This is a genomic window from Flavobacterium sp. Leaf82, assembly GCF_001422725.1.
In the GTDB taxonomy this organism is placed as follows: Bacteria; Bacteroidota; Bacteroidia; order Flavobacteriales; family Flavobacteriaceae; genus Flavobacterium.
This window is the reverse complement of record NZ_LMMA01000034.1, coordinates 173014-230684: the sequence shown is the minus strand read 5'-3', so window position 1 is coordinate 230684 and position 57671 is coordinate 173014. Positions and strand designations below refer to the sequence as shown.

Here is a 57671-nt window from a genome sequence, read left to right as displayed (position 1 = left end):
AGGAATCGCACAACAAACAAAATTGCCAACCGCAGTGGTTTGTACCTCAGGATCAGCATTGTTAAATTATTATCCGGCTGTAGCCGAAGCCTTTTACAGTCAGATTCCGTTAATTGTAATTTCAGCAGATCGTCCGCAAAGTAAGATCGATATTGGCGACGGACAAACGATTCGTCAGGAAAATGTTTTCCAGAACCACTCTGTTTTTAATGCTAATTTAACCGAAGATGCTTCTGTAGAAAATGATTTAAAAATCAATAAAGCAATCGAAACTGCGATTCTTCAAAAAGGCCCTGTTCATATCAATGCTCCGTTTGAGGAACCATTATACGAAACGGTTTCAGAACTTTCTGTTGAACCAAAAATTATTCACTCAGAGGAAATTCTAGGGACAAAAATTATCGAAAATATTGATGATGTAGTTTCTGTTTGGAATACTTCAAAAAGAAAATTAATTCTTATTGGAGGCATAAACGAAGCTAATTCTGTAAGCAAAGAAATTCTCGAAAACTTCGCCAAAGATCCCTCAATTGTAGTACTTACGGAGACAACATCAAACTTACATGATCCAAGTTTTATTAATAGTATAGACAGCTTAATTACACCTTTTGACGATTGTGATTTTAAAGAATTAGAACCAGAAGTTTTAATCACTTTTGGCGGTATGATTGTTTCAAAACGTATTAAGGCTTTTTTGCGAAAATACAAACCTGCACATCATTGGCATATAGATACTTTACGTGCTTACGATACATTTAATGCTTTAAGTAAACATTTTGTAATGGAAGCACAAGATTTTTTCAAAGAACTGCTTCCAAAAACAACATTTGTATCGAGTAAATATTTCTCAAAAATTGATAAAATTTACGATTTAAGAAAAATCAGAAAACAGGAATATTTGCGTAAAATTAGATTCTCTGATTTTAAAGTATTCGAAAAAGTAATAGAATCACTTCCTAAAAACAGTCAATTGCAAATTAGCAACAGTTCAGCAATTCGCTACGCACAATTAATAGATATTGATCCATCGATCGAAGTTTTCTGTAATCGGGGAACAAGCGGAATCGACGGAAGTACATCAACAGCAATTGGCGCAGCGGTAGGAAATAGCAAACAAACCGTTTTTATTACCGGTGATATTGGCTTTCTTTATGATAGTAATGCTTTATGGAATTCTTACATTCCTAAAAACTTCAAAATTATTTTGATAAATAATGGAGGAGGAGGAATTTTCAGAATTTTGCCAGGACATGAAGAAAAGCCTGTTTTTAATACTTATTTTGAAACTTCTCACCAACTAACTGCTGAGCATTTAGCTAAAATGTATAGTCTTAATTATTTAACGGCCAACGATGTACCTTCTTTAGAAAAGAATATAGCAGCACTTTATAATGAAAATGATATTCCAGGAATTTTAGAAGTTTTTACTCCAACTTTTGAAAATGATGTTGTTTTAAAACAATACTTTAAGGAATTAATTTAATTTGTAAATAAAATTAACTTAAAATAATTTTTAATGTAAGATAAATCTTTAAATTTGGCTTTTATAAGTCTAATTTAAATTTTTATTATGAGTGCAAGAGAAGAATTGATTAAAAAGTATGCAGAAGATCTAAAAGTAAAATGTGGTGTAACACCAAATATGGATTTACTGACGAAAGTAGTTATTGGCTGTGGACCCTCTATTTATAATGCAGATGCATCTACGGTTGCAGGAACTCAACATTCAGAAATAGATACTGTGAGAAAAAATTTCCTGATTAAGAAACTAGGATTACCGGATGGCCCGGATTTAGAACCGGCGATTTCTACAGTTCTTCAAAAATACGGACATTCAAACAAACACAAATACAGAGCTGTTGTTTATTATTTATTGACATTGCATTTTAAAAAAGAAAGTGTTTACAAATAAACCTTTCAAAATTAAAAAGAAAAAGCGCCTTATTGGCGCTTTTTTTATACTGTAATATTAACGAATCGGGACGGGGAAAACCGGTAAACTTGCATGGCCTAAAGCATCTACGGTTTGTATCGCAAAAAAGTAATTGTCTTTAGAATAAGGTATTTCGGCTTTTGTATCCTTTACAAAAAATGTTTTTTCCCAATGCGAAGAGGATGTTTCTCTCATCAAAATCTGATACCCGTATTGTGCTTTTCCTTCTGGTGCAGTCCACGAGAAAGTAGAGGAATTAGAAAGGTTTTTAACCTCAATACCTACACTTACAGGTGCTTTTGGCGACCAGGCTAAATTGGCAAGCGTGGCTAAGTTAGCACAGGCATTTTTGCGTAAATATTCAAAATCCATAAATTCTACAAGATCACCATATTTAATACCGTTTTCAGTTCTAAGATCCTGATGCTGATGATCGAAATTCTCATTCATTTCACAAAAACGAACCGCTGTAAAACCATTTTGGCTAAACGGCGTATGATCGCCACCACGTAAAAAACGATCGTTTCTATAAACCAGTTTTACTTTTAGCTGATCTACATATTGTTCTGTAACCGTTTTGATATAACGCGCCAATAATCTCGAAGGACTATCATTGTCGCGGCTTGTTGCTTTACGCATTTTTGCCTCATCTTCGGTTTCCAGAAACGGAATCGTCTCGCTAAAAATTCTGATTTGTGTATTGTCTCTTACATTAGTTCCGCTTGATAAACTATTACCAATCATATCGTTATTTAGCATCGCAATGATATTCCAGTTAGATTCTTTTGCTAATTCGGCAAGATGTCTCGCACCGTAAAGTCCTTGTTCTTCACCAACTACAGCCACAAAAATAATGGTTGCAGGAAAAGATCTTTTACTCATTACTTTTGCCAGTTCGATTACAGCTGCAACTCCGGATCCGTCATCATTTGCGCCAGGAGCATCAGATTTTACATTCATAACATCAGAAACTCTCGAATCAAGATGTCCGCTAATAATCAGGACGCGATTATCATTAGGATCAGTTCCTTTTAAGGTTGCCATAACATTACCAAGCTGGCTGTCTTTTGCAATACGCTTACCATCAGCTTTTACCGTAAAATAATCTATTGTCGAAGTCAATCGTCCGTTAGATTCTAATGCATATTTATCAAACTCAGATTTTACCCATTGTTGTGCAGCGCCAATACCTTTGGTTTTACTTTTTGTATCACTAAGTGTATGCCTTGTGCCGAAAGAAACTAATTTACGAACAGTTGCTTCAAGATTCTCGGATTTAATTTCGGTAATCATTTTTTTTATTTCGGGATCTTCAACAACTTGAGAAATAGAAATCTGAGTAAAAAACAGAAATGTAAAAACAGAATAAAAAATGGTCTTTTTCATTGATTTGGAGTTAATTTTTGATTCTCAAATTTAATTAAAAAAAAGAGAAACCAGAAAAAGATGTTGTGATACATTTTATGTAAAACATTTTTCGTCGTACCATTTTCAAACTTCGTACATTTGCACTTTAAAAACTCAGCTACTTTTTAGCTTAGAATCTCAAGAATATGATTGAAATAGGAAAATACAATACCCTTACTATATTACGTGATACCAAAGTTGGTTTATTTTTAGGAAATCCTGAAGAAGATCCGGAAGGAATTCACGATATATTATTACCTAATAAATATGTACCCAACGAATTCGAAATAGGCGAGGAGCTTATCGTTTTTGTTTATTTAGACCACGAACAACGCCCGGTTTCCACAACGCTGGAACCTTATATATTATTAAATGAATTTGCACTTTTAAGAGTAAATTATATCAATCAGGTTGGTGCTTTTATGGACTGGGGAATGGAAAAAGATATTCTTGTTCCGTTTAAAGAGCAAGCCCGTCCAATGGAAAAAGGAAAACGTTACCTCGTTTACCTTTATATGGATGAAAAAACCAATCGTTTGGTAGCTTCAAGTAAATTAAATCAGTTTTTAAGCAATGAAAACCTAACGGTTGAAAAAGGAGAAGAAGTTGATTTGATCGTTTCTCATATTACAGAATTAGGAATCAACGTTATTATCAATGAGCAACACAAAGGATTGTTGTACAAAGATGAAGTTTATGATGATGCGATTAGAACCGGAGACAGAATGATAGGTTTTATTAAAAATATTCGTCCTGATAATAAAATAGATGTTGCATTGCAAGTTCAGGGTTATCAAAGCATTGAACCAAATGCAGAGAAAATATTAGATGAATTAAGAGCGAACCGAGGATTCTTACGCCTAAACGATGCTTCACATCCTGAGGATATCAAAACGGTTTTGAAAATGAGTAAAAAAACTTTCAAAAAAGCAATTGGAGCTTTATATAAAGATAAACTTATTGAAATTAAAGAAGACGGGATTTATCTTGTAAAAGAATAATTTCATTAAAAATATTGAATTTACTACAAAAAACAGGAAAGGCTGCTCATTACAAGCAGCCTTTCCCTTTTTATTCTAGTTTTAAAAAAAATTGTAATTAAAAAAAAACAGAAATAAAATAAATTCGAATCCATTCAGGAAATAACTTTTTAAAAATTTTGAAATTACTTCATGAAACGGTATGTCTTCAAACAATCTATACATTCATATTTAAAAGCGAAATATCAATTTCACGGCTAATCCATTGGTTTTATAAAATAACTTATAGAAAGTTTCAGTTAGTATTTTTTCCTCTTTTCGTAATCAATTTGATACTAATCATTAAACAATTCCAGCATTTAACCTTAGGTGTTACTATTTCCTTTTCGTAGTTTCAACAAATGAATAAATCATTTGCTCATTATTTAGGGGTTTACTAATAAAAACCAAGTAAAAATGAGCGACAAATTTTTTAAATTTTCTCAAAAAAATCATTTTTTAGGTTAATAAATCAGTGAAAGAAAATCAATCGTAAAACAATGAAATAAAATGTATCTCATTGATTTCTAGGGTGTAAAATTACTTATTATTTTTTGAATCTAATGTTAAAAAATGTTATTTTTTGTAAGACAATACCAATTGTTAACATTAGAAGTTATTTTCTGACAGACTTAAAGTAAATTGAGTAGGTAAAAATGTAAAAATGCTTTATTTTTACGCTATAATTATTTAAAATAAAACAAATAGAAATGGATTGGATAACTGCCAGAGAATTTGAAGATATAACTTATAAAAAATGTAACGGAGTTGCTAGAATCGCATTCAACAGACCAAATGTTAGAAATGCTTTTCGTCCTAAAACAACTTCAGAATTATACCAGGCTTTTTACGACGCACAAGAAGATACTTCAATAGGTGTAGTTTTACTTTCGGCAGAAGGACCATCAACAAAAGATGGCGTATATTCTTTTTGCAGTGGAGGAGATCAAAATGCCCGCGGACATCAGGGTTACGTTGGTGAAGATGGTCAGCATCGTTTAAATATTCTTGAAGTGCAGCGTTTAATTCGCTTTATGCCAAAAGTCGTTATTGCAGTTGTTCCGGGTTGGGCAGTTGGTGGCGGACACAGTTTGCATGTAGTTTGCGATATGACTCTGGCAAGTAAAGAACACGCAATTTTTAAACAAACAGATGCTGATGTAACCAGTTTCGACGGAGGTTACGGATCTGCATATCTGGCAAAAATGGTAGGTCAGAAAAAAGCACGTGAGATTTTCTTTTTAGGAAGAAACTATTCTGCTCAGGAAGCCATGGATATGGGAATGGTAAATGCTGTTATCCCTCATGATGAGTTAGAAGACACGGCATATGAATGGGCTCAGGAAATTCTTCAGAAATCTCCAACTTCTATAAAAATGCTAAAATTTGCCATGAATTTAACGGATGACGGAATGGTAGGACAACAAGTTTTTGCCGGTGAAGCAACTCGTTTAGCATACATGACAGAAGAAGCAAAAGAAGGAAGAAATGCTTTCTTGGAAAAAAGAAAACCAAACTTTGGTGAAAATAAATGGTTGCCATAAAAAGTAATTAGTTCCCAGTTTCAGTCTCAGTCACAGTCTTAAAACTGAAAACTGAAGTTGTGACTGAATACTTTTTAAAGAAATCTAAAATCTAAAATTAAAATATGAAACATTGGATTGAAGCCGCACGATTGCGCACATTGCCTTTATCAGTTTCTGGAATTATAGTAGGAAGTATTTACGCACTTTCAAACCCTACAGAAGCGATCAACACACCAACAGAAGTATTTAGTTGGAAAATTTTTGGATTTGCCTTATTAACAACATTAGGTTTGCAGGTTTTATCCAATTTTGCAAATGATTACGGAGATGGAGTAAAAGGAACTGATAATGAGGACAGAGTAGGGCCAAAGCGTGCTATTCAAAGCGGAGTTATTACGCCTCAAGCCATGAAAAAAGCGATAATAATAACCTCTATATTGACTTTATTAGCAGCAATAATCTTAATTTATTTTGCATTTGGTGAAACTAATTTCGGATATTCTATCTTTTTCTTATTGCTTGGAGTTGCTGCAATTGCTTCTGCGATTCGTTACACAGTTGGGAATTCAGCTTACGGATATAAAGGATTTGGCGACGTATTTGTCTTCGTCTTCTTTGGTCTTGTAAGTACTTTGGGCGTTAATTTTTTATATTCTAAAGAAATAGATCCGCTATTGATTCTTCCGGCAATTGCAATTGGTTTGTTAAGCGTAGGGGTTTTAAACCTAAACAATATGCGTGATGAAGAATCAGACAGAAAATCAGGAAAAAACACAATTGTAGTTCAAATAGGAGGAGCACAAGCCAAAATTTATCATTTTACACTGATTATTACAGCAATGCTTTGTGTGATTGTTTTTGCAATTTTAAGCGATTACAATTTCGATCAATACTTATTTTTACTGGCATATATCCCTTTAACAAAACATTTAATTACCGTTTATAAAAATCAAAACCCTAAGCTGTTAGACCCCGAATTAAAAAAACTGGCACTTAGCACATTTTTGCTTTCCATATTATTAACAGTATGTATGATTTCATTGATTTCAGACATTATTGTTAACCTTTTCTTAGGTGGAAGATAAACAAAGTTCAACTTTAAAAAATTACAAAAATGAAAATCACATTTTACGGACACGCGTCATTAGGCATTGAAGTTGGAGGAAAACATATTATTGTTGACCCATTTATTACAGGAAATCCAAAAGCTGCGGCAATTGATATAAACACATTAAAAGCAGATTATATCTTGCTTACACACGCACATGGCGACCATGTTCTTGATGTAGAAGCTATTGCAAAACGCACTAATGCAGTTATTGTATCAAATGCTGAGATTACAAGCTATTATGCACAAAGAGAGTTAAAAGCGCACCCAATGAACCATGGCGGAAGCTGGAATTTTGATTTCGGAAAAGTAAGATATGTAAATGCCATTCATTCAAGCTCATTTCCTGACGGAAGTTACGGCGGAAATCCGGGTGGTTTTGTAATCGAAAGCGAGCATAAAAATATTTACATAGCCGGCGATACAGCGCTGACATATGATATGAAACTGATTCCGTTGCGTACAAAATTAGATTTGGCAATTCTGCCAATCGGTAATAATTTTACGATGGACGTAGAAGATGCCATTATTGCTTCTGATTTTATCGAATGTGATAAAATTCTTGGTTATCATTTTGACACTTTTGGTTACATAGAAATCAATCATGAAGAGGCTATTCGTAAATTTTTCGATAAAGGAAAAGATTTGATGCTTCTTGAAATTGGAGATTCAATAGAACTATAATTGCAATCATTCGTAAAATAGAAGAATAAGGAGCTATTTCCCGCTTTCGGCTATATCTTTTTTGAGAAGATAAAAAATCTTCTCAAAAAAGGATACCGCCTCTATCGGGGCTAGGATTTTAGTATTCATAAAAAAATTAGATGAACGAAACGATTAAATTCATTTGTGAATGTTGTGGTCAGGAACACGAAAGCTGGCCCGCATTAACCTACAATACTCCTAATAGTTATCATAATCTTTCTGATCAGGAAAAAGAAGATATTGCAGTAATCGATTCTGATTTTTGCGTAATAAAACATCCAGAACATGTCCTTAGATTTATTAGGGTTGTTTTGTTTCAAAAAGTTAATGATCATTGCGAAGATTTAGAATATGGTTTTTGGGTATCATTAAGCGAACAAAGTTTTAAGGATTACCTTGAAAACTATGATAACCAGAATCATGAAACCAATTATTTTGGATGGCTTTCGAATTTTATTCCGGAATATGAATTCTCAGGTAGTATCCCAACAACAGTTGTCACTAAAATTGGTAACGAGAGACCCGAAATTTTCCCTCATAAAGATTTCGATCATCCATTTGTAAAAGATTTTTATAACGGAATTACAAAAGAAGAGGCTGAAAGAAGAATTCAGCAAATGCTCAAAAATTAGGCTTGAAATTTGCATGAATATTTAAACTAAATTTTACAAAATGAATTTAAAAAAGGTTGCACTATTTTTTTTAATCACAGTTTCACTTAATTCTTTTGCTCAAAAAGATGGTTATTGGGACAAAGAACGCGCTACAACAAAAGAAATTATAGTTTCAGCCCGTGACAGAATCGTATTAAAAACCGAAGATCTACCGGTTGGTACAACAGAAATCGTTTACAGAATTACCCTTTTAGACGAAAACCAGCAAATGGCAAATAGTTTGGTATCTGTATTAAAATCAATTCCGGATCCCACCGGAATCAGTCAGGGATCAGCAGGAGCAGTTTTTTTAATGTCAAAAATCTCTGGAGACGATACCTGTACTTATGCGCTTTTTACCTCAAATGATGCTGCAAAAAAATACATCGATGATGGTAAAACAGACAAATCCTGTTATGCTCAGGTAGAACCTTTAAGCAAAGATGCAAAGCGATTATCCCTGGATAAATCATCATGCTTAGGTCAGGATGTAAGTACAATTTGGTTTGGTTTTCACAGCAAAAACTGGCTTCTTAATCAAAAAATAGTTTTAGAAGTTGTGCCGTGGGTCGATACAAAATTAAACCGTGGATGGAATCAGGACAACAAAAACGAAATTATAAGTCTTTGCAAAACATCGACAATGGCTCAGAAAATGGCCAACTCTGATGATTTTTGTGTTTGTATTCTCGATAAAATTATTAAACAATATCGCTACACAGAGTTTCAGAAATTGTTGCCCATAGAAAAAAACAAAGTATATAAAGACTTTGGAAACAGCTGTTATAAAGATGCTGATATTTCTAAAAATGTTTATAATGATTTGAGAACCCAGGCTTCGACTTTAATAAAATTGCAAAAATATAATGAAGCAATTCAAAAGCTGAATACGATCATTAATGACGGAAAAGCGACAGCAATTGACTACAGTTCTATAGGATATTGCTATATTTTGACTAAACAATATGCAAAAGCGATTAAATTCCTGAAAGAAGGAGAAAAATTAGATGATACTGAGTTATTGGTAAAATTAAATTTAGCGCATGTTTATTTGGTTAGCGACGATTATAGCGAAGCAAAAGCCATCTACAAAAAATATCAGACTCAAAATGTAACTGACAGTTTAAGCTGGAAAGAAAAAACAAAACAAGATTTTGCTGTTTTCGAGAAAGCAGGTTTACCATCAAAAGACTTTGAAAGAGTTTTGAAATTATACAATTAAAATATATTTACCATATAAGTTATATAAGTTCATTTAAACTATACTATATAAAGCTTGCTTAATCTTTAACCATTAAGATTTTGCACAATCTAATTAAATGAACTTATATAACTTATATGGTTTAAAATACCACCATGAAAGCAACTTACCATAAATACATGTTAGAGTTTAAACGACCATCTGGAACTTCCAGAGGCGTTATGACACAAAAAGAAACCTGGTTTATTGTTCTGGAAGAAAACGGCAAAAAAGGAATAGGTGAGTGCGGAATCCTTCGTGGTTTAAGTGCTGATGATCGTGATGATTATGAAGAAAAATTAAAATGGGCTTGCGATAATATTCATTTAGAAGAAACGGCTTTATGGGAAGCATTGCCAGAATTTCCGTCGATACAATTCGGAATTGAAATGGCTTTTTTATCATTAAAAAGTAAAAATCCGTATGTATTATTCCCTTCTGATTTTACGAATAATACGAAATCAATTACTATAAATGGTTTGGTTTGGATGGGAGAAGCTTCGTACATGAAACAGCAAATCGAAGAAAAATTAGCAGATGGTTTTAATTGTATCAAACTTAAAATTGGTGCTATAGATTTTGAGAAAGAATTAGAATTATTACACTTTATCCGAACCCATTTTTCAGCAGAACAAATCGAAATTCGAGTTGATGCTAATGGTGCTTTTGCTTTAAACGAAGCTTTAGATAAGATTATTCAACTTGATAAATTTGAGCTTCATAGTATCGAACAGCCAATTAAAAAAGGGAACATTACAGCAATGGCAAATTTGTGCAAAACGACTCCATTTCCTATTGCGCTGGATGAAGAACTGATAGGTGTTTTTTCAATAGAAGAAAAAGAAAAATTATTGCAGGAAATCAAACCTCAGTACATCATTCTTAAACCAAGTTTTATTGGTGGTTTTAGAGGAACTAGAGAATGGATTGATTTAGCAAAAAAATACAATATTGGCTGGTGGATTACATCTGCATTAGAAAGTAATATAGGACTTAATGCTATCTCACAATGGACATTCATACAGAATTCTGATATGCCGCAAGGCTTGGGAACCGGAGCACTTTATACTAATAATATTGATTGTCCGCTACAAGTTTCGCAAGGACAATTATGGTATAATATTTCTAAAAATTGGGAATCAATTTTTTAAGAGATTCAAAGTGACAAAGTAACAAAGGCTCAGAGATTTAAATTAAATAACAAAAAGTTTAAAATAAAAATACAGAGTTACAAAGCCTTTGAACTTTTCAACTCTGTACCTTTATAATTTTCTTTACTCTTTTCCTCCCAGCAAACCTTGTTGCCAGTCTTTTAATTCCTGCCATTTTCCCTGATAAGCTAAAAAGGCTTGTTTTGCCCAGGTACTTGGATTATGAATGGCATAATTTTCTCCGCCGGCATCAAGAATTGATTGTAATTTCTCAGTTGATGTTTCAGATAATGCATGCCAGGTCGTAATTCCTGCTGCGTTTAGCAAAGCTTCAATTTTAGGTCCGATTCCTTCAACAATTTTCAAATCATTTTCCTTGATTTTTTTTCCATAAACAGTTGAAACCAATTCCGCATCAAACAAAAAAGCAGGAGGAATTGTAGAAGTAAATGATTGTCCGGATGTAGAAATATTAGTTGTAGAAATGTTATTTTTTGACGCTAAATCATCTTCCAGAGAAGAAATCTTAGCATTTAAATTTCTTGTATTTGCTTTACAGGCATCTAAATCAGCTTGCAGCGATATCGCAAGTGAATCATCTCCTTTAGCATTCATTTTTCCTAGTAAATAACCCAAAATTCCACAGATTAATCCAACTAGCACAGGTATTAAGATACATGGTATATTCATAATAGTATATTTTGATTAATTATTTGATTGTAATTACGGTTCTTCTGTTATTTGCTTTTCCTTCAGCTGTTGTATTATCGCCAATAGGTTCGTCAGGGCCTTTTGATTCAGTCGTAATGCGACTTTCTTCAATACCTTTTTTGGATAAATAGTTTTTAGAAAAATCAGCACGTTTTTGTCCCAGAGAAATATTAGAATCACGATTTCCAACATTATCACTGTGTCCAACTACTAAAATTACGGCTTCCTTATCATGTTTTATGTATTGAATTAAATCTGCTACTTTTTGTTTCTCAACATCAGTCAATTTATCACTGGATTTGTTGGTATTAAAATGCAGGATTAAAGGATCACCATTAATTTTATTTTTCAAAACGATCCATTCATCAGTTACAGCCGGAGTTGCTTCCGGAGTTTCAAATTTGTAGTCGGCCGGACCTAAAAGTGTATCTGAACTTGTTTTCCACTTAGCAATTATTTCACCTTTAGTATCAAATTGAGAACCTGATAAACCTTTAGAAATAAAATACTTTTTGATATCATTTGCTCTTGCAAGACCAAGGTTTTCATACGAAGTAGAATTTGTTTCATCAGAAGTAGCGTAACCCGTGATTGTAATTTTTTGTTTTGGATTTTCTACTAAAAACTTTTTAAGATTTTCAATTCCAATCGCTACAGAATCACTAACAGGCAGTATTACTGCAAAACTGTTTTTCAGAAACTTGATGTTGTCATTTGCATGATAATCAATTCCCGAACCATTTAGAATAAAAGGGACAAAATTGGTCTCCTCAGCCACAACTACTGGTACTTTTTCAGTATCAGTTGCTGGTGTTTTAATAGTACAATTGCAACAAAAATTTATATACAAATAGGTACCTAAAATTATGGTTATTGCAATGCCTAACAGATAAAGTGCTTTTTTAGACATAAGAGATGGAGTTAAGATTCTATCAAATTTAACAAAAAAATAAATACATAACACATTAATAATCAGTTATTTCTGATCTATATATCTAATTTTAAGATAATTAAATTTAACAACAAAATCGTTCCAGATAATTGGTTCTCGATTTTATGAGTGAATTAAATTAAGTAACTTGCATAAAAATTTAATTTAGTAAAGAGAAATGGTCGAAATAGAAAGAAAGTTTCTTGTAAAATCAGATGATTTTAAAGAACAGGCTTTTACTCAAAATAACATCGCTCAGGGATATTTAAGTTCAATTCCTGAAAGAACTGTTCGCGTTAGAATTAAAGGAAATAAAGGCTTTATAACCATAAAAGGAATTGGAAAACAAGGCGGAATGTCTCGTTTTGAGTGGGAAAATGAAATTCCGGTTGATGAAGCCCAGGAATTACTTAAGTTATGCGAGAAAGGCAAAATAGAGAAAACCCGTTTTGAGATAAAGTCAGGTAAACATGTTTTTGAAGTAGATGAATTTTACGGAGAAAATGAGGGTTTAATCATGGCAGAAATCGAGTTGGAATCTGAAACAGAATCGTTTGAAAAACCAGATTGGCTAGGAGAAGAAGTTACAAATGATCCAAGATATTATAATGCTTATTTGAGTAAAAAACCCTTTAAAGACTGGGAAAAACAATAGTGCTATGACAGAACAATATGATTTAATCATTGTTGGAGGCGGTCCTATTGGTCTTGCTTGTGCAATAGAAGCCCAAAAGAAAAACCTGCGTTATTTGATTATAGAAAAAGGTGCTATTGTAAATAGTATTTTCAACTATCCTTTATACATGACTTTTTTTTCAACAGCAGAAAGACTGGAAATTGGAGATATTCCGTTTAATTGTCTGGCTCCAAAACCCGGACGACAGGAAGCGTTAGAATATTATCGCAATATACATCGCTACTTTAATTTTGCTATCAATTTATTTGAACAAGTTACTGAGGTTCAGAAATTAGAAAATAACCAATTTAAAATTACAACAAATAAATCTTCGTATGAAGCGAAGAACGTGATTATTGCTACAGGTTTTTATGACATTCCGATTACAATGAATGTAAAAGGAGAAGAATTGCAAAAGGTGCGTCATTATTATAAAGAAGCGCATGAATATGCTTTTAGAAATATTTTAGTTGTGGGCGCTAATAATTCTTCTGTTGATGCAGCATTAGAATGTTTTAGAAAAGGAGCAAATGTTACAATGGTTATTCGTAAAAACGAAATCAATAACAGGGTAAAATATTGGGTAAAACCAGATATCGAAAATAGAATTGCTGAAGGTAGTATTAAGGCTTATTTTGAATCTAATATTACCGAAATTAGAGAAGATGAAGTCGAAATAGAAAGCGCTGAAGGAAAAATTGTAATAGAAAATGACTTTGTTCTGGCTTTAACCGGATATCAGCCTGATCTTACTTTTCTTGAAAAAATGGGCATTCAACTATCTCAGGATGAATTAAAAACACCAACATATAATCCTGAAACAATGGAAACAAATGTAGAAGGTTTGTTTTTAGCAGGAGTTGTTTGCGGAGGAATGCATACTCATAAATGGTTTATCGAAAACTCTCGTGTTCATGCCAATATGATTGTAGATTATATTACTTCGAAATAGAAATTGAAAAAGTTTGCCACGAATTTCACGAATTTAGACAAATTTTTGTTGTCAGTTCGAGCGAAGTCGAGAACACTTTGCGTGCATTTCGACTTCGCTCAATGTTACATTATTTTATAGGCTAAATTTATAAATTCGTGGCAAAAAAACTTTTAAGAACTGCAAGAAAGCATCGAACAACCTACTTTTGATCTTGCCCAATCTGGTCGTTTTGCAAACCATTTTTGGTATTCAGGTTGTTCATCATAAGGTTTTTGTAATAATTCGTAAAGATCATCAATTAAAGAATAATCTCCCTGATCTGCTGCATCAATTGCCAATTGTGACATATAATTTCGAAGAACATATTTAGGATTTATAACGTTCATTTTTTCGGAACGATCTTCATCTGATAATTCTTCAGTTTGTAATCTTTCAAGATACACAGCAAACCATTTTTTCCAGGAATCTAAAATATCACCCGAAATTTCTTCTGGAATATAAAATGAATATTTAATTTTTTCGGTTGCCTCATCTACTGAATCTGTCTTTTTAATTTGGCTTAAATTTCTAAAAAAGATTGTCATATCAGTCTCAGATAATTGTAAAACGGTATCTAAAGCAACTATCAATTTACTATCAGCTTCTGTAGAAGTGAATATACCTAACTTGCTTAAAAACATTATTTTATAATCTGAATCAAAATCAGTTATAAATGATTCCAGAATTTTTTCTAAAGGTGCCGCTTCATTAATAAGAGGATAGAGGGCATTTGCCAATTGATACAAATTCCATTGTGCAATTTGAGGCTGATTCCCAAAACGGTATCTTCTATTTTGACTGTCTGTAGTATTTGGAGTCCAGTTTGGATCGTAGTTTTCTAACCAGCCGTAAGGACCATAATCAATCGTGATTCCGTGAACAGACATATTATCTGTATTCATTACGCCATGTACGAAACCTACACGTTGCCAATGCAAAATCATCTCACGGGTTTTATCTGCAACAGTTTTAAAAAACGCTATATATTGGTCTTTTGGTTCCCCTTTAATTTCAGGGAAATAATGCTTTATATTATATTCAACAAATTGTTTTAAATTTTTGAGTTCATTTCTTGCCGTCAGCATTTCAAAACTTCCAAAACGAATAAAAGACGGAGCGACACGGCAAACAATAGCACCTTTTTCGTATGCCGGATTTCCGTTGTACAGAATATCTCGTAAAACCTGATCACCAGATAACATCAGTGAAAGCGATCGGGTAGTGGGAACTCCCAGATAATACATTGCTTCGGCACATAAATATTCTCTCACAGAAGATCGTAAAACGGCCAGACCATCAGCGGTTCTGGAATACGGTGTTTTTCCGGCTCCTTTTAATTGAAGCGTAAAAAAATCATCATTATGTTCTATTTCGGTCAAATTAATAGCGCGGCCGTCGCCCAATTGTCCCGCCCAGTTCCCAAACTGATGTCCGGCATAACACATGGCATACGGACGTGTTTCAGGCAGAATTTCTTTACCTGAAAAAACGTTTAAAAATTCATCAGATTTTATTTCGTCAGATGCAATACCTACTAATTCTGCAACTTCTGTCGATGCGTGAATAAGTGTAGGATTGGATGGTTTTGTGGGATCTACAAAAGAGAAAACTGCATTAGAAACCTGACGAATTTCATTTGTTTCGTTAGGATCTGCAGGCAATTCTGCGGTAAATCGATTGTTTATTTTTAAATTTTTCATTTTAGTATTTGTTTTTAGCCACAGATGAAATGATCTTAAAGATTCTTTTAATGAGTAGTAACCTTTTATTATTCAACAAGTTTATCTGCGTACATTTTTTTTAATTTCTGTACTTTCGGATCTATTACGATTTGGCAATAACGTTCATCCTGATTATTATTATAATAGTTTTGATGGTCTTCTTCGGCATTATAAAAAACTTCAAAAGCAGCTAATTCGGTTACAATCGGATCTTCATAATAGGGTTTTACTTCTTCAAAAACTTGTTTTGCAATTGCTTTTTGTTCTTCATTATGATACAAAATTACAGAACGATATTGAGTTCCTTTATCTGCTCCCTGACGATTTAAAGTTGTTGGATCGTGACTTGTCATGAAAATAAAAATAAGATCATGATATGAAATTATGTCAGGATCGAAAGTAACTTGTATCACTTCAGCATGTCCGGTTCTGCCAGTACAAACTTCACGATACGGAGGATTTTTAATAAAACCTCCTGAAAAACCTGATTTTAAATGTTTTACTCCTTTTAAACGCTGAATTACAGCTTCAATACACCAAAAACATCCACCACCAAAAGTAGCTATTGATACATTTTTCATAAAATAGTATTGTTTAAGTTTTACTTGCCCTATTAATCCGATAGAATATTATGATAAATTATTAAGAAAATGACAATTTAGCTAAACATACCAAACGGATATGGAATGTTTGAAGTTTACAATTGATAAATTCGCAATTGTATAAAAAAGCAATATATTTGCAATCAAACTCAGGCACACTAATGAATAGCAAAAATAATACCATCACTCTGGAAACTTATTTTCAGGATTTTAGACAACATATTGTTGGAATTGATCAGGAATTTACCTCTCCGTATGGCAAAAAAAAGATAATTTATACAGATTGGACAGCCAGTGGAAGGCTATATCGCCCTATTGAAGAAAAACTTCTCAATGATTTTGGACCTTTTGTAGCGAATACTCATACAGAAACTACTGTGTCAGGTACTGCCATGACAAAAGCATATCATCATGCCAGAAATATTATCAAGCGTCATACAAATGCAAGTCAGGATGATGTTTTGATTACTGATGGGACTGGAATGACGGGTGTTGTGAATAAATTTCAGCGTATTTTGGGACTTAAGGTTCCTGAAAACCTAAAAGATTTTATAAATGTTCCTGCAGAAAAAAAACCAATTGTTTTTATTTCACATATGGAGCATCATTCTAATCAAACATCCTGGTTAGAAACTATTGCCGATGTTGAAATTATTCCGTCTTGCGAAAAAGGACTTTTTTGTCTGGATAATTTAGCTTTATTATTAGAAAAATATGCTGACAGAACAATCAAAATTGCTTCTATAACTTCTTGCTCGAATGTTACGGGTTTAAAAACTCCTTTTCATGAAGCAGCGAAATTAATGCACCAAAACAACGGAGTTTGCTTTGTAGATTTCGCTTGTTCAGGACCTTATGTAGAAATTGATATGCATCCGGAAGATCCTGAATCTTATCTCGATGCTATTTTCTTTTCTCCACATAAGTTTTTAGGTGGGCCGGGAACTTCCGGAGTTTTGATTTTTAATAAAAAGTTATACAATAATATGATTCCTGATTGTCCGGGCGGAGGAACTGTGAGCTGGACAAATCCTTGGGGAGAACATAAATATATTGACAATATCGAGGATCGTGAAGATGGCGGAACTCCTGGTTTTCTTCAGGTTATAAAAACAGCACTTGCAATTGAGCTGAAAGAAGAAATGGGAATTGAAAATATCCTGCAACGCGAACATGAAATTGTTGATTATGTTTTTAATGAACTTGGCGCAGTTTCTAATATTAAAATTTTAGCCGGTCAACATACAAACCGACTAGGTGTAATTTCATTTTTTGTTGAAGATCTTCATTTTAATTTAGGTGTAAAATTACTGAATGATAAATTTGGAATTCAAACCAGAGGTGGATGCAGCTGTGCCGGAACTTACGGACATTTTTTACTGCATGTAGATCAGGAAACTTCGAATAAGCTGGTGAACGAAATCACGATTGGTGATTTGATCAAAAAACCGGGATGGATAAGAATGTCGATTCACCCAACAACAACTGATAAAGAAATTGCTTTGGTTTGTGAAAGCATCAAAGACTTAGCTAAAAATCACCAAACTTGGGCTTTAGATTATTCTTATAATAAAAACACAAACGAGTTTATTCATAAAAACGCGAATTCATTTGAAGATGAATTGGTTGCCGGTTGGTTTAAAAGTTAAATTTTTCTTTTTCAACTATAAAGAACACTACGATATTAATCTTGTAGTTTTAGAAAACACAAAGTTCGCAAAGCTGTTTTAACACAAAGCTTTGCGAACTTTTTTATTTCTTATAAATGATATATTTCTCGTCTAGCCCCGATAGAGCCGGTATCCTTTGAGAGGAACGAACAAAGATAAAGGCGAAAGCGGGACTGTTGTTCTAAAAATAACTATTTTTTTGCTCCAAAAAAAAAAAATATATCGAACGAACTCCTCCAAGATCCTAATCTCTATTTTCTAGTAATCTTATCCGATAAAAAAAATAGTTTGGTATTTCTTGATTTTTTATTCAGGCAAATTATTTTACTTCCTGAAACTTTTTAAGTGAAAGCAGGGCTTGTTCCTGAATTTTTTTATGAAAAAAACCGGTCCATCCCAATAAATATCCTGTAAGTCCAAAAGCTTGTTTTGACCATTTCCAGACATCAAAACTATCAGTATGTTTAATTATAAGTCCGTCTTGAAATACAAATTCGGCAGAAATTCTATTAATTACTTTTCTATTGGTTTTGCTAAAATTATAAGTAGCGACCCATTTTGCAGATCCTGAAAAAGTATCTGCTTTGATATCAAAAAATTCAATTTTTAGATTGCCTTTACTTTTTAAAATCAGCATTTCCCACATTTTAGAAACCTGATCTTCTTTAAGTAAACCAAATGCCGGATCAATAAAATGAATCTTTGGATGGTAACATTCACTCATTGTTTTAGCATCAGCGTTTGCAAAAGCAGTATAGAATTTTGTAATTAAAGCTTCGTTAGAATTCATAAGTTATTAAAATTAGACTATAAATATAAGATTAATTAGACCAAATATTTTATTTATAGCGCACTAATTGCTACAGCTGTGTCAAATGATTTTTTTGATTTATCAAAGGCCGTAGAGAAATATGACATTTTGTTTGAAGCTGTAAAATACCCCGTTTGATCGCCAAAAGTAGCTGAGTTTCCTTTTACTATAAATCGAACTCCTTTAATATCATTTTTTTTAAGCTTAATCATTTCAGCGGGAGTAAAATAATAGTAAGATGATGTTTTGCCTTCGATAGTTTCATTGCTGTTTTTATCAACGCAAGGTATAACATCTCCATTTGCTAAATCAACATACAAACCACCAGAAATATGGGTTTTATCATTGGTGGTTTGTATGCTTATTTTTAAAACTCCTCCTTTTTCTGTTTTTGCAATCTGAACATTTGCTTCGCCTGTATAAACATACTTTTCACAAATAAAAGTATAATCCTGTGTTGCGGGATAAGGTTTTGAACCTTTTATACTCATAGTTTCCTGAGCATTTGCAAATGTCGAAATTAACAATACTATTAAAAGAGATAGTTTTAAATTCATAGTTTTACTTTATTGTTCTGTTAGTTTAGAATCGAATTTCTCATCCCAATCCATTGATTTGATTGCAGATATTAAATTGTCTTCATTTACAAAAACGCGCAATTCTTTGTTTGCAACCTTTTTTGTGTATAACGCGTGATAGCGATAAACGATTTCTTGTTTTGTTTTATAAACTCCATCTAATTTTAAATCGATAAAACTTCCGTAATACTGTCTAAATTTTTGACAAGTTTTAGTCAGTCGTTCTTCAGTTGTGTTTTCTCTTACTGATGACGTAACTTCGGTTTCATTAAAAGGTTTAAATTTTGATGTATTACAGGTTTCTAAAACCCGTTTTCCTAATTCATAGGCTTTTTGCTGCTGATTGGCATTAATTTCTGAACCAGAAATTTTCTTAATCTTTAAATCTTCCGTGTCTCTGCTGATGTTTTTTGATTTACATCCAATTAACAACAACAAACATATAATCAATCCTGCTTTCTTCATAACTATTTAAGTAATTTTTAATAATAAGTTGGGGTCGGGGCAGTTTTCGATATAGAAATTCAAATCATTTGTATTACAAACTCCGGGATAATCACCATGATATTCTTCGATATTTTTTATAATCTGAAAGTGTACATGCGGTGCATAATCACCATTGACAGAGGAGTTTCCTAAAGTTCCGATTTTTTGTCCTCTATTAAAAACTTTCCCAACACTAAGGTTTTCTATACTTTCTAACGATAAATGTCCGTATAAAGTATAAAATTTTTCATTTTCGACAATGTGTTCTAAAATTATTGTTGGACCATAATCCCCTAAACCAGGATTATTTTTAAAACTGTGAACTTTTCCGTTTAACGGAGCTAAAACTGCCGTGTCGACTTTTGTCCATAAATCCAGTCCAATATGAATATTTCGTTCCGGAATAGAATCGTTCTTAAAAATCGTACTTCGCTGATATAAGGTACGACCTTCTATGTAGCCGCCAAATGCAACTTGTGCATTGTTTTTTTCTAAATAATTTGAAATAAAATTTTCAAATTCAGCAGCATTTTCAGGTTTACTTTCAACCAAATCCTGATTGGTCACAGACAAATCCAACGGAATATATTTTGATAAATGAATACTGGAATCAATAATCTTAGTAGGCGGCAAGGCTTTTAGTATAGATACAAGAGGTTTCATAAAATTTAGATTTAAGCGACTTTTTCAATAATTATTAGTTCATTATGTACTTCTACGCGGGGCAGCATTTTCGAAGTAAATAATTCAGCGTTTATCTCAGAAATATATTTTTGATTTCGAACATTATGTGCTTCATCTAAAATCATGGTATTAAAAAGTACAAAACCATTTTTTTCTAAAAGAAAACAAATACGTTCGCTAAAAAAACTTTCAAATAAAAAGTTGGGCATTTTTATATCTTCAAAAATATCAATTATAATCAGATCGTATTTATTTTTTGTTTTTAAAACAAACTCAAATGCATCATCAATAATAATTTCTAATTGTTTTATTTGGTCAAGGTTAAAATATTGATTTGCGATCTGAATCATATCCGGGTCAATTTCGACTCCTGTAATTTTACCTTTATATTCAATTTCATCCACTAATGTTTTTATGACGCTTCCGCCGGCAACTCCCAATAATAAAATATGATCCATTTTAAGAATGGTATCATAACCTATATTTCTAAGACCGTACCTTAATATACGCTGCAAACTTCCGTAAGAGTAATTTGTATTTTCAGAATCTAAAACTAATTCACCGTTCGCCCAGGTAATTTCGATAATTTTACTTCTTTCTGATTTTTTCTTAAATATTTTGATTGGAATGATATAACTAAATAATTTTTGAATCATTTTTAAATGCTTTTACTCAAATTTACCACTTTAAATCTTTTATTTTGCAACAAAAAATAAATTTTAATGAAAAAACAGTTGTACAAATTCATCTTTTTTAAGCTAATGGGCTGGAAAATAGTAGGAATTGAAAATGCAGAAGTAAAAAAATGTGTTATGATGGTGATGCCACATACAAGTAATCATGATTTTTATTTAGGAATTTTTACGAGAGGAATCTCCGGATTGCAGATGAACTGGGTAGGAAAGAAGGAATTGTTTAAATTTCCTTTTGGATATTATTTCAGAAGTGTAGGAGGAGAACCCTTAGATCGCAGCGGTGGACTTAACAAAGTAGATTCGATTGCAGCAATTTTTGATAGAAAAGAAGTATTTCGTCTGGCAGTTGCCCCTGAAGGTACACGAAAAGAAGTGAATGAAATTAGAAGCGGATTCTATTTTATTGCCCTTAAAGCAAATGTGCCAATTGTTCCCGTAGCTTTTGACTGGGGTAAAAAAGAAGTTAATTTAGGGAAGGCATTTTTTCCAACCGGAGATTATGAAGCTGATCTTTTAGTATTGAAAAAACATTATGATGGAGTTATAGGTAAAATACCAAAAAACGGCTATTCATTTTAACAAATAATAGTGTGTTATTTTTAACTTAAAACCGTAAGAGTAAATTTTGCGTAAGTATAATTAACTTTCTAAAATTATACTTATGAAAAATCTATTTATTACCGCCGCATTTTTGTCAATAATTTTTACCTCTTGTGATAGCAACGACAATGAGACGACAAATACAACCGAGTCAACTTTAGTAACTTCCAGCAATACTTCCGGAAAAATTACTTATCTGGACTTATTATCTGCTTCACCAATGGTAAAATCTTTTACCGTTGCATCACTAGACGCCGAAGGTATTTCATATAATAGTGATACTGATGCTATTATTGTTGCTTCGAGAACTAATAATAAGTTAGAAACTTATACCGGAATAAAAAATGCAATAAAAGCCGGAACTGATAATTTAGTACTGTCTTTTAGCAGTTTAGGCAGCGAATTTACCAATGCAAGAGAAACTGCAGTTTCAGGAGATATAGTTGTGGTTGCACAAGATCAGCTTGCCTCTAATGGCATGGTGAACAAACTATTTGTTTACAAAAAAACTTCTTCAGGTTTTACGTTAGCAAAAACTTTTACTACAGATTTTAAATTATGGGGTATTCATATTAACGGAAACGATTTATATGCAGTCGCAGATTTAACCAGTGACATTGTTCTTTTTAAAGATTATATGAGCAATGCAACCGGAACAATTACAGCTACTAAAAGAGTAACAATTGCTGGCCTGGTTCGTACACACGGAATTACATATTCTGCCGCTGATGATACAATGATCCTGACAGATGTAGGCAGCGCAACTTCGGGAACAGATGGAGGTTTGGTGATTATTAAAAATTTCTCAAGCGTTTTTAGTTCTACTATGGCAGCAGGAACGATTGCATTAACGAATCAAATTAGAGTTTACGGACCTAACTCACTTTTAGGGAATCCTGTTGACGTTGCTTATGACCAGGTTGCAAAAAAGATTTATGTGGCTGAAAGACTAAATGCAGGAGGAGAAGTATTGACGTATGCATATCCAACAATGTCTGGCGATTTTGCTCCTACTAATATAAGATTAGAAGCAGGTGTTACTTCTGTTTTTGTTTTAAGAAAATAATTTACTTTTAAATTTCATAAAGCCTGGTTCAAAATCTGAATCAGGTTTTTTTTTGGTCTTTTTTGAGTTCCGTGAGAATCGCTTAAATGAAAATTATTTCTAAAATTTTTCAAATATCCGATTTTTTCAAATTACGGGTTATAGGCCTTGAAAGTTCCGTTTTTATAAAAAATAACTATTTTCTCAATTTCACCTTCTTCAGAAACTAAATTTTGACTTTTAATTTCTGGAGAAGATACTTTTTCTATTTTTTGAGGTTCCTTATAATCAATCTGAGAAAATAAATCTCCACCACTAAAATTTTCATTTACAGAAATAGGAGCAGGAGTTTTTACAGCTTCTGTAACTTCATCTGTATTTTTAGGGAAACTTCCCTTGCCGTTTAGAATCCAATATAAATCTACATCCGGAAAAACTTCTAAAATTTTCATTACAAAATCCAGACTGGGTTTATTTCTTCCGGAAAGAAGGTGAGACATACTCGAACGCTGAACACCAATTCTATCTGCAAAAGAAGAAGCATTTAAGGCATAATAATCCAATATAATTTCAAGCCTTTTTACAAAATCGTCGATGTTTACCATTGTAAATTATTATTATTTAAAACGTTGTTTACAAATGTAATTAAAAGTAATGAATAAAGCAATTTTACAGTTGTAAATAGTATAAATAGGCTTTTTTATAAGTAATAATAGCTTTAAATAATAAGTATTAAAACACTAATATACAATTATTTAATATTTTTTATTTAAAGTAATAACATTTGTCAACTCTTGGTACACTTATCAACTAAATAAAGACCGAAATCCTGTTTACAATTATAAATTTTCTTCTTTTTTAATTGTTTACAATTGTAACAATAAAGATGTTTACTTTTGTAAACTAATCAAAAGACAATGAATTTAGAAGAATTATTTAGCCAACACAAAGAACAATCAATATCCGGTCGTTATTTGACTTTAGACCATATTCAACCTTTATTAGACAAACTAAATACGAATAATGAAGTACAGGTAATTGGCAGATCAGTTTTAGACGAACCTATTTATAGTTATAAAATTGGGACTGGAGAAACGCGCATTTATTTATGGTCACAAATGCATGGAAATGAAAGTACGACCACAAAAGCGTTGTGTGACTTTATTAATGTATTAAACAGTGGATCTGAATTTGCACAAAAAATGTTGAATACCTTTACATTCTATAGCATTCCGATCTTAAATCCTGATGGTGCAAGACTTTACACCAGAGAAAATGCAAACAAAGTAGATTTAAACAGGGATTCACAAAATCTTACACAACCAGAAAGCAAGGTTCTAAGAGAAGCATTTGAATCTTTTAAACCTCATTACTGTTTTAACCTCCATGACCAGCGTACTATTTTTGGTGCCGGAGCAACAGGCAAGCCTGCAACTGTTTCATTTTTAGCACCATCCTATAATGAAGAAAGAGAGATAAATGAGAACCGTTTAAAAGCTATAAATGTAATCGCAGGAATCAATGATGTTTTACAAAAGTATATTCCGGGGCAAATAGGCAGATTTGATGATTCGTTCAATATCAATTGTATAGGAGATACATTTCAGTATTTAGGAGTACCAACTATACTATTTGAAGCGGGTCATTTTGCTAATGATTACGAAAGGGAAATAACCCGAAAGTTCTTATTTTTCTCACTTATTTCGAGTTTTGAATTCCTTAGCGAAAACGATTTAGTTAATAACAGAATTAATGATTATTTGAATATTTCACAAAATAAAGTGGTTTTTTATGATTTTATGTATAAAAATATCAAAATAAATTATGATGGTATCGAAATTATTACGAATTTTGTCGCACAATACAAAGAAGAATTGATTGAAAATAAAATTCATTTTAACGCTTACATAGTTGAAGTGGGCGAATTGGAAAATTATTTTGGACATTATGAATATGATGCAAAAGGAGCAGTTTATTCAGATGACTTTACTAATTTTCCGAAATTGAATCAAAAAGCAGATTTTTATTTAAATAAAAATGTTAAATTTGTTAACGGATTGATAAAAAGTTAATTTTTATGTGAATTTGTTGTTTTTTATATATATTTTTATACTTTGTAATAGCAATTAGTAATATTAATTAAAGAATTATGAGTAAATTTCGTTTAGATGAAGTAGATCACCAGATTTTAGATATGTTAATAGACAATACGAGAGTTCCGTTTACTGACATTGCAAAAAAACTATTGATATCTGCTGGTACAGTGCATGTTAGAGTAAAAAAAATGGAAGACGCCGGGATAATAATGGGTTCTTCATTGGCCTTAGATTACGATAAATTAGGATATTCATTTATTGCATATGTAGGGGTATTTCTTAATAATACGTCTCAAACAAAATTTGTACTAGAGCGAATCAATCAAATTCCGTTCGTAACAGTAGCTTCTGTAACGACAGGAAAATTCAATATCTTTTGTAAAATCAGAGCAAAAGATACTAAGCACGCAAAAGAAGTTATCTTCATGATCGATGATATCGACGGTGTTTACAGAACAGAAACTATGATTTCATTAGAAGAAAGTATAAACGATAAGAAGCGTTTGATGCATACTATTTTTAAAAATATGTAATATCTTCTTGAATGCTATATTTAAATATAACCTCAAGTTTATTCTTGGGGTTTTTTTATGACTAATTAACCAACCAACTACAATAGATTATGTACACGTTGCCTAAAATAGAACGTTTTAATCAAGATGTTCTCTCTAAATACCATATATATAATAGTGTATTTATAACATTACCCTTTGATTCTATAGACAATACTGGAGTTTTACTTCCTTTATTTACAGAAACTTGCGAAACGGGATTTAAAAAACAAGAAACACCTAAAGAAATTTTTGATTTCTTTTCTAACAGATATTTAAACGATGCTTCAGAGACGGAGAAAATCGATTTAATGTTTCGATTTATTCAATATATCGAACGTCAGATTGTATTGTTTGACGCCATCGAAGATGCTGCTTTTCCTGAAGTAAACAACATGGAAGGCCGTGGATCTTTGCGTGATATCAAAGAGAAATCTGATGCAAAAGAAAAAGATGAAGAATTAATCGAATTTTTGGAAAATTTTAATGTAAGAACTGTTTTAACAGCGCATCCTACACAATTTTATCCTGGACCGGTTTTAGGAATCATCAATGATTTAACGGATGCAATTCGTTTAAATGATTTATTAAAAATAAAACAATTATTGGCACAATTGGGTAAAACTCCTTTTATCCAAAACGAAAAACCAAATCCTTATGATGAAGCGGTTAGCTTAATCTGGTATTTAGAAAATGTTTTCTATGCTACTTCAGGAGAGATTGTTCATTATTTACAAAAAAATATTCTTCAGGGAAGCGCTATTCAGAATCAATTAATCAAACTTGGTTTCTGGCCTGGAGGAGATCGTGACGGAAATCCTTTTGTAACTACTGAAATCACATTGAAAGTTGCAGAACGTTTGCGTACTTCGATTTTGAAGTGTTATTATATAGAAATGAGAAACTTGAAACGTAAGTTAACTTTCTCAGGTGTAGATACATTAGTGTCTGAACTTGAACATAAACTTTATCGTTCTGTTTTTTATTCAAAAGGAGAAATTTATATCACTTTAGATGAATTGTTAACGCAATTAAATCTTATCAGAGATATTATTATCGAAAAGCATCAGTCACTTTATTTAGATGAACTGGAAGCTTTTTTAGTAAAAATCAATCTTTTTGGTTTTCACTTTGCGACTTTAGATATTCGTCAGAATAGTAAAATTCACGATGCTGTATTTAAGGACGTAGTAAGTCATTATTTAAATTCAGGTTCACAAATATTCCCTTCTAATTATTTTGAATTATCTGAAGAGGAGAAACTAGTAGTTTTATCAAAAGTAAAAGGAGAATTAAATCCGGCAGATTTTGATGATGAAATTACAAGATCTACTTTAGAATCTGTTCAGGCAATAAAAACTATCCAGGCTAATAATGGCGAATTTGGAGCAAATCGTTATATCATTAGTAATAACGAAAGTGCGCTGAATGTTATGGAAACTTTTGCAATGATCAGATTGAATAATTGGGAGAATCCAACTGTGGATATTATTCCGCTTTTTGAATCTGTTGATGATTTGCAAAATGCCCATCAAATTATGGAGCAATTATATACAAATCCAGAATATTCTAAACATTTACAAGCCAGAGGAAATAAACAAACTATTATGTTAGGTTTCTCTGACGGAACTAAAGATGGTGGATATTTAATGGCAAACTGGAGTATTTATCAGGCTAAAATCGCTTTAACTGAAATTTCAAGAAAATATGGTATTAAAGCTATTTTCTTTGATGGACGTGGCGGACCTCCGGCTCGTGGTGGTGGAAAAACACATAAATTCTATGCATCTTTAGGTCCAAAAATCGAGAATAATGAAATTCAGATTACCGTTCAGGGACAAACTATTAGTTCTAATTTTGGAACATTAGATTCTTGTCGTTATAACATTGAGAATTTATTAAGCGCCGGAGTAACGAATCAGGTATTTAGTAAAGGAAAAAATGAATTGAGCGACGAAGAAACTCAAATTTTGAATCAATTAGCTGGTTTAGGATATGACAAATATTTAAGTTTTAAAAATCACCCTAAATTTATTCCATATTTAGAGAAGATGAGTACGTTAAAATACTATTCTAAAACAAATATCGGAAGCCGACCATCCAAAAGAAGCAAATCAGAATCATTAGATTTTGCTGATTTAAGAGCGATTCCTTTTGTAGGTTCATGGAGTCAATTGAAACAAAATGTACCTGGATTTTTTGGAGTAGGTTCTGCCTTGAAATATTTTGAAGAAAGCGGACAATGGGATAAAGTACAGGATTTATATCACAACTCTTTATTCTTTAAAACGCTCTTAGAAAACAGCATGATGTCATTGGCTAAATCATTTTTGCCACTAACAGCTTATATGAGAAAAGATCCGGAATTTGGTGATTTCTGGCAAATTATCTACGATGAGTTTTCTGAAACAAAACGTCTTTTATTAAAAATAGCGGGACATAAAACCTTAATGGAAAATTATCCTGATGGTATAGCTTCTATTCAGGTAAGAGAACGTATTGTGTTGCCATTGTTAACGATACAGCAATATGCTTTATTGAAAATCAATGAATTGAATAAAGATTCTAATGGTAATGAGGAGTTGATAAAAGTATACGAAAAAATCGTTACGAGATCACTTTTCGGAAATACCAATGCAAGTAGAAATTCAGCATAAAATTAGATTAGGTAAAATTACAGAATAACGTAAATTGTAAAAAACATGAATTCAAGTCAATTATTAGAAACAGAATATTCCGGTCCTTTCGCCAATTATGTTCGTGAAGCCGGAGAAGTTAATCTGATCGAAGAGTTAGAAATTTCTCTTCATGATTTTATCCGTTTTGTACAAAATATTCCATTAGATAAATTCGATTACCGTTATGCCGAAGGAAAATGGACTATTAAGGATATTATCCAGCATTTGATAGATTGCGAACGTATTTTTATGTATCGTGCTTTGCGTTTTTCAAGAAATGATAAAACACCTTTACCCGGATTTGAAGAGAATGATTATGTAGATAATACGAGTGCAAACGAAAGAAGCATTCAGGAATTATTAATGGAACTTTCCGCTGTAAGACATTCAACTTTATTATTTTATAAAAGTTTATCTAAAGAACAACTTCAGCGAATAGGAACTGCTTCAACTCATCAATTATCAGCAGGTGCTTTGGGTTTTGTGATTATTGGTCACCAAAAACATCACCAAAAAGTCTTTGAAGAAAGGTATTTGTAGGCCTTAGAAATTGATATAAAAAAATCCTGTGAAATTGATTCACAGGATTTTTTGTTTTCAGAATCTTGTCATTTCGACCAAAGGGAGAAATCACACAAGAAACTCCGTTCCTAAAGTTGCTAATCTTTGTCGAATTACAAGTGTGATTTCTCCCTTTGGTCGAAATGACAAAAAAAACCAGGAAAATTATTTTTTCAATTCTAATTTTTTCAATCTGGAGTTTATTGCGCCTTCATTTCTTCCTAACAAAAGCGCTATTTCTTCCACTTTCTTTCCTAGATAAAAATTATGAACAAGTGCTGCATCTTCCTCTGAACTCCATTTTTTATAGGCTTCAGCATTTTCTAACCTTTTTTCATCCAACGAATAAGCTTTGATTTTTAGCTTTTCACCATCATTTTTGTGCCTTTCAAGAAAAGCTAATCCAAAACGAATTTTATCGTAAGACATTTTTTCTTCAAAATGATCATAATAGGGTTTCAATGCAGTCGGAAATTCAAGTTCGATTTGCGCTTTTTGCAATTGAGAAATTTCTTTTTCTCCAACAAACTGATTTAAATCAAAATCATGTCCATCAACATATAATTTAGCCAAATGCGAAATAATCGTAGTAAAACCCAAATTTCTTTGTTCAGCAATTTCTTTTACAGTGGCACCGTTTTGAAATAATTCTAAAGTTGTTTTGTAAGTGTTACCTTCTTTTTTAGTCTTAACTTTTGTTTTCTTTACTTTTTCATAATAAGTAATAGCATCAATAAATTCTTGTCCGTATTTTTCAAGTTTTGCTTTACCAACACCATCAATGGCAAGAAATTCTTCATCGCTCATTGGTCGTAAAGTTTCCATTTGTCTAAGGGCAGCATCACTAAAAATTACATAGGCAGGAACTTCTTCATCTTTAGCAATCTCATAACGTAATGTTCGAAGTATTTCAAAAAGAGAATTTTTAGCTGTTTTAGTTTTAACTTCTTTGATTTCGTTTTTGTCAATTACTTTTTTGACAACCGTAGTCAATTGCACTTTTTCACCTTCAAACAAAACTTTCTTTGCAAAAGGAGTTAAGAGAATTTTATTGTGCTGATGAAAAGCAATTTCGCAATACCCTAAATTTATCAGCTGAATTAAATATTGATTCCAATCATACCATGAAATGTCGGCGCCAATTCCGTACGTTTTTAGCTCTTGATAATTTTTTTCATAGATATACGCGTTTCTCGAGCCACGCAAAAAATCTACAATTACTGCAAGAGGCTCAGATTCTTGTAAACGGCTAATAGCAGACAATGCTTTTTGCGCGAGAATCGTACCATCGAAAAATTTTGGAGGATTTTTGCAAATATCGCAGTTTCCGCAATTCTCTTTTACGAGTTCGCCAAAGTAGGAGAGTAGAATTTTTCGTCTGCAGCTCAAAGCATCAGCATATTGTTTCATTCTTTCCAGCTTTGCCAACTGAACATCTGAATTCAAACCTTCTGAAGCAAATTTTTGAAGCTGAATTACATCGGCATAACTTTCAAACAAAACAGTTTCAGCGGGTAAACCATCACGACCGGCACGACCAATTTCCTGATAATATCCTTCGATATTTTTGGGTAAATTGTAATGAATTACCCAACGAACGTTTGATTTATCAATCCCCATCCCGAAAGCAATTGTAGCACAAACTACCTGACAATCATCATTTATAAATTCATCCTGTGTTTTTGCTCGAAGTTTGTTTTCAAGACCGGCATGATATGCTTTTGCTTTTACACCGCTTTTTTGCAATTTCAAAGCAAGTTCTTCTGTAGTTTTTCTGCTTAAGCAGTAAATAATCCCGGATTCATTAGGTTTGTTTTCTACAAAATCAATAATTTGTTTTACTCTGTCTAATGCCGGACGAACTTCTAAACTTAGATTTTTTCTATCAAATGAAGCTACGAAAGTTTTAGGATTTCTTAATTTCAGCTGTTTTGTTATATCTGTACGCGTTGCTTTATCTGCAGTTGCTGTCAAAGCCAGAACAGGAGTAGAAGGGAAGCGGCTTTTTAAATATCCCAAATTGGTATATGCAGGACGAAAATCATGACCCCAAGACGATATACAATGTGCTTCGTCAATCGCAATTAGACTGATTGTCAGTTCATTAAAAACAACATCAAGATACGATAAGCTTTCCGGCGCTATATAGACAAGTTTAAATTTGTTTGATTTTAAATTGTCAATATAAAATTGCTGCTCTTCGCTTGATTGACTGCTATTGATATAACAAGCGAAGATTCCGTTTGTTTTCAAACTATCTACCTGATCTTTCATCAAGGCAATCAAAGGCGAAATAACAATTGTAATTCCTGGCAAAACCAATGCAGGCAACTGGAAACAAATCGATTTTCCTCCTCCGGTTGGCATAATGGCTAAAGTATCCTGACCTGAAAGTATGGTATTGATAATCGTTTCCTGATTTGGTCTGAATTTCTCAAATCCGAAATTTTCTTTTAATTTGGCATGTAAAATTTCTGAAGTCATTGGCTGCTATTTATAGATCGCTAAATATAATGAAAAATATTAAATATAGTATTTTTCCTATGTTTTAAAATATTGTTTTCTGTAATTAATAAAAAAAGGAACCCCAATAGAGTTCCTTTAGTTTATTTTGAAAGAGATGAATTAATCTTCATCGTCGTCATCATCTTCGTCAGCAATATCATCTGGATCTTTGTCATCATCGTCATCATCATCTCCACCATCAGTATCTGGTTTATCTAACGTATCATCATCATCGTCGTCATCAATATCATCATCAAGATCAAGACCTTTTACTGGTTCGATTACATCAACATCTACGTCGATATCATCATCTTCATCGTAATTTTCGATTCTGTCAGCAAGTTTAGTACTAATTTTTACTAAATAAATAGTGTCTTCAGTACGAACTTCAACAGCTTCGATTAATTCGTTTTTAGCATTTCTAAAACGGATTACATCCGAATCATCATAACCATCAGGAAATTTCTCTACCAAAAGGTTCAAAATTTCGTTGGTAAGTTTAGCGTAGTCTACTATAACTCTTTTCATAAATATCCTATAAATCTAATAAGTAAGCAAAAATTAACGGTGCAACAATTGTTGCATCCGACTCGATAATAAATTTAGGGGTTTTAATGTCTAATTTACCCCAAGTGATTTTCTCGTTTGGAACTGCTCCGGAATAAGATCCGTAACTAGTTGTAGAATCTGAAATCTGACAGAAATAACTCCAAAACGGAATATCATGCATTTCCATATCTTGGTACAACATTGGCACCACGCAAATTGGAAAATCTCCTGCAATACCACCACCAATTTGGAAAAATCCAATTCCGTTAGCACTATTTTTTGGATACCAATCTGAAAGGAAAACCATATATTCGATTCCTGACTTCATTGTAGAAGCTTTCAAATCTCCTTTGATTACGTATGAAGCAAAGATATTTCCCATTGTACTATCTTCCCAACCTGGTACAATAATAGGCAAGTTTTTCTCTGCAGCTGCATACATCCAGCTATCTTTTAAATCTATTTCGTAATATTCTTCCAGAACACCTGATAACAACATTTTATACATGAATTCATGCGGAAAATAACGTTCTCCTTTGTCATCAGCATCTTTCCAGATTTTGTAAATGTGTTTTTGCAAACGACGAAATGCTTCATGCTCAGGAATACAAGTATCTGTAACACGGTTTAGTCCTCTTTCAAGCAAAGCCCATTCATCTTCAGGAGTTAAATCACGGTAGTTAGGCACTCTTTCATAATGAGAGTGTGCTACTAGATTCATGATGTCTTCTTCTAAATTGGCTCCGGTACAAGAAATAATTTGTACTTTATCTTGTCTGATTATTTCGGCAAAAATTTTACCAATTTCTGCTGTACTCATTGCGCCAGCCATACTTACCATCATCTTAGCACCATTTGCCAATTGTTGCTCATATGCTTTTGCAGCGTCAACCAGAGAGGCAGAGTTAAAGTGTAAATAATGTTTTTCAATAAACTGACTGATTGGTCCTTTCATTTTGTTTTTGTTTTTTTGTTTTTTTTGAATTAAAAGTGTAACCTTTTTGGATGGTACTGCAAATTAATAATTTTATAGTTATTAACTTTTATTTTGCAGGTTTTTTTTTATACTTTTTTAGTATAACCTAAAATCTTCAATACATCGTCAGAAGTTTGCTGTTCTGAGAAAACTTCAGTCGCTAAAATGCCGTTTTCATCACGATCTATCAAAATATGTTTAGGCTGTGGGATCAAACAGTGGTGTAAACCTCCGTAACCGCCAATAGTTTCCTGATATGCACCAGTATTAAAGAAACCAATATACAATGGCTTTTCTTTGTTGTATTTAGGCAAATAAATGGCGTTCATATTTTGTTCTGAGTTGTAATAATCGTCACTATCACAAGTCAAACCTCCTAATAAAACCCGCTCGTATGTATCATTCCAGCGGTTTACCGCCAACATGATAAAACGTTTATTTATAGCCCAAGTATCCGGCAAAGTGGTAATGAATGAAGAATCAATCATATTCCATTTTTCTCTGTCATTTTGTTGTTTTTGGTACAAAATCTGATAGATTGCGCCACCGCTTTCACCTACTGTAAATGATCCAAATTCTGTAAAGATATTTGGCACATCAACTTCGGCTTCATCACATGCAATTTTAATCTGATTGATAATTTCATCAATCATATATTGATAATCATATTCAAATGCAAGAGAGTTTTTAATCGGGAAACCTCCGCCAATGTTCAAGCCATCAAGGGTAGGGCATTCCTTTTTAAGGGCAATGTATACTTTAATACATTTTACCAGCTCATTCCAGTAATATGACGTATCGTTTATCCCGGTATTGATAAAAAAGTGAAGCATTTTAAGCTCTAATTTATCATTTTCCTGAATTTGTTTTTTATAAAACGAAACTATATTTTTATATCCAATTCCTAATCTTGACGTATAAAACTCAAATTTAGGTTCTTCTTCAGCTGCAATACGGATTCCAATTTTGAATTTTCCTTTTATTTCTGCCTGAAGCAAATCAAGTTCTTCATAATTGTCAATAATCGGAATAGTATTTTTGTGTCCGCTATTGATTAATCGTGCAATATTAGTAATGTATTCGTCTCTTTTAAAACCATTACAAATAACATAGGTGCTTTTGTTGATTTTACCATTTTCAAGTAGATTTTCTACAATATTAACATCAAAAGCTGATGATGTTTCTATGTGAATGTTATTCTTGAAAGCTTCATTCATAATGTATTCAAAATGAGAGCTTTTTGTACAATAACAATAGTAGTATTTTGCGTCATACTTGTTTTTTTCCATCGATTTTCTGAACCAGGCTTTGGCCTTATTAATGTTTTCAGAAATTTGTGGTAAATAAGTAAATTTTAATGGCGTACCGTATTGTTCAACTAATTTCATCAAATCGATATTGTGAAATTGTAAGTTGTCTTTGTTTAATTTAAATTCCGTTTGAGGAAAATAGTAAGTTTGATTAATTAGATCAGAATATTTTGTATTCATTATATTTTTCGATATTTGAGATTGTAATTTTTAATTTAGAAAACGGTACTAAATCTAAAATTCAAACCCTAATATTCGCAAATACAATTTGCAGTTTTTCGTGTTCTGCCTTTGAGTATTGAAAAATATCACAACAAAACGGACTTTTACTAGTATAAAAACGATTCAACATCCTTAGCAAGGAACTATTGAGCCGATTTCTATAAGAACTAAATTGTCTTTGTTTTTTGTTTGTTTTCATCGTGGCAAATGTAAAAAATAATATATACCTAAAGCAAAGCTTTTTATTAAAAAAAGTTTAAGATTTATAATCTTGAAACGCATCTAGAATCAATTTATTTTCAACGGATTGATTAATTTTTATTTTCCCGATTCCTTCAATTAAGGCAAATTGAATCAAACCGTATTCATTTTTTTTGTCATGAATAAGCAATTCCAAGATAGGATCGATGTCATTTTCTTCGATTTTTACATCATCATAAATACTCTTTATTGCGGTTTTAATCTCAGTATATTCTTCTGCTGTAATTAAGTTTTTGTGCAAAGAGATATAACTTTCCAAAATCATCCCAATTGCAATAGCTTCTCCATGCAGCAATGTTGTTTTGGTTTCACTTTCTAAAAAGTAACTTTCGATAGCATGACCTAAAGTATGGCCAAAATTTAATGCTTTACGAATGTTCTTTTCTGTTGGGTCTTGAATTACGATATCATTCTTAATTTCTACAGAACGGTAGATTAACTCATCAAAATCAGCAAAATCAATCGCTTTTAGGTCTAAAAACTGTTTCCAATAAGCTGCATCATATATTAAGCCGTGTTTTAGCATTTCTGCCAGACCGGAACGCATTTCGCTTTGTGGTAAAGTTTGAAGATAATCCGTATCAATTAATACCATTTGAGGCACGTTGATAACACCAATCTGGTTTTTAAGATTTCCCAGATCAACCCCTGTTTTTCCTCCAACAGAAGCGTCTACCATAGACAATAATGTTGTTGGAATATTGATAAAATCAACTCCGCGTTTAAAGGTAGAAGCCACAAATCCGCCAAGATCTGTTACCACACCACCGCCAAGATTTATAACAAGTGATTTTCTGTCGGCACCAAGTTCAGTTAATACTTTCCAGATTTCAATACAGGTTTCAATATTTTTATTGATTTCTCCAGATTCAAATTCAATGATTTCAATCGTTAAATCAGTTTCAAGCAACGGCAAAAATTTAGGCAGGCAATATTCATTTGTCTCATTATCAACTATAATAAACAAATTAGAGTATTTATTTTCTTTTAAATGATTATTTAGGGCTTCGTATGCATTTTGGTTAAAATGCACGAGATAATTATTAGCTTGAATAGATTGCATATTTCTGTAGTTAATTGAAACCGCAAAATAAGGCATTTTTAACTAAATAATATTCAAACTTTCGTTCAAATTTGTTTTAAAACGAATGATTCTAATTAAGGTTTGAGAGATTTTATTTTAATTTTTAATAACTAAAAAACAAGAAAGACGTAAAGTCTTACTTTATAAATGCAACATTGCCAAAACATTCAGAATATTGCTAATCGAAGTAAATATGATTAGAAATCACATTTATAAATATTTATGACTAATCGTGATAATAAAAAGATAAGCAGAAATCATTGATTTCGTTTGTGCTTAAAGTGTGGATTTACTATTTACAGATTGCATTTAATTGTTGTCGTGCTCCCGAAAAATTTTTAGCTTTAGATAAATTAAAATATTTACAGGCATTTTCCTGATCATTATTTTTAAGATAGCAAACACCAATATAAAACTCTGTTAATCCATTATACAAACCAGGATGTTTTAATGCCTCTAAAAAGTATTTCATGGCATCTTTATAATTTTGGGAATAGAAGTAATTTAGTCCAATACTTTGCAGTAAATAAACATCTTTAGGATTTATTTTTAAGGCTTTTTCAAATGATTCGAGAGATTTGTCTAATTTTCCCTGAGATAGAAAAACTTGCCCGTCTCTGGTATAATTTTTTACTAAAATATCTTTTTTAAATTGTATCAAAGTACTGTCATTAGGGATCTCTTTTAATCCGTTATCAATAAAGCTAATTAAACTTTTTTCTTTAAAATTAGTTTTTTGCAATTCAGCAGCCGGAATACTCCAGGCTTCGGGGATTTTTCTATATTTAGAAAATAGTTTATGTTCTTTAAGGATTTCAAGTGTATCTTTTTTTACCGCAGCCAGACTAGTCGAATGTTGGAAAAACAATAAATTTCTTGGACGCAAATAAAAAGCTTCCTTTATATAAACGTATGCACTATCTGTATTTCCTTTTTCTTTAGAAATAACATACTTATAGAAATTTATCCTCCCAGAATATGGATTAATTTTACTGGCTTTTGCAAAAGCTGATAAAGCTTTATCATAATTTTTTTCACGGACATAATAAATTGCTGCGTATTCATAAAACGATTCAGAAGTTGAAAAAACATTCGGATATTCACGCATTCTGTCAACAACTTTATCTCCGGTTAAAAGTCCTTTTAGATTAGTATTAATATCATCTCTTAAAATTTCGGATTCCAGATTCGAAGCTTTATAAACTATTAAAGCAGAATAACTTGTAATAAAACTTATAAGAATCAAAACTGATAAAACAGCTTTTGTTTTAACTGATTGTGAAGTATCATTATTAGTAAAAGAACCGTTTACGACTGTTAATGCTACTATTAAACCAAAGAATATTTGCATTGTAGGTCTGTACATTGGAAAATTAAAAAATGCATCCCCTCCATAAACAATTAAAAGCATTATAGTAAGAATTGCAACTGTCCTGACGTTTGTATCTTTAGATTTCAAGACTCTTTTTACATTAATAAAACCAATAACAAGAAAAAGAGAAAAATATATTAGCCCATTGATTATTCCGGTTTCTGCAAGAATTTCTAAAAAATCGTTATGTGAATCTAATGAAACGATAAAATCATTTTCTGATATTTTTTCGTAAGGAATAGATTCTATGCGATAATTACCTAATCCAACTCCTAATAAAGGATTTGCCTGGCTTAGTTTTAAAGAGTTTTCCCAATATGTTAATCTCGCTTTTGCAGAAGCATCTGTTTCTTTTATTTGCGTAATTCTGTTTGCGACAGATTTGTAACGATCGTTATCTTTAGATTTTTCAAAAGATTTATTCGAAACAAATAGTGCTACAATAATTGGTATTATTAAAGTCAGGATTTTTAATGCGCTTGATTTATTAAAAGAATTGATTTTTAGGTAATAAATAATATATACAATAACAATCAGAATTAGATTAAGCAGCGATGTTCTTGCACCAGTTAAGAAAATAGCTGTAGTCACAAAAAACAGTGTAAAAACGAAAAAATTCTTTTTGAAACTTGTAAAATGAGTAATTCCCAGTAATAAAAAAGGAACTTTAATGGTTAAGCTCGCAGCGAATATGTTTATGTTTCCTGTATTTCCGTTAAGATTATTTAAAGCATGAGCAATAGAAATATATCTGGATAATTGCGAAAATTTGTATAACGCCAAACCTGATTGAAAAAAAGCGCTAATCGCAATAATAAATGCAATTTTGTATAGGAGATCGAGCTTGTCTTTTAGTAAGATCGAAAGATTTATAAATAAACAAAAAGTAATTACTAATTCAGTAATTCTCATTAAAACAAGCGAAGTATTTTTTGCTACAACAAATGATAAACCACAGATTATCAAAAATATTAAATAGAGTATTGTAATATAACTTCTTTTTAATATTGGAATTATACTACTCGAAATCATTTTTGAATTGATGAAAAAATAAACACCAATTAAAAAATTAAGTATCGATAAATATAAAAATTGGGTTTTTCCAATTAGAGCACCTGAAGTATTGGGTAAATAGTCAATAATTAAAAGTAAACATATAAAAACTAAAATAATATACTCCGGAATAATTGATATTCCAGTATTAAAACGTGTTCGGATATTATTCATAGTAATTATATTTTTGCAAATATAATTTTTTAAAGCATAATCTTGTTAAAATAAACGATAAAATTATTTATTTTCTTACTTTTTAATTGTCAGAATTGCTCATTTTACTTAAAGCGTAAATAAATTCTTTATTCATTAAAGTGATAAATTTTATAACAACGTAAACTCCTGTCATTTTCGGATAATAATTGACAGAATGTTATTAACGATATTAAAAATTATGCTGTGTTTTAGTAAATAATATTCAAAACTCTATCTATATTTGCACAAAAAACTGACCTTAATGGAAAAAATATTCGATAACACTCAAGTTGCATTTTCGCTAAAAAGCGATACAGAACTTGATAGAGCTTATTTTCTTTTTAAAATGATCGACAGCCAACCTTTAGTTAGGATAGGAACTGCTGTTACCAATTTTGCGATAAAAGCAAATCTTCCGGTAGAAGGATTAATTCGTGCAACTGTTTTTGACCATTTTTGTGGTGGTGTAAACGAGAATGATTGTATTACAGTAGTAGACAAAATGTTTACTAAAGGTGTTTCATCTGTTTTAGATTATTCTGTTGAAGGAAAAGAGGAAGAGGAGCAATTTGACGCTGCTTTACAAATGACTTTAAAAACAATCGAATTTGCTAAAGAACGTTTGGCGATTCCGTTTGCTGTTTTTAAACCCACTGGTTTTGGCCGTTTTGAATTGTATGAGAAATTAGGCGAAAAACAAACTTTAACTCCGGCTGAACAAGCAGAGTGGGACAGAGTAGTGGCTCGTTTTGACCAGGTTTGTGGTGAAGCGCATAAAAAAGATGTTGCTTTATTGATTGATGGTGAAGAAAGCTGGATGCAGGATGCCGCTGATGATCTTGTTACTGATATGATGCGCAAGTATAATAAAGAGAAAGCAATTGTTTTTAATACTTTGCAAATGTACCGTTGGGATCGTTTGGATTATTTAAAAAAATTGCATGAAGTAGCAAAAAACGAAGGATTCTTTATTGGTATGAAGCTGGTTCGTGGCGCTTATATGGAAAAAGAAAACAAAAGAGCGGAAGAGAAAAATTATGTTTCGCCAATTTGTGTTTCTAAAGAAGCTACAGATATTAATTATGATGCTGCTGTACATTATATGTTAGAGCATTTGGAAATTATGTCAATTTTTGCGGGAACTCACAACGAATTGAGCTCTTATAAATTGATGGAAATGATGCAGGAAAAAGGAATTGCCAAAAACGATAATAAAATATGGTTTGGACAATTGTACGGAATGAGCGATAATATTAGTTACAACCTTGCCGAAAACGGTTATAATGTAGCTAAATATTTGCCATTTGGCCCTGTAAAAGATGTTATGCCTTATTTGATTCGTCGTGCCGAAGAAAATACTTCTGTAGCCGGACAAACAAGCCGTGAATTATCTATGATAAAAGCAGAACGTAAACGTAGAAAAGGGAAATAGTTTTCTGTCTCAGTTTACAGTTTACAGTTTACAGTTTATAATAAATAAAAAAGCTCCAATTTGCATTGGAGCTTTTTTTATTGACTTTTTTAACCCGACAGGTTTTAAAAACCTGTCGGGTTTGTTTTTGATATTTTTATATCTAATAATTACTAAACTGAAGATTACTTAGGTTTTTATAAGTTCCGTTTTCAAGGGTTATCAATTCCTGATGTGTTCCTTCTTCGGTTATTTTTCCATTATCAAGAACCAGAATTTTATCAGCGTTTCTAATAGTCGAAAGTCGGTGCGCAATGATAATGCTTGTTCTTCCTTCCATTAAGACTTCTAAGGCTTCCTGAACTAATTTTTCGCTTTCACTATCTAAAGATGATGTTGCTTCGTCTAATATTAAAATACGTGGATTTTTAAGTAATGCTCTCGCAATTGCAATACGCTGGCGTTGTCCTCCGGATAATTTTACACCGCGTTCTCCTACGACTGTTTCAAATTTTTCAGGGAATCCTTCTACAAAGTTAAAAGCGTTTGCTTGTTTTGCTGCCAGAATAATTTCTTCGTTCGTTGCATCAGGTTTTCCGTAAGCAATATTCTCCTTGATCGTTCCTCCAAATAAAATTACATCCTGAGGAACAATACTCATATTACCACGAAGATTTTCAAGATCATATTCGTAGATATTTTTTCCATCAACTGTGATTTCTCCCGATGTAATATCATAGAAACGCAGCAATAGAGACGATATAGTTGATTTTCCTGCTCCACTTGGACCTACAATCGCGATTTTTTGTCCAAATTCAGCAGTAAAATTTACATCTTTAAGAACCTGAACTTCTTTTCTTGAAGGATAACTAAAGGCAACATTTTTAAAAGAAACATTTCCCTTTATTTTTTCCAGCGGAGTTGTATTTTGTACAGCATTTATTTTCTCAGGAGTTTCTTCTAATAATTCAAAAACCCTTTCTGTAGCTCCAATTGCTTTTTGAATTTGTGCATATAACTCGGCAATTCCGCCAAAAGAAGCACCAACAAATGTAGAATACAATACAAAAGAGATTAATTGTCCAACGCTCATTTCGCCCGCAATGCTTAAACGAACTCCGTACCACACAACGGCAACGATGGCTCCAAATAAGCAGAAAATAATAAACGATGCAAAATAACCTCTGTATTTACCACCTTTGATGGCCAATTTTACAACTTCGCTAATTTTACCTTTATAACGGGCAACTTCGTACCATTCGTTTGCAAAAGCTTTTACGATACTAATTCCCTGCATGGTTTCTTCGACAATAACCTGACTTTCTGCAACCTGATCCTGTACTTGTTTTGAATATTTTCGAATAAAACGTCCAAAGATTACAGCAGCAACCGCTACAAGAGGAACTACAGCCAACATTAATAAGGTTAATTTAAAGCTTTCTGTAGCCAATAAAATAACGCCGCCTATAATAAGTATAAATTGACGCAGAAACTCTGCAATCGTCGACGTTAACGTATCCTGGATCTGAGTAATATCTGCGCTGATACGGCTGTTTAATTCTCCAACTCTTTTTTGAGAAAAGAAAGTCATTGGCAATTTTACTAAATTGGTATATAAAGACAAACGCAGGTTTGCCAGTGTATTTTCGGTAAAATTGACAAACAATGATAATCTGAAAAACGAGCAAAAGGATTGCAGGAACAAAATCACAATTAATCCTAATGCGATTTGGTTTGCCTGATCATTGTCTTTGTTTTTTACACAATCAATCAGCATTCCCATTAATTTAGGAAAGGCGAGGGCAGTGGCTCCTGTAAGCAAAAGGAAAACCAGTCCAACATAAAATTTCCATTGGTGTTTTCCGGCGTATTTGAATATTATTGTTGCTTTGTTAAGTGAAGTAGCGGTAATTTTTGATTTGGGTAAATCATTTTCTTTAAATCTTGCCATTTGAGTATACAATTAAGGTTTACAAATGTATGATTATAGCAAATGAATACAAAGGATTATTATAAATTAGACTTTGTGATCTGTATTTTTAACTAAATGTAAGGAAATAGCATTTTTATTTATTTTTTAAGAAGCTGAAAAATAGATTAGTAAATAAAAAAGCAAAAAAATATTTCATTTTATTTCAAAAAACGCTTGCAAATACAAAATCTAGCTGTATATTTGCACTCACAATCACGAAATGATAGCGACCTAGTAAAATAGGGCGATTAGCTCAGCTGGTTCAGAGCACCTCGTTTACACCGAGGGGGTCGGGGGTTCGAACCCCTCATCGCCCACCATAAGAGACAAGTTAGAAATATTCTGATTTGTCTCTTTTTTATTTTGGTCTAATTGCTCATTAATTAAGTACATTAGCTGAACTGCTTCATTGATTCTTGTGGTTCGAAATCCAATTCCATCATATATCAAATTCTCAGGATATATTGAACCAATTAAATCACGACAAGCCACAAATTCAGAATTATCATAGATAGAATGAATTCTAAATAAATTTTCAATTCCCTGATTAAGCAGTTTTTCAATATCATCCTGATCCGTATTCAGTCCTGAATATTTTGCTTGAAGTCTTACTAATGTTTCTCCATAATCAGATTTTATATCTCTATAATCTGCTGAATCAATTTGATTTGTCATTAGCAAATCTCTAGCCTTACTCAACCTGCCTTCATAGTCTTTTATTTGATTTAATAATTGAGATTTTTCATTTTGTCTTTCTCTTGTTTGTTCTTTATATGCTTCTAGAATTATAATGCTGTAAACTTTTTTATATTCTCTTTTTGGAGCATATTTTAAAAGTTCTTTTATAAATATTTGATTTACTTCCTCTGCATTTGAGCGATGTGTACATCCTTTATAACAATGGTAATAGGCGTAATATTGATTACGCCCTTTTGATTTACTCCCTGACAACACTTTTCCGCATACTGGACAAGTTAAAAAACCTCGAAGAGGAAGGTCTAATATAGTTTCAACTTTGGGACGAATTACTTTCTTTCTTCCGTCCACCACATCTTGAACTTTATAAAACAATTCCTCGCTTATTATTGCTTCATGCTGTCCGTTGGCTAAATAGCTTTCCTCATCCTTATACTGAGGGACTTTTATTTTTCCGCAATACAAAGGATTTCTTACTGCAAGCCAAAAGCTATGTTTTCCTGTTTTTATTCCTTTTTTCCTTGCCAGACGATGAATATCTTCAGTACTGAAAATACCTTGGGCAATTTCATTAAATGCCCAGCGCATTATAGACGCTTCCGGCTCTTTAATAGCGATATATTTACTACCATCATCTTTAGATTTGTTTACATATCCAATGGGAGCCTGACTAACATATCTACCTTCCTTCTTTGCTCTTCGCATTCCATGAAAAACATTTAATGCTCTTCTGTCATTTTCTACTTCAGGAACAGCCAGATAAAAAGCAAGCATCATTTTGTTTTCAGGAACAGATAAATCTAAAGGCTGTTCTATTGCTTGTGGTTCTACTCCGAGTTTTCTTAAGGTGCTGATCATTTGATAAGCATCCCCTGCGTTTCTGCTGAAACGATCCCATTTAGTAAACAAGACCAGATCTGTTTTATTTTTGAACTTTTTTAAATTTACCAGTAATAATTTCCATTTTGGCCTAAGAAATGTTTTGGCAGAATGATCTTCATATATAATATCACGTATGGCAATGTTATTTATCTGACAGTACTTTTTTAGTACTTCTTCTTGGTTTCTTTGTGAATATCCTTTGTCGGCTTGTTCGTCTGTACTCACTCTCACGTATAGGTCTGCTATTTGTTTCATTTTGCTGATTTAAAAAATTAGACACGGTTATTCTCGCTAGTTTGCGCATAAATTCCAAGATTATCCTTGCTTGGTCAATTGTTATATCTACATTCTCTTCTTTTAGCATTTTTACAGCTTGCTCTGCTGTTAATTTCCCTCTTTCAATTCTTTCATCGCTCTCCATTTGATTCCCCCTTCATTAAAAAAAGACCATCCCTGGTCTTTCTTGTTCCACAATCACTCTTCACTATAAATTTAAAATAGTTTTTTTATTTTACCCCGTTCAAAATATGGCAGGGATGATAGTAAAGGTAATATACATTTTCATCAATATCATGGACATAATATGTCCATAAATACGGTGTGGTCATTCATAATCAGCTTTAGTTTCATCCTTCTGATCATTATACAAATAACTTATTTCAGTTATAAGCTCAAATTCATCAATTGGAAACAGCTGAAGCGCAATTCCTAATATAAGTCCAATATCAATATTTTGATTTTCAACAGTATGCGGAACTTCTGCACTGTCCTGATCTACAGCAATAATGCATAGCTTTATAAGATTTGTGATAACCGAAGCAAGTTCGTAATAATCGTAAACTCTTATCTCTGCATTATACATTCCCCTTTTATCATGCATTGGTTTCAGAGTAGTAAAAAGTCTTGCGCTTAATGCTTTGATTTCTTCGAGTTTTTTAATTTCATCAGTTTCCATAATCTTTAAATATTTCTTTAATTTTTTTTCTCTGCTCCTGAAATATTTCCTGAATCACATTTTTGATCCATTGTAGTTTCTCATTTGCATAATCTACTGTCTCTGCATCAAATGAATCAGCCTCCTCTCCCCATTGAACTGCTTTACGTGCTAATTCAATCTTTTCTAAGACTTCCTTTTCTTTTTGATTGCCTGAGTCAAATACTTTGCCTAGAGATGCATTAAAGGCACCGATATGCTCCTGCTGGTCTGAGAGGTTTTCATGAGGAATCCATTCCCCTGTAATGAACCATGAAGCATTTATAAACATATATCGGAACTGCTGGTGCAGAACATACAGAGCCATTAAATGGTTGTTGTTTTTGTGATGATACTTAAAATCCCTGCCTATAGTGCTTGCTTCTGATCTCCACATTGAATATCTTTTCCCTGTTTGTTTTAAAAGCCGTTTCATTTTTATATTTCCGATATCCAAAACCGTCTTCTGTCCAGAATTTTTATATATGAGCTCCGTTTCTTTGCAATGGAAAACAAAAAATAGGTTTCCTCTTTTCAATTCATCCTTAATGCAGTCCCTGTTAAAAAAACAGAATACAAACTCATTATGATTCTGGATTACTTTCCATAAATGGTCATTTACATCGTCATAATAATGCAGGCTTTCCCTGCTTATCACTACAGTCATAATACCGATTTTTGATTCTAAATCTGATTCGGAAAAATAAATGCAGTCAGCTTCTACAAACTCCAGAAGAAGTTTAGTCATTTTCTTCACAGCCCAATATTTTGGATGTTCTTTCTGGGTCAGAATATTGCAGTACATAGCTTCTACTTTTATGATTCCGAAACTGACAATTTTTCTTGACGCAGTAATTCTGCCTCTGCAATCTCTATAGCTTTTTCATAAAAAAGACAGCATCTTTTATCCATAAGTTCAGTATCTATTAAGCATGATTCTTTAACCTTAGCCCAGCGAAGTGAGTTTGGATTCGTTTTTAATAATTCAAACAGCCTTTTATCTTCGCTGGTGGCTCTTGGAAACATATCAGAAGTAAGCGGTGTGAATATTTCACAGATATCAAATAAATATCCCATTGAAAAATGATCGGGATAATATCCCAAAAACACATTAATAAGACCTAAGCATATTTGCTCTACAGCCGTATGCATCATGGAATCCTGAACAAATCCAGTATCCATATAATCAATTTGATTTTCGCTTTTTAAAAAGCTTTCAGCAATTTTTTTTCTATTTTCCCAATAGAATTTTATAGAATCAATTTTACGTTTTGGAGTTTCATCAAAAGAAATATTCAAAGGCGTATTCTCACGCTCGTAAACTTTATATCCTTTGGTTAAAACCTGATGGTAAAAATAGCGTTGATTTGGCGAGAGGTAATGACCATATTTTGCTTTATACAATAACAGCGTTACTGTATAACGATTTTCGGTTTTATTCTTTATAATATCGCTGATATCGGCAACGGCATTAATAACATATTCATCTGTTAATACCATCAGATAAAAATGAGTATGTTCTTTTTTTCCTGAAATAAACTCCTGAAATGGGTTTTGAAGTTCTTGAATATTTTTCTTTTCTCCAAAGCAGTATATACTGCTTGTACTGATACTCTCAACAATAATTTTGCTAATTGCCTGTAATCCTTCGTTCTCAATTGCTTTCATAATTTTACATTATTTAGTTAATACTTGTCTGAAAATTTGTATTTTTGACTAACACACAGGCAAGTAAGCAATTACTCGTATGGTACGGTATCAATTTGTCCCGTACCGTACAAGACTAAATTATGTATCATACATAAGTCTTACTTTTTTATTCTTAATTATTATCTTTGAGCTATGAGTACATTAACAAAACCAAATCACATAGGGCGAAAAATTAGCCGTATTCGTGAACTAAAAGACATGAAGCAGGAAGCATTAGCACAGGCTATGGGAACAAACCAGCAGGCTGTTTCTATTTTGGAAAACAGCGAAACTATTGATGATGAAAAATTAATACAGGTAGCAAAAGCTTTAGGTGTAAGCGTGGAAGCAATTAAGAATTTTTCTGATGAAGGAGTGTTTAATTATTTTAATAATTTTAGTGATAACAGTATTAATCAGGGACCAATAGGTGCACATAATGTTTGTCATTTTAATCCTTTAGACAAATTAATTGAGTCTTACGAAGAAAATAAAAAATTGTATGAACGTTTAGTTCAAGCCGAAAAAGATAAAGTTGAATATTTGGAAAAATTACTAAAAGCTAAATAAGCTTCTGTAAATGATATATTAATTTAAAAAGAGACTTTTCGAGTCTCTTTTTTCTTTTATTACCTGTAACTTTTACTGTACAATTCAAGGTTTTTCTCAAAACTAAGGTGTTAAGTGCCTAAATAAATTCTGATTTGCATTTTTAAATAACTTATTTGACATTTCTTTTGACATTCCTATTTCAAACAAGAATCCACTAACTAATAACATTTTTAATCTTTCAGATAAAAATAATAAATCCTTCTCAGGAATTATCTTTTTTTCAAGTGACTCGCTATAATGGGTATAATAGTTTCTTAAATTTTTTACTTGTTGAACAAACTCAGATTTGTCTGGAATAGCTTTATTAATTACTTCATTTGAATATTTTTCAGTCAATTCTGTAAGTCTTTGAGATAAATCCAAATGATTCCCAAAGTTTAATTGTTCTTTCATCCAGTTATGATACTCAATTGGCAACACTTCTAAAATGTGTTGTTTCATTTTCTTATAATCATTCTTTGGCATTTTTGTATGATTATACAATCTTGAATGTAATGTTTCAGCAGATTGTGCCAAATTGAGAAATGTGTTTTCGTTAAATATAGCACCATTATAAAATTGATCAAATAAAAGGTTAAAAGCAGGGCTTAATTTATTATACTTTTCAAACCAGTTTTTTATAATTTTTGGGAAATCCGCTTTAATTTGAGTGTAATTAAAAAGCATTTCAAATGATTGTTTTTCTTTTTCATTTCTCCTTTTACGAGTAGCTTGATAGAATTCAATTGGTTTTCTATATTTACCAGCTCTACCAAAATCGTTTTGGATACTATCATTATAAAGAATAACTTTATTAGGAAAAACACTTTTGTATATTCCAAGTATTAGAAAATTTTGAAAGCGAGTTAGTAATTCGCGTATTTCTTTTAAACTTTTTTCATTTTTAGAATTAAGCTCTAACCAAGTTTCCTGAATAATGTACTCGTTTTTTTGAGAATAGACATTTGGTCTTGATACCAAAAAAGTAAATTTTCCACGATGATCAGTATGAAGATCAAATTCAATATCTTTTGGCCTGACATAATTAATACAATATGAATTTTCAATATTTATCTCAGAATCATTCTGGAAACCAGAGATGTTTACCCACTCGTCAAAATTTTGCAGTGAACTTGAAATAGTATTAAATTTAATTGATTCCTCATTTTCAAAATGATAACCTTTTAAAATGAAATTGACATAATATCTTTCACTTATTGGTCCAGTTTCTTCATTCCGTAATGTTCTTCTTTGTCTGGAACTAAAATAACAGTTATATAATGTTATTGCTTCACTATCAACTGAAGTCCCTAAGATTATAAAGCATTTCTCTTGAGAAGTATGAAACATTTCATTTTCATCTAAAGAACCGATTAGTTCCAAATAAGAACCATTAATTGGATCAAAACTTAATATACCAGTTACTTTATCATTTTTGTTTTGAGGTAAAAACCACAATCCTTTTATTTCAAATTTATCTATCATCGTATCTCTTTTATATTATATGAACCTTTTATTTAATTATCTATTTAAATAGTATTAGCTCTAGAATTCCTTATCAAAAATAATAACGAAGTACGAAGTGATTTTGCGTAGATAAAAATATTCATAATTCAACTCAAAACTGTTGATCTATATTTATAAAAGTTGATTCTCAAAATTACTATAAATAATTTCAAAATGCTTCGATCAAATTTATTTTTGCTAGGATTAGAAATATATGCATTTAAAAACTATTCCAAAAATAAAAAAACAAAACAAGATATTTGGACACAGCCAGAGAAGTGCGCATAACATTTTTCTTCGTTCCTCAAAAAATGCCCTTCGGGACTTATAGCACTTCACCTGTCTGATTGTCCAATTTTAGATTGCTTTCTTTTTTCTTTTTTTCTTTTAAAAGTAAATTTAATTTAAATGCTCTGTCATGGACATAATTTAACCATGATAGGTTTACTTTTTTTTATTCCTTAAATTTGCTGTTGACCATTATGGTTTGCAGGTTAATCTTAAATCTGCAAAAAAAACATCTGAGGTAAAATTTAAAAAAAAAAAAAAAACCTCAGCCAATCCAGATTATTTACCGCAGGCAGACTTTTTAAAAGTCATTAAGAATTCCAAAAAATCTCAAAGATTGCAACGTTCCTGCAATCGGCAAGATGAATCGTTGTTAAACAACGACCTATCTTGCCACCTATTACCTCGGAACTCGGTGGTGGAGACACTAAAAGAAAAAGAGTTTGAAAACAATGAAAATGAAAGATGATGAAAAGAGAAAATTCAAACAGAACACGCATTGTCGGGTTAAGGTTTACACCTGAAGAGTATGCACAAATTGAGCGTAAATTTAAAGCAAGCACATGCAGAAAATTAAGCGATCACATTCGAAAACATTTATTCAATAAACCAATTGTAAGTACTTACAGAAATCAATCTTTAGATGATTTGATGGAGGAAACAATTGTTCTTACTGCTGAACTCAAAGCAATCGGTAACAATATTAACCAAATTGCTAAAAAGTTTAATACACTGAAACTAATTCCGGAATTTAGAGAGCAGGCTTTTTGGTTTGAAATTGACAAAAAAAGACTTCTTGAAAAAATGGATCAAGTTACAAACCATACTCAAAAAATATCAGAGCAATGGTTGCAATTATAAAAACAAGTCATTCCATACATAACATTCTCAATTACAACGAAAACAAAGTTAAGACAGGAGTTGCTGAATGTATTAGTGCTGAAAACTACCCTTTAGAATTAGAGAACTTAAGTTTTAATTTAAAACTTAATCGTTTTATAAAACTGGCATCATTGAATGAAAATGCCAAACGCAATAGTGTTCATATTTCTTTGAATTTTGATCCGTCGGAAAATCATTCTAAAGAGAAACTAATAGAAATTGCAAATATGTACATGCAAAAAATTGGATTTGGCAGACAACCATATTTAATTTATCAGCATAATGATGCAGGTCATCCGCACCTGCATCTAGTAACTAATAATATCCAGAGAGATGGAAAAAGAATTGACCTGCATCTTTTGGGTATACGAAAATCAGAACCTGCACGAAAAGAAATTGAAGAGTTATTTGGACTTGTAAAAGCTGAAGGTAAAAAGAACAAACAAGACATTTCTACAGAACAAGCTTCTGCAAGAATAGTCAATTACGGAAACGTAGAATCCAAAAAAGCGATTAACAGTGTTTTAAACACAGTACTAAACAAGTATAAATATTCAAGTCTTCCAGAACTAAATGCCGTATTAAAACAATGTAATATTATGGCAGATCGAGGAAGAGAAGATTCCAAAATATTTCAAACAAGGGGATTAGTTTATCGAATATTGGATCAAGAAGGGAATCCAATTGGAGTCCCAATAAAAGCAAGTTCTTTCTATAACAAACCTACTTTGAAATTTTTAGAGGAAAAATTTAAAGTTAATACAACTAGAAATGCAACAGATAAGAGTAGAGTGAAAAATGCGATTGATATAGCTCTACTTAAAGAAAAGAATTTTTCATTAAATGATTTAGCAAAGCAATTGGAAAAGGAAGGTATCAATACAGTTTTCAGAAAAAGTGAAAAAGGTTTGTTATATGGAATTACTTATGTCGATCACACAACCAAAAACGTTTTTAACGGAAGTAGTTTAGGGAAACAGTACAGTGCAAAAGCTATTGAAGACCGATGTAGTTCAACGTTTACAAATGAAGCTAAAAGAGAATCGCAGAGAAACCGGCTAGAAATTACTAAACCTTATTTGAATTCAGATCAAAGTAACAATTTTCAAGATGCAAAACAGCAGTTTCAAATACTGACTAAAATGGAAAATATTATTGATGCTTTAATGCAGGCTGAACAGTCTAGTGAATATCTGCCTTATCAATTGAAAAATAAAAGAAAGAAGGGGAGAAGACAAGGTTTATAGTCTAACAATCATTTGTTTAAAATTATAATTTAAAATTGCATACCCTTTTAAATTTATATTAATTTTATCGAAGCTGGTCTACATATAAATTGAATCTTTTTTACGCTGATGAAATTATTTAAAAAACTAAACGACTCACAATGGCTGTTAAATTCAGCAATTTTTTGTGTTCTAGTCATTTTAGTAATATTACCATTCTTCATCAACAATCATAAAAAAGTTGCTATTTTAGAAAAAAAACTTGACAGCATAAATATAATCCTTTATCAAAGAGAAGCTATTTTTAAAAAAAGGCAAAAGAACTATGATGAGAAAGCAATGAAAAAGAAGGCAGATATTGATAGTATGAAAACAGAAATAATTAAACAAATTAAATAATGGCACCTTCTAACCTCATATTAGTAGAAATTTTTTTATCTTAAATTTTTTCTTTTGAATCTATTTATTCTATTTTTCTTTTCTTCTGGCAGAATTTTGATTAAGTTAAATCGATCTCTGTTAAAACATATAGTTTAATATCCGCATATGACTCGAAAGCTACAATATAAATTTCAAAAATAATTAAAAAGCCACAAACGTTTGTTGGCAGTAATTAATTTTTTCTTAATAAAGGTGTTAGAATATTTACTAAATATGCATCGTAATCAGGAGCTTTAAGCTTTATTTGATTAAGACAAATATTTAATAATAAAAACATTATTGTTAAAGTATCTTCTCCTGTATCAATAACAATGAAAGTATCATAGTCATCTCCAAAGCGAGTAACTTCGTTATCCTTTATTCTCATTGCCATATATTTTTTCTTTTGATTGAATATATAATCAGGCATTAGTTCTTTATCCGTTTCATTAAATTTTTCTAATAGCTTATTGGTAAATGTATTTTTACTTAATCCATCATACGCAAAAATAATCCCAATATATGGGTTAAATTTATGATTATTTGTACTCATTCCTGGTCCCAAAACTAAATTATGAAAAGGTGTTAAATCAAGTAATCCGGATGATTCACGACATAATTTTTTCAAAGATGCAATATTATCTATACTCAAGCTTAATTCGTCCGTAGTTAAATTAGATTTTACCTCTATTTCCCCATAAACTGACTCACAAGGAAAAAGGCTATTTTGTTTATATTTGAACAATACGTTGGAATAAACTGCATCATAAATTACAATATCAATTTGATTACTTACTTCGTCATTCTGCGAAAAAATTTGTCCCGTTCCTAAACTATAGCATTCAGGAAGAAATGGTCTTAATAATTCTTGGATTATTTGTTCTCTAAATTCTCCCTTTTCCCCTGAGTGCTCAAATAATTTACTGTCTTCAAATTCATTTATAAGTTTAGCTGATAAGTTTTTTAAAGCTTGTAAGAATTTCATCGTTTTTGTTTTTTATTTTTGAAATCAAATCTTGTTTCTGCTCATTTTTTATTCTGCGGGTTAATTAATTCCAACCTTTAGGTAATTAGCGGTTTTGTACTAAATTAATTCCATTCTTCGGATTTGCCAAAACATTCAAATACAAACAATTTTTAAATTAAACCAATTGGGCAAATCTGTTGTAGTAGCCGTGAGCAAATCTGCTTTTTATATTTGATCTAATTCAACAATTGGATTAATTCTATGGATTTCTTTTGTTCCCTCAATAGGAAACGAAAACCAATATCTTTCTAATAGTTCATTGTCAGAAACTATATGAAGTAAGTTTGATATAAAATATGAAAATGAAAGATCTCTAATATTATATTTTATATAGCTTCTTCCCTCATGATTTGTTGGAGGTTGCAAGTGCGCTGTGCTTTCCCAATAGCGTATAAATGTATTTGGTCCAAGTGAAATATGGTTTACAACTCCATTTGAGCTTCTCAAAGCGTCATTAATATTTTCTGCCATAATATCTTGATTATAATTGTACGAGAATATTCCAACAAACTTCTTTCTGTGATTTCCTATTGGATTAAATGTTTGAAATTGCTGAAGACGATTAAATTTGTCAATTATAATATTTAATGCATTATCTTGAGGATTTTGACCTTGAGGATTGCTATAATTTGTAACAGTTGATTTAACTTCAATAACTCCTCTAACTGAATTTTCAGTAACAATTACAAAATCTCCTTCCCTAAAAAGGACAGGTAAATTATCATCATAGATTATAATGTCAAGTTGACTTGAAGTTCTAGGTTCTTGTCCATTTATTAGGTCGTTATTTCCGATTATGAATCCTGTTCCAAGTTTTAAATTTGAGGGTAGAAATTGAGAAATTGATTTTCTTAAAATAGCTTCTTTGTACCTTCCAACTTCTCCCCAGTTTGCATTTCCAATTAAAAATTCTACTCTATCTTTTGTTAATATAAGTTCTTTAGTAATTGATTTTTGAAAATCTCTTATTCTTTGAATTGCCATAGTTTAAATTTTTTAAGCTGTTTGCGAACGTTATGATACCACAGTGGGTCGGGACTAAATTAAGACCATTCTTCGGATTTGCCAAATCATTAAAATACACAACTATCATTCCATTAAACCATTCTACCAAATCCTTTGAAGCAGATATTATACACAGCTTTTTTAATTACTATTACTTAAATTTTTTAATTTTACCCAGCCCTTAGTAATTAAACCCCGACTATTTCTGAATTCTATATACCCAAAACCGCCTGACACTTTTTCCACATAAATATTCTCCTCACCAACTAAATAAGCTTTCCTAATAAAATTTTCATTTGGTTGATCATAAAAATGTATTTTTTCATTTTCGCTATTCAATACTATGTAATTGCCAGATTTAAAACTTATTGAAGCTTCTGTTTGAAGTTCACTTTCATTATTTAAGATTTTAAATAGAAATGATTTATTTATTTTTTCGAAAGTATTAACGAACTTGATACTGTCTTTTGGATATGAAACAGTTATATCATAAAAGTTAGGATTTGCTATAATTTCATAACTGGTTACTAACATTTCGATATTTTTTCCTGAGATTTTTGTTGACGTTTGTTGAATTTTTATTGCTCTAACATTACCAAAAGGTGCAATTTCATAGTTTACAAGTTTAAAATCATTAAAATTCCGTCTATTATTTTCATTAAATGTTTCAGCAAAAACTTTTAAATTATCCTTAAAGTCATTAATTGTTTTATGTTTGTTTTCCTCATCAAGAGAATCCCCTGTTATTGTTAATGATAAATTTTGCTTCTCGTCAATATAAACTTTACCTTGTGAAGTTGATAAACTTTCTCTTAATACCATGTTTTCGGGAAGACTAAATTCCATATTACCAAAGTTCTCAAATGTCCATAAAATTTCTTTTGAAAGTTCTTTAGCTTCTGATTTAACCGTAACTGTTTGCGGAAAAGGAGAAATATTCGGAGAAACTGATTCAGTACTAGAATTTTGATGATTATTTTTAAAATAAATATGTGCAAATGTTCCAGACAGGAGTAGAAGTATTAATAAATAGGAATTATGGTTTATTTCTCTTTTAGATTCATTAGCATGTTGTTCATTTTTTCGTGTTGACTCTGCCCACCAAAAAAATATTTTAAAGACTAATAATATACCTGCAAGGATAAGAATGGGAATGAAATTCCCTGTAAATGTTTGATAGATTACATAAATGATTAATACAATTCCAGTAATCAATGCGTATCCTGAATCATTTCTTGCCATAGGATTTCTTTTTTACGCAGTTGTTGTTTTAAAGTTATGCATAACGTTCTCGCGCCACAATCAGTTGGGATTAAAGAAGCCTATTCTTCGGATTTGCCAAATCTTGCAAATACAAAATAAACTTTCCATTAAGCCTAATGCCCAAATTGATTGTAGCGTGTGTTAACAGTCGCCATTTTAATCTTCTTTATAATATTTTATTCTTGAACACTCAAGAGTATTATCAGATTTAAAATTTATTTCAAAAATAAAAACATTTCTTTCATTATCACATATTAAATCTCTTAAAACTGGCAGAAATTTTTTATGAGAAACATTTTTAGTTTCCAAATCAAAATCAGCTAAAGTCCCCGAAATAAAATCTGGTATTTTTATAAAATCTCCATACCAATCGTCAGTATTGCTGTCAGCACGGGAGCTAATAAATTGACAATTCCTATTTTTTAGATAAGCATTAAATTGGATATTGAATAAATCAGAGGCATAATGATCTGCAACATCATTAATCTCATCTCTATCTGAAAACCAACCGAAAATTTCCGCATTAGTTTTGTTTGCAAATTGTGTACAGATATAACTTCCAATAGAAGTTATTAAAAAAAGGTTTTTTAAAATTTTAATTTTCTTGTTGTCATTTACTAATCTTATTACTTGTTTTGTTTTCTTTATAATTTCTTTATGATAAGGTTCTAAATTTGTGTTTTCTGCTGTCCAATTGGGAATTGTATCAAGTAACATATTCATGCTTTTTAGAATATCATTTTTAAAACCTTCTTTATTTTGTATATATACGTGGTTGTCATTTTTTAAAATAAAAGAAAAACTAACAAAAGGAGATTTTCTAATGAAGTCAATAAATTTAGCATTTACATTACGAGTCTTTTTTATGTCTTTTGGCGCATAATAATTTATAGTTTCTGATAAAAAATTCGGATTAACTACATGTGGTAATAATGTAAAAGTTATTACAGAGTTTGGTTTATTACCATCTACAGCATAATCACTATAGCATTTCCATTTTTTTACGTCTTGAAATTCCGAAAAATAATTTTTGTCAAGAGGAATTTTAACAGATTTTTCAAAAGTTTCATTTAAAAGTTTGATTAAAAGTATTTCATTGTCATAAACTGTTTTCATGATTTTTGTGGTATAGTTACTGCCCGTTCTCGCGCTACAAGCAGTTTGGGATTAAATTATGCCAATTGTTTTTTATCGTTCATGTTTTTGGTAATACGGTTTTCTAAACTTGGGGATAACATTCTGGCACTACAGCGGGTTTGGGACGAAATCAAGCTCGTTCTTCGGATTTGCCGAATCATCCCAAATACAAAACCATTTTTTCTATTAAGTCTACTACCGAAATCCGTTGCAGTAGCTGTTTGGGCGACATACTTTCTTATTTATCATTTTTGTTTAACCAATCTGCAATGTCATTAAACGTTGCTTGTACAACTAACCAAGAAATATTACAAGTATCAATATCAGGATTTGTTTTCAGAACTAGTTGTTGATATGGATGAATAATATTCCTGAAATCTTTTAGTGCGTGACTAAACTTCTTAACATCTAATTGAATCCAACCAACTTCGTGGGCTACGTCAATCATATCATTTAAACTCCATTCGGAAAAGTTTTTTACTTTTTCGTCTTTTCTGGGAGCGCTTTTGGCTTGGTTTACTAACTGTGGTTTCTTTTGCATTATTCCTAAAAGAAAACCCTCAAGCATACTTCCCATCATTATGACAGCACTAACAGTTGCGTTAACCTTTATACAACTTTCGACTTCAATCCACCGTTTTTGTAAAATTTCAGCGAGTCCAAATTCAAGATTTAATTTATCAAAATTTGGTGGTGGAAGTGGTTTTAATTCTCTTTCTTCTTTTTCTTCTGTTTTTTCTGAAAAGTTATAATTTGGATCTTGTTTGATTAATTTTGGTTCAATATTTTCAATCATTACTTTCAAACTTTCTACAGCTAATATTTCATTCATTGTCAAAATAGCAAGTCTAATTTGTTCTCTGTCTCCTCCGTATAATTTTGGCGAAACTAATCTTAAAATTACTTTTTGTAAATCAGTTCCATTTAAATTTGAAATGACGTTTTGAGACCATTTATTTCTCGATGAACCATCGTGAGTAGCGTTAATTCCAATTTCTTGAAAAAATCTTGTGAGAAAAAATGAACTTCTATAAACAGGATATTTTGTTTTATCATCCCCACAAATGAATTCTCCAATTTTATTTTTTGTAGTGCTGTCCATTAAATTCTTATTTTTTGTATTTCAGTTCTTTATTTGCAATTTTGGTGTAGTATGTTGCCAACGTTCTAGGACTACAGCGCGTTTGGGACTAAATTAAGCCAATTGCTCAAATCCTTTGTAGTAGCTGTTGTGCTATCATGCATTAATTTACAAATGTATAGGTATCGGAAGCTTCGGAATAATCAGCATTGTTTTGGTCTTGCAATCGTCTCCAAACTTTAGTCGCACTATCACTACGCCATTCAGTTTCAAAACTTTTAAACTCTGCTATATTTGAACTCGAATGGATACTCTTATTTAAAACTATTGATGATTCTTCAATCATTTTTTCAGGTATGCCTTTAGCTACGTATTCAGGGTTATTTTTATGACTCATTATTGTTACTTTTCCATTTTCATTGTCAATTTCCGTAACGGCAAATTCAAACCAATCATAAATATTAATATTATTTTCTGGAATTATCATAAATACCCATTTTTTATTTTCGTTTTCTTTAGATTCTTTTAGATGATATTTAAAGTTGTTGGCAACTCCATTTCTATCTGTACAAATTATATCATTCTTAAAATCAAACATTGAAGTGAGTAAAGTCATTTTTAGTTTTTTTTAGTTTTTCTTTCCGTAGTTGCATGTCACACAGCATTCTGGGACTACAGCGGGTATGGAGTTATTTTAAGCCTATTTTTCGGGTTTGCCAAATAATTTAAGTACAAAACCATATTCCCATTAATCCAATTACCCAAATCCGTTGTAGTAGCTTTTATGTGCAGGTTTATTTGTTCCTAAAATATTCAATTATTTTTTTGTTTTTGTAGAAGTCTTTGTTTCTACTCCAGTATTCATATGCCTGTTGAACAGAACCAACATGAATTATTTCGTCAAAAAATGGCTCACCAAGAATTCGATAGGGTGCAGGTTTTATATGCTTTCCTTTTTTTATTTCATCTATAAAAAAACTATTCGTTTTCATCGCTTCCTTTAAAAGAGTATCTGCTTTTTTTGTATTTCCATCTAACACAGCTAGAGCTACTTCTCCAAATTTAAAGTCTATAGAGAAGTCATCTTTATATTTCGTTATTATTTTTTTAGCTTCATGTAAATTCATAAGTTTAAAATACGTTTCAAGCAGAATATATCTAATACCTTGATTATCATTTTCATTAAAGTCTAAAATATCTTTTAATACCGAAATTGCAATTTCATATTTGTTGTGTTCCTTACATTCTAAAGCGTAGTTCTGATATGCCCTTAAAAATGGTCTG

Annotated in this window: 54 protein-coding genes and 1 tRNA gene (2 of these 55 only partly in view); 24 read left to right on the top strand and 31 right to left on the bottom strand. The window is 31.6% G+C overall.

Features of this window, described 5'->3' with window-relative positions; all coding sequences use genetic code 11:
* Positions 1 to 1483: the 3' portion of a 2-succinyl-5-enolpyruvyl-6-hydroxy-3-cyclohexene-1-carboxylic-acid synthase gene (menD, locus tag ASF10_RS20745; RefSeq protein WP_056253599.1), read on the top strand. Its footprint begins 182 nt before the window's first position; the window shows 1483 of its 1665 coding nt (coding positions 183-1665); its start codon lies beyond the left edge, outside the window; it ends in the stop codon at positions 1481 to 1483.
* A gap of 87 nt (positions 1484 to 1570) precedes the next feature.
* On the top strand, positions 1571 to 1912 hold the full coding sequence (locus ASF10_RS20740) for a DUF2853 family protein (RefSeq protein WP_056253596.1): 342 nt from the start codon (positions 1571 to 1573) through the stop codon (positions 1910 to 1912).
* 57 nt (positions 1913 to 1969) lie between these two features.
* Here the strand turns inward: ASF10_RS20740 and ASF10_RS20735 are convergent, their stop codons facing one another.
* On the bottom strand, positions 1970 to 3319 hold the full coding sequence (locus ASF10_RS20735; RefSeq protein ID WP_056253594.1) for a M28 family metallopeptidase: 1350 nt from the start codon (positions 3317 to 3319) through the stop codon (positions 1970 to 1972).
* Positions 3320 to 3486: 167 nt separating this feature from the next.
* On the opposite strand from ASF10_RS20735, the gene ASF10_RS20730 reads away from it, so the two are divergent.
* The 7 genes from ASF10_RS20730 to ASF10_RS20700 all read left to right on the top strand — a co-directional run bounded on the left by ASF10_RS20730 (position 3487) and on the right by ASF10_RS20700 (position 10742).
* The gene (locus ASF10_RS20730) at positions 3487 to 4341 is read left to right on the top strand and encodes a S1 RNA-binding domain-containing protein (RefSeq protein ID WP_056253590.1); all 855 of its coding nucleotides are present in this window, start codon (positions 3487 to 3489) and stop codon (positions 4339 to 4341) included.
* 728 nt (positions 4342 to 5069) lie between these two features.
* Positions 5070 to 5903 (top strand): 1,4-dihydroxy-2-naphthoyl-CoA synthase, encoded by an 834-nt coding sequence (locus ASF10_RS20725; protein ID WP_035681238.1) that lies wholly within the window; start codon positions 5070 to 5072, stop codon positions 5901 to 5903.
* Between the two features lie 104 nt (positions 5904 to 6007).
* A complete protein-coding gene (gene menA / locus ASF10_RS20720) occupies positions 6008 to 6970 on the top strand; it encodes a 1,4-dihydroxy-2-naphthoate octaprenyltransferase (RefSeq protein ID WP_056253587.1) in 963 nt (320 codons plus the stop codon).
* A gap of 29 nt (positions 6971 to 6999) precedes the next feature.
* Positions 7000 to 7677 carry a metal-dependent hydrolase gene (locus tag ASF10_RS20715; RefSeq protein WP_056253584.1) on the top strand — a complete coding sequence of 226 codons (678 nt, stop codon included), beginning with the start codon at positions 7000 to 7002 and terminating at the stop codon, positions 7675 to 7677.
* A gap of 140 nt (positions 7678 to 7817) precedes the next feature.
* Complete coding sequence (locus tag ASF10_RS20710; RefSeq protein WP_198529618.1) at positions 7818 to 8330, top strand: DUF2199 domain-containing protein; 513 nt, start codon at positions 7818 to 7820, stop codon at positions 8328 to 8330.
* A 40-nt stretch (positions 8331 to 8370) separates the two neighbouring features.
* Positions 8371 to 9573 (top strand): tetratricopeptide repeat protein, encoded by a 1203-nt coding sequence (locus ASF10_RS20705; RefSeq protein WP_056253582.1) that lies wholly within the window; start codon positions 8371 to 8373, stop codon positions 9571 to 9573.
* A gap of 134 nt (positions 9574 to 9707) precedes the next feature.
* The gene (locus tag ASF10_RS20700; RefSeq protein ID WP_056253579.1) at positions 9708 to 10742 is read left to right on the top strand and encodes an o-succinylbenzoate synthase; all 1035 of its coding nucleotides are present in this window, start codon (positions 9708 to 9710) and stop codon (positions 10740 to 10742) included.
* Positions 10743 to 10865: 123 nt separating this feature from the next.
* On the opposite strand, the gene ASF10_RS20695 is transcribed toward ASF10_RS20700, so the two are convergent.
* Positions 10866 to 11432: a hypothetical protein gene (locus ASF10_RS20695; protein WP_056253576.1), complete on the bottom strand. Its 567-nt coding sequence runs from the start codon at positions 11430 to 11432 to the stop codon at positions 10866 to 10868.
* Between the two features lie 19 nt (positions 11433 to 11451).
* On the bottom strand, positions 11452 to 12363 hold the full coding sequence (locus ASF10_RS20690) for an OmpA family protein (protein ID WP_056253574.1): 912 nt from the start codon (positions 12361 to 12363) through the stop codon (positions 11452 to 11454).
* Positions 12364 to 12562: 199 nt separating this feature from the next.
* Between ASF10_RS20690 and ASF10_RS20685 the strand changes: the two genes are divergently transcribed.
* Both ASF10_RS20685 and ASF10_RS20680 read left to right on the top strand, forming a co-directional pair.
* Entirely contained in the window at positions 12563 to 13039 is a 477-nt protein-coding gene (locus ASF10_RS20685) for a CYTH domain-containing protein (protein ID WP_056253571.1), read from the top strand.
* Between the two features lie 4 nt (positions 13040 to 13043).
* Complete coding sequence (locus ASF10_RS20680; RefSeq protein ID WP_056253568.1) at positions 13044 to 14012, top strand: YpdA family putative bacillithiol disulfide reductase; 969 nt, start codon at positions 13044 to 13046, stop codon at positions 14010 to 14012.
* A 152-nt stretch (positions 14013 to 14164) separates the two neighbouring features.
* On the opposite strand, the gene ASF10_RS20675 is transcribed toward ASF10_RS20680, so the two are convergent.
* Together ASF10_RS20675 and msrA are read right to left on the bottom strand one after the other, a co-directional pair.
* Complete coding sequence (locus ASF10_RS20675) at positions 14165 to 15733, bottom strand: protein adenylyltransferase SelO (protein WP_056253566.1); 1569 nt, start codon at positions 15731 to 15733, stop codon at positions 14165 to 14167.
* Between the two features lie 68 nt (positions 15734 to 15801).
* Entirely contained in the window at positions 15802 to 16335 is a 534-nt protein-coding gene (msrA, locus tag ASF10_RS20670) for a peptide-methionine (S)-S-oxide reductase MsrA (RefSeq protein WP_056253563.1), read from the bottom strand.
* Positions 16336 to 16517: 182 nt separating this feature from the next.
* Here msrA and ASF10_RS20665 point away from each other — a divergent pair, with 182 nt between their 5' ends.
* Positions 16518 to 18005 carry an aminotransferase class V-fold PLP-dependent enzyme gene (locus tag ASF10_RS20665; protein WP_056253560.1) on the top strand — a complete coding sequence of 496 codons (1488 nt, stop codon included), beginning with the start codon at positions 16518 to 16520 and terminating at the stop codon, positions 18003 to 18005.
* A gap of 340 nt (positions 18006 to 18345) precedes the next feature.
* On the opposite strand, the gene ASF10_RS20660 is transcribed toward ASF10_RS20665, so the two are convergent.
* From ASF10_RS20660 to ASF10_RS20640, 5 genes are read right to left on the bottom strand one after another with little or no spacing between them, the layout of a single operon-like run.
* A complete protein-coding gene (locus ASF10_RS20660; protein WP_056253557.1) occupies positions 18346 to 18816 on the bottom strand; it encodes a nuclear transport factor 2 family protein in 471 nt (156 codons plus the stop codon).
* 53 nt (positions 18817 to 18869) lie between these two features.
* A complete protein-coding gene (locus ASF10_RS20655) occupies positions 18870 to 19394 on the bottom strand; it encodes a hypothetical protein (protein WP_056253554.1) in 525 nt (174 codons plus the stop codon).
* Positions 19395 to 19403: 9 nt separating this feature from the next.
* Positions 19404 to 19880 (bottom strand): hypothetical protein, encoded by a 477-nt coding sequence (locus tag ASF10_RS20650; protein WP_056253551.1) that lies wholly within the window; start codon positions 19878 to 19880, stop codon positions 19404 to 19406.
* Between the two features lie 6 nt (positions 19881 to 19886).
* On the bottom strand, positions 19887 to 20564 hold the full coding sequence (locus ASF10_RS20645; protein ID WP_056253547.1) for a peptidoglycan DD-metalloendopeptidase family protein: 678 nt from the start codon (positions 20562 to 20564) through the stop codon (positions 19887 to 19889).
* Between the two features lie 11 nt (positions 20565 to 20575).
* Positions 20576 to 21241 carry a spermidine synthase gene (locus ASF10_RS20640; protein WP_056253544.1) on the bottom strand — a complete coding sequence of 222 codons (666 nt, stop codon included), beginning with the start codon at positions 21239 to 21241 and terminating at the stop codon, positions 20576 to 20578.
* 66 nt (positions 21242 to 21307) lie between these two features.
* On the opposite strand from ASF10_RS20640, the gene ASF10_RS20635 reads away from it, so the two are divergent.
* Positions 21308 to 21859, top strand: a complete 552-nt coding sequence (locus ASF10_RS20635) for a 1-acyl-sn-glycerol-3-phosphate acyltransferase (protein WP_056253542.1) — start codon at positions 21308 to 21310, stop codon at positions 21857 to 21859.
* Positions 21860 to 21941: 82 nt separating this feature from the next.
* Positions 21942 to 22946, top strand: coding sequence for a hypothetical protein (locus ASF10_RS20630; protein ID WP_056253539.1), 1005 nt, complete (start codon positions 21942 to 21944; stop codon positions 22944 to 22946).
* Between the two features lie 131 nt (positions 22947 to 23077).
* On the opposite strand, the gene ASF10_RS20625 is transcribed toward ASF10_RS20630, so the two are convergent.
* Positions 23078 to 23530 carry a helix-turn-helix transcriptional regulator gene (locus tag ASF10_RS20625; protein ID WP_056253534.1) on the bottom strand — a complete coding sequence of 151 codons (453 nt, stop codon included), beginning with the start codon at positions 23528 to 23530 and terminating at the stop codon, positions 23078 to 23080.
* A gap of 312 nt (positions 23531 to 23842) precedes the next feature.
* Here ASF10_RS20625 and ASF10_RS20620 point away from each other — a divergent pair, with 312 nt between their 5' ends.
* The 4 genes from ASF10_RS20620 (at position 23843) to ASF10_RS20605 (ending at position 28790) form a co-directional block, all read left to right on the top strand.
* Positions 23843 to 24997, top strand: coding sequence for a M14 metallopeptidase family protein (locus ASF10_RS20620; protein ID WP_056253531.1), 1155 nt, complete (start codon positions 23843 to 23845; stop codon positions 24995 to 24997).
* A gap of 77 nt (positions 24998 to 25074) precedes the next feature.
* Positions 25075 to 25554 (top strand): Lrp/AsnC family transcriptional regulator, encoded by a 480-nt coding sequence (locus tag ASF10_RS20615; protein WP_008468989.1) that lies wholly within the window; start codon positions 25075 to 25077, stop codon positions 25552 to 25554.
* Positions 25555 to 25643: 89 nt separating this feature from the next.
* On the top strand, positions 25644 to 28229 hold the full coding sequence (locus tag ASF10_RS20610; protein ID WP_056253528.1) for a phosphoenolpyruvate carboxylase: 2586 nt from the start codon (positions 25644 to 25646) through the stop codon (positions 28227 to 28229).
* A 45-nt stretch (positions 28230 to 28274) separates the two neighbouring features.
* On the top strand, positions 28275 to 28790 hold the full coding sequence (locus ASF10_RS20605) for a DinB family protein (protein WP_056253524.1): 516 nt from the start codon (positions 28275 to 28277) through the stop codon (positions 28788 to 28790).
* 186 nt (positions 28791 to 28976) lie between these two features.
* Here the strand turns inward: ASF10_RS20605 and recQ are convergent, their stop codons facing one another.
* The 6 genes from recQ to ASF10_RS20575 form a co-directional block, all read right to left on the bottom strand.
* Positions 28977 to 31295 (bottom strand): DNA helicase RecQ, encoded by a 2319-nt coding sequence (gene recQ, locus ASF10_RS20600; RefSeq protein WP_056253521.1) that lies wholly within the window; start codon positions 31293 to 31295, stop codon positions 28977 to 28979.
* 141 nt (positions 31296 to 31436) lie between these two features.
* Positions 31437 to 31844, bottom strand: a complete 408-nt coding sequence (locus tag ASF10_RS20595) for a hypothetical protein (protein WP_056253518.1) — start codon at positions 31842 to 31844, stop codon at positions 31437 to 31439.
* A gap of 7 nt (positions 31845 to 31851) precedes the next feature.
* Complete coding sequence (locus tag ASF10_RS20590; protein WP_056253513.1) at positions 31852 to 32820, bottom strand: deoxyhypusine synthase family protein; 969 nt, start codon at positions 32818 to 32820, stop codon at positions 31852 to 31854.
* Positions 32821 to 32927: 107 nt separating this feature from the next.
* A complete protein-coding gene (locus tag ASF10_RS20585) occupies positions 32928 to 34331 on the bottom strand; it encodes a decarboxylase (protein WP_055092150.1) in 1404 nt (467 codons plus the stop codon).
* Between the two features lie 298 nt (positions 34332 to 34629).
* Positions 34630 to 35697 carry a 3-dehydroquinate synthase gene (aroB, locus tag ASF10_RS20580; protein ID WP_056253806.1) on the bottom strand — a complete coding sequence of 356 codons (1068 nt, stop codon included), beginning with the start codon at positions 35695 to 35697 and terminating at the stop codon, positions 34630 to 34632.
* Between the two features lie 313 nt (positions 35698 to 36010).
* Positions 36011 to 38317: an O-antigen ligase family protein gene (locus tag ASF10_RS20575; protein WP_056253510.1), complete on the bottom strand. Its 2307-nt coding sequence runs from the start codon at positions 38315 to 38317 to the stop codon at positions 36011 to 36013.
* A gap of 283 nt (positions 38318 to 38600) precedes the next feature.
* Here ASF10_RS20575 and ASF10_RS20570 point away from each other — a divergent pair, with 283 nt between their 5' ends.
* Positions 38601 to 39770, top strand: a complete 1170-nt coding sequence (locus ASF10_RS20570; RefSeq protein ID WP_056253508.1) for a proline dehydrogenase family protein — start codon at positions 38601 to 38603, stop codon at positions 39768 to 39770.
* 142 nt (positions 39771 to 39912) lie between these two features.
* Here the strand turns inward: ASF10_RS20570 and ASF10_RS20565 are convergent, their stop codons facing one another.
* Positions 39913 to 41700 carry an ABC transporter ATP-binding protein gene (locus ASF10_RS20565; RefSeq protein ID WP_056253505.1) on the bottom strand — a complete coding sequence of 596 codons (1788 nt, stop codon included), beginning with the start codon at positions 41698 to 41700 and terminating at the stop codon, positions 39913 to 39915.
* A gap of 263 nt (positions 41701 to 41963) precedes the next feature.
* On the opposite strand from ASF10_RS20565, the gene ASF10_RS20560 reads away from it, so the two are divergent.
* Positions 41964 to 42041: transfer RNA gene (locus ASF10_RS20560), tRNA-Val, on the top strand.
* Here ASF10_RS20560 and ASF10_RS23995 read toward each other — a convergent pair.
* The 5 genes from ASF10_RS23995 to ASF10_RS20540 form a co-directional block, all read right to left on the bottom strand.
* Positions 41998 to 43554, bottom strand: a complete 1557-nt coding sequence (locus tag ASF10_RS23995; RefSeq protein ID WP_082472480.1) for a recombinase family protein — start codon at positions 43552 to 43554, stop codon at positions 41998 to 42000. The genes ASF10_RS20560 and ASF10_RS23995 overlap by 44 nt on opposite strands.
* Positions 43442 to 43720 carry a hypothetical protein gene (locus tag ASF10_RS20555; RefSeq protein WP_056253502.1) on the bottom strand — a complete coding sequence of 93 codons (279 nt, stop codon included), beginning with the start codon at positions 43718 to 43720 and terminating at the stop codon, positions 43442 to 43444. The genes ASF10_RS23995 and ASF10_RS20555 overlap by 113 nt, the downstream gene beginning before the upstream one ends.
* Before the next feature lie 183 nt (positions 43721 to 43903).
* Positions 43904 to 44254: a hypothetical protein gene (locus tag ASF10_RS20550; protein ID WP_056253499.1), complete on the bottom strand. Its 351-nt coding sequence runs from the start codon at positions 44252 to 44254 to the stop codon at positions 43904 to 43906.
* Positions 44244 to 45077 carry a hypothetical protein gene (locus ASF10_RS20545; RefSeq protein WP_056253496.1) on the bottom strand — a complete coding sequence of 278 codons (834 nt, stop codon included), beginning with the start codon at positions 45075 to 45077 and terminating at the stop codon, positions 44244 to 44246. Before ASF10_RS20545 ends, ASF10_RS20550 begins: the two co-directional genes overlap by 11 nt.
* An 11-nt stretch (positions 45078 to 45088) precedes the next feature.
* Positions 45089 to 45940: a hypothetical protein gene (locus ASF10_RS20540; protein ID WP_056253494.1), complete on the bottom strand. Its 852-nt coding sequence runs from the start codon at positions 45938 to 45940 to the stop codon at positions 45089 to 45091.
* 174 nt (positions 45941 to 46114) lie between these two features.
* On the opposite strand from ASF10_RS20540, the gene ASF10_RS20535 reads away from it, so the two are divergent.
* The gene (locus tag ASF10_RS20535) at positions 46115 to 46531 is read left to right on the top strand and encodes a helix-turn-helix domain-containing protein (protein ID WP_056253492.1); all 417 of its coding nucleotides are present in this window, start codon (positions 46115 to 46117) and stop codon (positions 46529 to 46531) included.
* Positions 46532 to 46633: 102 nt separating this feature from the next.
* Here ASF10_RS20535 and ASF10_RS20530 read toward each other — a convergent pair whose 3' ends face one another.
* The gene (locus tag ASF10_RS20530) at positions 46634 to 48037 is read right to left on the bottom strand and encodes a HEPN domain-containing protein (protein ID WP_056253489.1); all 1404 of its coding nucleotides are present in this window, start codon (positions 48035 to 48037) and stop codon (positions 46634 to 46636) included.
* Between the two features lie 777 nt (positions 48038 to 48814).
* On the opposite strand from ASF10_RS20530, the gene ASF10_RS20520 reads away from it, so the two are divergent.
* From ASF10_RS20520 to ASF10_RS20510, 3 genes are all read left to right on the top strand, one after another.
* Positions 48815 to 49207 carry a plasmid mobilization protein gene (locus ASF10_RS20520; RefSeq protein WP_056189043.1) on the top strand — a complete coding sequence of 131 codons (393 nt, stop codon included), beginning with the start codon at positions 48815 to 48817 and terminating at the stop codon, positions 49205 to 49207.
* The gene (locus ASF10_RS20515; RefSeq protein WP_056253485.1) at positions 49192 to 50475 is read left to right on the top strand and encodes a relaxase/mobilization nuclease domain-containing protein; all 1284 of its coding nucleotides are present in this window, start codon (positions 49192 to 49194) and stop codon (positions 50473 to 50475) included. The genes ASF10_RS20520 and ASF10_RS20515 overlap by 16 nt, the downstream gene beginning before the upstream one ends.
* 108 nt (positions 50476 to 50583) lie before the next feature.
* Positions 50584 to 50853 (top strand): hypothetical protein, encoded by a 270-nt coding sequence (locus ASF10_RS20510; protein WP_056253482.1) that lies wholly within the window; start codon positions 50584 to 50586, stop codon positions 50851 to 50853.
* 214 nt (positions 50854 to 51067) lie between these two features.
* Here the strand turns inward: ASF10_RS20510 and ASF10_RS20505 are convergent, their stop codons facing one another.
* The 7 genes from ASF10_RS20505 to ASF10_RS20475 all read right to left on the bottom strand — a co-directional run.
* The gene (locus ASF10_RS20505; protein ID WP_056253481.1) at positions 51068 to 51859 is read right to left on the bottom strand and encodes a DUF6602 domain-containing protein; all 792 of its coding nucleotides are present in this window, start codon (positions 51857 to 51859) and stop codon (positions 51068 to 51070) included.
* A gap of 207 nt (positions 51860 to 52066) precedes the next feature.
* Positions 52067 to 52885 (bottom strand): DUF6602 domain-containing protein, encoded by an 819-nt coding sequence (locus ASF10_RS20500; RefSeq protein WP_056253479.1) that lies wholly within the window; start codon positions 52883 to 52885, stop codon positions 52067 to 52069.
* Between the two features lie 162 nt (positions 52886 to 53047).
* Positions 53048 to 54148, bottom strand: coding sequence for a hypothetical protein (locus ASF10_RS20495; protein WP_056253475.1), 1101 nt, complete (start codon positions 54146 to 54148; stop codon positions 53048 to 53050).
* A 177-nt stretch (positions 54149 to 54325) separates the two neighbouring features.
* Entirely contained in the window at positions 54326 to 55285 is a 960-nt protein-coding gene (locus ASF10_RS20490) for a hypothetical protein (protein WP_056253472.1), read from the bottom strand.
* A 259-nt stretch (positions 55286 to 55544) separates the two neighbouring features.
* On the bottom strand, positions 55545 to 56408 hold the full coding sequence (locus ASF10_RS20485) for a hypothetical protein (protein WP_056253469.1): 864 nt from the start codon (positions 56406 to 56408) through the stop codon (positions 55545 to 55547).
* Positions 56409 to 56550: 142 nt separating this feature from the next.
* The gene (locus ASF10_RS20480) at positions 56551 to 57003 is read right to left on the bottom strand and encodes a hypothetical protein (RefSeq protein WP_131726565.1); all 453 of its coding nucleotides are present in this window, start codon (positions 57001 to 57003) and stop codon (positions 56551 to 56553) included.
* 178 nt (positions 57004 to 57181) lie between these two features.
* Positions 57182 to 57671 carry the 3' portion of a tetratricopeptide repeat protein gene (locus ASF10_RS20475; protein ID WP_056253463.1) on the bottom strand. 347 nt of this gene lie beyond the right edge of the window, so only the last 490 of its 837 coding nucleotides appear in the window; its start codon lies off the right edge, out of view; the stop codon is at positions 57182 to 57184.

Bases quoted from the DNA above. Each gene is read 5' to 3' on its own strand.
- ASF10_RS20740 (WP_056253596.1), top strand. From the start codon at position 1,571: ATGAGTGCAAGAGAAGAATTGATTAAAAAGTATGCAGAAGATCTAAAA.
- ASF10_RS20735 (WP_056253594.1), bottom strand. From the start codon at position 3,319: ATGAAAAAGACCATTTTTTATTCTGTTTTTACATTTCTGTTTTTTACT.
- ASF10_RS20730 (WP_056253590.1), top strand. From the start codon at position 3,487: ATGATTGAAATAGGAAAATACAATACCCTTACTATATTACGTGATACC.
- ASF10_RS20725 (WP_035681238.1), top strand. From the start codon at position 5,070: ATGGATTGGATAACTGCCAGAGAATTTGAAGATATAACTTATAAAAAA.
- menA (WP_056253587.1), top strand. From the start codon at position 6,008: ATGAAACATTGGATTGAAGCCGCACGATTGCGCACATTGCCTTTATCA.
- ASF10_RS20715 (WP_056253584.1), top strand. From the start codon at position 7,000: ATGAAAATCACATTTTACGGACACGCGTCATTAGGCATTGAAGTTGGA.
- ASF10_RS20710 (WP_198529618.1), top strand. From the start codon at position 7,818: ATGAACGAAACGATTAAATTCATTTGTGAATGTTGTGGTCAGGAACAC.
- ASF10_RS20705 (WP_056253582.1), top strand. From the start codon at position 8,371: ATGAATTTAAAAAAGGTTGCACTATTTTTTTTAATCACAGTTTCACTT.
- ASF10_RS20700 (WP_056253579.1), top strand. From the start codon at position 9,708: ATGAAAGCAACTTACCATAAATACATGTTAGAGTTTAAACGACCATCT.
- ASF10_RS20695 (WP_056253576.1), bottom strand. From the start codon at position 11,432: ATGAATATACCATGTATCTTAATACCTGTGCTAGTTGGATTAATCTGT.
- ASF10_RS20690 (WP_056253574.1), bottom strand. From the start codon at position 12,363: ATGTCTAAAAAAGCACTTTATCTGTTAGGCATTGCAATAACCATAATT.
- ASF10_RS20685 (WP_056253571.1), top strand. From the start codon at position 12,563: ATGGTCGAAATAGAAAGAAAGTTTCTTGTAAAATCAGATGATTTTAAA.
- ASF10_RS20680 (WP_056253568.1), top strand. From the start codon at position 13,044: ATGACAGAACAATATGATTTAATCATTGTTGGAGGCGGTCCTATTGGT.
- ASF10_RS20675 (WP_056253566.1), bottom strand. From the start codon at position 15,733: ATGAAAAATTTAAAAATAAACAATCGATTTACCGCAGAATTGCCTGCA.
- msrA (WP_056253563.1), bottom strand. From the start codon at position 16,335: ATGAAAAATGTATCAATAGCTACTTTTGGTGGTGGATGTTTTTGGTGT.
- ASF10_RS20665 (WP_056253560.1), top strand. From the start codon at position 16,518: ATGAATAGCAAAAATAATACCATCACTCTGGAAACTTATTTTCAGGAT.
- ASF10_RS20660 (WP_056253557.1), bottom strand. From the start codon at position 18,816: ATGAATTCTAACGAAGCTTTAATTACAAAATTCTATACTGCTTTTGCA.
- ASF10_RS20655 (WP_056253554.1), bottom strand. From the start codon at position 19,394: ATGAATTTAAAACTATCTCTTTTAATAGTATTGTTAATTTCGACATTT.
- ASF10_RS20650 (WP_056253551.1), bottom strand. From the start codon at position 19,880: ATGAAGAAAGCAGGATTGATTATATGTTTGTTGTTGTTAATTGGATGT.
- ASF10_RS20645 (WP_056253547.1), bottom strand. From the start codon at position 20,564: ATGAAACCTCTTGTATCTATACTAAAAGCCTTGCCGCCTACTAAGATT.
- ASF10_RS20640 (WP_056253544.1), bottom strand. From the start codon at position 21,241: ATGATTCAAAAATTATTTAGTTATATCATTCCAATCAAAATATTTAAG.
- ASF10_RS20635 (WP_056253542.1), top strand. From the start codon at position 21,308: ATGAAAAAACAGTTGTACAAATTCATCTTTTTTAAGCTAATGGGCTGG.
- ASF10_RS20630 (WP_056253539.1), top strand. From the start codon at position 21,942: ATGAAAAATCTATTTATTACCGCCGCATTTTTGTCAATAATTTTTACC.
- ASF10_RS20625 (WP_056253534.1), bottom strand. From the start codon at position 23,530: ATGGTAAACATCGACGATTTTGTAAAAAGGCTTGAAATTATATTGGAT.
- ASF10_RS20620 (WP_056253531.1), top strand. From the start codon at position 23,843: ATGAATTTAGAAGAATTATTTAGCCAACACAAAGAACAATCAATATCC.
- ASF10_RS20615 (WP_008468989.1), top strand. From the start codon at position 25,075: ATGAGTAAATTTCGTTTAGATGAAGTAGATCACCAGATTTTAGATATG.
- ASF10_RS20610 (WP_056253528.1), top strand. From the start codon at position 25,644: ATGTACACGTTGCCTAAAATAGAACGTTTTAATCAAGATGTTCTCTCT.
- ASF10_RS20605 (WP_056253524.1), top strand. From the start codon at position 28,275: ATGAATTCAAGTCAATTATTAGAAACAGAATATTCCGGTCCTTTCGCC.
- recQ (WP_056253521.1), bottom strand. From the start codon at position 31,295: ATGACTTCAGAAATTTTACATGCCAAATTAAAAGAAAATTTCGGATTT.
- ASF10_RS20595 (WP_056253518.1), bottom strand. From the start codon at position 31,844: ATGAAAAGAGTTATAGTAGACTACGCTAAACTTACCAACGAAATTTTG.
- ASF10_RS20590 (WP_056253513.1), bottom strand. From the start codon at position 32,820: ATGAAAGGACCAATCAGTCAGTTTATTGAAAAACATTATTTACACTTT.
- ASF10_RS20585 (WP_055092150.1), bottom strand. From the start codon at position 34,331: ATGAATACAAAATATTCTGATCTAATTAATCAAACTTACTATTTTCCT.
- aroB (WP_056253806.1), bottom strand. From the start codon at position 35,697: ATGCAATCTATTCAAGCTAATAATTATCTCGTGCATTTTAACCAAAAT.
- ASF10_RS20575 (WP_056253510.1), bottom strand. From the start codon at position 38,317: ATGAATAATATCCGAACACGTTTTAATACTGGAATATCAATTATTCCG.
- ASF10_RS20570 (WP_056253508.1), top strand. From the start codon at position 38,601: ATGGAAAAAATATTCGATAACACTCAAGTTGCATTTTCGCTAAAAAGC.
- ASF10_RS20565 (WP_056253505.1), bottom strand. From the start codon at position 41,700: ATGGCAAGATTTAAAGAAAATGATTTACCCAAATCAAAAATTACCGCT.
- ASF10_RS23995 (WP_082472480.1), bottom strand. From the start codon at position 43,554: ATGAAACAAATAGCAGACCTATACGTGAGAGTGAGTACAGACGAACAA.
- ASF10_RS20555 (WP_056253502.1), bottom strand. From the start codon at position 43,720: ATGGAGAGCGATGAAAGAATTGAAAGAGGGAAATTAACAGCAGAGCAA.
- ASF10_RS20550 (WP_056253499.1), bottom strand. From the start codon at position 44,254: ATGGAAACTGATGAAATTAAAAAACTCGAAGAAATCAAAGCATTAAGC.
- ASF10_RS20545 (WP_056253496.1), bottom strand. From the start codon at position 45,077: ATGTACTGCAATATTCTGACCCAGAAAGAACATCCAAAATATTGGGCT.
- ASF10_RS20540 (WP_056253494.1), bottom strand. From the start codon at position 45,940: ATGAAAGCAATTGAGAACGAAGGATTACAGGCAATTAGCAAAATTATT.
- ASF10_RS20535 (WP_056253492.1), top strand. From the start codon at position 46,115: ATGAGTACATTAACAAAACCAAATCACATAGGGCGAAAAATTAGCCGT.
- ASF10_RS20530 (WP_056253489.1), bottom strand. From the start codon at position 48,037: ATGATAGATAAATTTGAAATAAAAGGATTGTGGTTTTTACCTCAAAAC.
- ASF10_RS20520 (WP_056189043.1), top strand. From the start codon at position 48,815: ATGAAAAGAGAAAATTCAAACAGAACACGCATTGTCGGGTTAAGGTTT.
- ASF10_RS20515 (WP_056253485.1), top strand. From the start codon at position 49,192: ATGGTTGCAATTATAAAAACAAGTCATTCCATACATAACATTCTCAAT.
- ASF10_RS20510 (WP_056253482.1), top strand. From the start codon at position 50,584: ATGAAATTATTTAAAAAACTAAACGACTCACAATGGCTGTTAAATTCA.
- ASF10_RS20505 (WP_056253481.1), bottom strand. From the start codon at position 51,859: ATGAAATTCTTACAAGCTTTAAAAAACTTATCAGCTAAACTTATAAAT.
- ASF10_RS20500 (WP_056253479.1), bottom strand. From the start codon at position 52,885: ATGGCAATTCAAAGAATAAGAGATTTTCAAAAATCAATTACTAAAGAA.
- ASF10_RS20495 (WP_056253475.1), bottom strand. From the start codon at position 54,148: ATGGCAAGAAATGATTCAGGATACGCATTGATTACTGGAATTGTATTA.
- ASF10_RS20490 (WP_056253472.1), bottom strand. From the start codon at position 55,285: ATGAAAACAGTTTATGACAATGAAATACTTTTAATCAAACTTTTAAAT.
- ASF10_RS20485 (WP_056253469.1), bottom strand. From the start codon at position 56,408: ATGGACAGCACTACAAAAAATAAAATTGGAGAATTCATTTGTGGGGAT.
- ASF10_RS20480 (WP_131726565.1), bottom strand. From the start codon at position 57,003: ATGACTTTACTCACTTCAATGTTTGATTTTAAGAATGATATAATTTGT.